The 40944-nt window shown below is 68.7% G+C and carries 45 protein-coding genes, 1 tRNA gene and 1 pseudogene; 27 read left to right on the plus strand and 20 right to left on the minus strand.

The window, feature by feature from the left end; genetic code table 11:
- Positions 1 to 566, plus strand: a 566-nt coding sequence (locus ABT186_RS37680; RefSeq protein WP_351928938.1) for an RDD family protein, incomplete at its 5' end; no start/stop codon positions are given.
- 145 nt (positions 567 to 711) lie between these two features.
- Here the strand turns inward: ABT186_RS37680 and ABT186_RS37685 are convergent.
- Positions 712 to 1002: a hypothetical protein gene (locus ABT186_RS37685; RefSeq protein WP_351233030.1), complete on the minus strand. Its 291-nt coding sequence runs from the start codon at positions 1000 to 1002 to the stop codon at positions 712 to 714.
- Between the two features lie 384 nt (positions 1003 to 1386).
- On the opposite strand from ABT186_RS37685, the pseudogene ABT186_RS37690 reads away from it, so the two are divergent.
- Together ABT186_RS37690 and ABT186_RS37695 are read left to right on the plus strand one after the other, a co-directional pair.
- Positions 1387 to 1593, plus strand: a pseudogene (locus tag ABT186_RS37690) (hypothetical protein); the annotation flags it as partial.
- 230 nt (positions 1594 to 1823) lie between these two features.
- On the plus strand, positions 1824 to 2156 hold the full coding sequence (locus tag ABT186_RS37695) for a hypothetical protein (protein ID WP_351233032.1): 333 nt from the start codon (positions 1824 to 1826) through the stop codon (positions 2154 to 2156).
- A 20-nt stretch (positions 2157 to 2176) separates the two neighbouring features.
- Here ABT186_RS37695 and ABT186_RS37700 read toward each other — a convergent pair whose 3' ends face one another.
- A complete protein-coding gene (locus ABT186_RS37700) occupies positions 2177 to 2764 on the minus strand; it encodes an isochorismatase family protein (protein ID WP_351233034.1) in 588 nt (195 codons plus the stop codon).
- Between the two features lie 242 nt (positions 2765 to 3006).
- Positions 3007 to 4386: a nicotinate phosphoribosyltransferase gene (locus tag ABT186_RS37705; protein WP_502973452.1), complete on the minus strand. Its 1380-nt coding sequence runs from the start codon at positions 4384 to 4386 to the stop codon at positions 3007 to 3009.
- A 175-nt stretch (positions 4387 to 4561) separates the two neighbouring features.
- On the opposite strand from ABT186_RS37705, the gene clpS reads away from it, so the two are divergent.
- The 9 genes from clpS (at position 4562) to ABT186_RS37750 (ending at position 12480) form a co-directional block, all read left to right on the plus strand.
- On the plus strand, positions 4562 to 4879 hold the full coding sequence (gene clpS, locus ABT186_RS37710; RefSeq protein ID WP_351233036.1) for an ATP-dependent Clp protease adapter ClpS: 318 nt from the start codon (positions 4562 to 4564) through the stop codon (positions 4877 to 4879).
- 11 nt (positions 4880 to 4890) lie between these two features.
- Positions 4891 to 5496, plus strand: coding sequence for a DUF2017 domain-containing protein (locus ABT186_RS37715; RefSeq protein ID WP_351233038.1), 606 nt, complete (start codon positions 4891 to 4893; stop codon positions 5494 to 5496).
- A 364-nt stretch (positions 5497 to 5860) separates the two neighbouring features.
- Complete coding sequence (locus ABT186_RS37720; RefSeq protein WP_351233040.1) at positions 5861 to 7321, plus strand: amino acid permease; 1461 nt, start codon at positions 5861 to 5863, stop codon at positions 7319 to 7321.
- A 77-nt stretch (positions 7322 to 7398) separates the two neighbouring features.
- Positions 7399 to 7821, plus strand: coding sequence for a M67 family metallopeptidase (locus tag ABT186_RS37725; RefSeq protein ID WP_351233042.1), 423 nt, complete (start codon positions 7399 to 7401; stop codon positions 7819 to 7821).
- Positions 7822 to 7900: 79 nt separating this feature from the next.
- On the plus strand, positions 7901 to 7996 hold the full coding sequence (locus ABT186_RS37730; RefSeq protein ID WP_351233044.1) for a putative leader peptide: 96 nt from the start codon (positions 7901 to 7903) through the stop codon (positions 7994 to 7996).
- A 113-nt stretch (positions 7997 to 8109) separates the two neighbouring features.
- Positions 8110 to 8388, plus strand: a complete 279-nt coding sequence (locus ABT186_RS37735) for a MoaD/ThiS family protein (RefSeq protein ID WP_351233046.1) — start codon at positions 8110 to 8112, stop codon at positions 8386 to 8388.
- A 5-nt stretch (positions 8389 to 8393) separates the two neighbouring features.
- A complete protein-coding gene (locus tag ABT186_RS37740) occupies positions 8394 to 9344 on the plus strand; it encodes a PLP-dependent cysteine synthase family protein (protein WP_351233048.1) in 951 nt (316 codons plus the stop codon).
- Between the two features lie 354 nt (positions 9345 to 9698).
- On the plus strand, positions 9699 to 11771 hold the full coding sequence (locus tag ABT186_RS37745; protein ID WP_351231019.1) for a putative Ig domain-containing protein: 2073 nt from the start codon (positions 9699 to 9701) through the stop codon (positions 11769 to 11771).
- Between the two features lie 157 nt (positions 11772 to 11928).
- Positions 11929 to 12480 (plus strand): hypothetical protein, encoded by a 552-nt coding sequence (locus ABT186_RS37750; RefSeq protein ID WP_351231017.1) that lies wholly within the window; start codon positions 11929 to 11931, stop codon positions 12478 to 12480.
- An 18-nt stretch (positions 12481 to 12498) separates the two neighbouring features.
- Here ABT186_RS37750 and ABT186_RS37755 read toward each other — a convergent pair whose 3' ends face one another.
- The gene (locus ABT186_RS37755) at positions 12499 to 12939 is read right to left on the minus strand and encodes a type II toxin-antitoxin system PemK/MazF family toxin (RefSeq protein WP_351928940.1); all 441 of its coding nucleotides are present in this window, start codon (positions 12937 to 12939) and stop codon (positions 12499 to 12501) included.
- Positions 12940 to 13186: 247 nt separating this feature from the next.
- Here ABT186_RS37755 and ABT186_RS37760 point away from each other — a divergent pair, with 247 nt between their 5' ends.
- Positions 13187 to 13939, plus strand: a complete 753-nt coding sequence (locus ABT186_RS37760; protein WP_351231013.1) for an MBL fold metallo-hydrolase — start codon at positions 13187 to 13189, stop codon at positions 13937 to 13939.
- 127 nt (positions 13940 to 14066) lie between these two features.
- On the opposite strand, the gene ABT186_RS37765 is transcribed toward ABT186_RS37760, so the two are convergent.
- Complete coding sequence (locus ABT186_RS37765) at positions 14067 to 15317, minus strand: PTS transporter subunit EIIC (RefSeq protein WP_351231011.1); 1251 nt, start codon at positions 15315 to 15317, stop codon at positions 14067 to 14069.
- 416 nt (positions 15318 to 15733) lie between these two features.
- Here ABT186_RS37765 and ABT186_RS37770 point away from each other — a divergent pair, with 416 nt between their 5' ends.
- The 4 genes from ABT186_RS37770 to rdgB all read left to right on the plus strand — a co-directional run bounded on the left by ABT186_RS37770 (position 15734) and on the right by rdgB (position 18066).
- Positions 15734 to 15967 (plus strand): PTS sugar transporter subunit IIB, encoded by a 234-nt coding sequence (locus tag ABT186_RS37770; RefSeq protein WP_351231009.1) that lies wholly within the window; start codon positions 15734 to 15736, stop codon positions 15965 to 15967.
- 88 nt (positions 15968 to 16055) lie between these two features.
- Positions 16056 to 16787: a ribonuclease PH gene (rph, locus tag ABT186_RS37775; protein ID WP_351231008.1), complete on the plus strand. Its 732-nt coding sequence runs from the start codon at positions 16056 to 16058 to the stop codon at positions 16785 to 16787.
- Positions 16788 to 16985: 198 nt separating this feature from the next.
- Positions 16986 to 17384: a hypothetical protein gene (locus ABT186_RS37780; RefSeq protein WP_351231006.1), complete on the plus strand. Its 399-nt coding sequence runs from the start codon at positions 16986 to 16988 to the stop codon at positions 17382 to 17384.
- Between the two features lie 79 nt (positions 17385 to 17463).
- Positions 17464 to 18066, plus strand: a complete 603-nt coding sequence (gene rdgB / locus ABT186_RS37785; RefSeq protein ID WP_351231005.1) for an RdgB/HAM1 family non-canonical purine NTP pyrophosphatase — start codon at positions 17464 to 17466, stop codon at positions 18064 to 18066.
- A gap of 52 nt (positions 18067 to 18118) precedes the next feature.
- On the opposite strand, the gene ABT186_RS37790 is transcribed toward rdgB, so the two are convergent.
- From ABT186_RS37790 to ABT186_RS37810, 5 genes are all read right to left on the minus strand, one after another.
- A tRNA-Leu gene (locus tag ABT186_RS37790) sits at positions 18119 to 18202 on the minus strand.
- A complete protein-coding gene (locus ABT186_RS37795) occupies positions 18202 to 18876 on the minus strand; it encodes an HNH endonuclease signature motif containing protein (protein ID WP_351231003.1) in 675 nt (224 codons plus the stop codon). The genes ABT186_RS37790 and ABT186_RS37795 overlap by 1 nt, the downstream gene beginning before the upstream one ends.
- On the minus strand, positions 18876 to 19406 hold the full coding sequence (locus ABT186_RS37800) for an HNH endonuclease signature motif containing protein (protein ID WP_502973453.1): 531 nt from the start codon (positions 19404 to 19406) through the stop codon (positions 18876 to 18878). Before ABT186_RS37800 ends, ABT186_RS37795 begins: the two co-directional genes overlap by 1 nt.
- Positions 19407 to 19673: 267 nt before the next feature.
- Positions 19674 to 20015 (minus strand): GroES family chaperonin, encoded by a 342-nt coding sequence (locus ABT186_RS37805; protein WP_351231001.1) that lies wholly within the window; start codon positions 20013 to 20015, stop codon positions 19674 to 19676.
- Between the two features lie 43 nt (positions 20016 to 20058).
- Positions 20059 to 20397: a DUF3618 domain-containing protein gene (locus tag ABT186_RS37810; protein WP_351230999.1), complete on the minus strand. Its 339-nt coding sequence runs from the start codon at positions 20395 to 20397 to the stop codon at positions 20059 to 20061.
- A gap of 165 nt (positions 20398 to 20562) precedes the next feature.
- Here ABT186_RS37810 and bcp point away from each other — a divergent pair, with 165 nt between their 5' ends.
- Positions 20563 to 21030: a thioredoxin-dependent thiol peroxidase gene (gene bcp / locus ABT186_RS37815; protein ID WP_351230997.1), complete on the plus strand. Its 468-nt coding sequence runs from the start codon at positions 20563 to 20565 to the stop codon at positions 21028 to 21030.
- Between the two features lie 74 nt (positions 21031 to 21104).
- Here the strand turns inward: bcp and ABT186_RS37820 are convergent, their stop codons facing one another.
- Complete coding sequence (locus ABT186_RS37820) at positions 21105 to 24059, minus strand: transglycosylase domain-containing protein (RefSeq protein ID WP_502973454.1); 2955 nt, start codon at positions 24057 to 24059, stop codon at positions 21105 to 21107.
- Positions 24060 to 24261: 202 nt separating this feature from the next.
- Here ABT186_RS37820 and ABT186_RS37825 point away from each other — a divergent pair, with 202 nt between their 5' ends.
- Genes ABT186_RS37825 through ABT186_RS37840 form a run of 4 tightly spaced genes read left to right on the plus strand, consistent with a single transcriptional unit; the run spans position 24262 to position 27888 of the window.
- On the plus strand, positions 24262 to 25062 hold the full coding sequence (locus ABT186_RS37825; protein ID WP_351928942.1) for an ABC transporter permease: 801 nt from the start codon (positions 24262 to 24264) through the stop codon (positions 25060 to 25062).
- Between the two features lie 40 nt (positions 25063 to 25102).
- A complete protein-coding gene (locus ABT186_RS37830) occupies positions 25103 to 25954 on the plus strand; it encodes an ABC transporter permease (protein ID WP_351231020.1) in 852 nt (283 codons plus the stop codon).
- Positions 25955 to 25959: 5 nt separating this feature from the next.
- Positions 25960 to 26964, plus strand: coding sequence for an ABC transporter ATP-binding protein (locus ABT186_RS37835; protein ID WP_351928944.1), 1005 nt, complete (start codon positions 25960 to 25962; stop codon positions 26962 to 26964).
- 33 nt (positions 26965 to 26997) lie between these two features.
- Complete coding sequence (locus ABT186_RS37840; protein WP_351928946.1) at positions 26998 to 27888, plus strand: DUF1707 SHOCT-like domain-containing protein; 891 nt, start codon at positions 26998 to 27000, stop codon at positions 27886 to 27888.
- Positions 27889 to 27982: 94 nt separating this feature from the next.
- On the opposite strand, the gene ABT186_RS37845 is transcribed toward ABT186_RS37840, so the two are convergent.
- Positions 27983 to 29314: an SGNH/GDSL hydrolase family protein gene (locus ABT186_RS37845; RefSeq protein ID WP_351230990.1), complete on the minus strand. Its 1332-nt coding sequence runs from the start codon at positions 29312 to 29314 to the stop codon at positions 27983 to 27985.
- 197 nt (positions 29315 to 29511) lie between these two features.
- On the opposite strand from ABT186_RS37845, the gene ABT186_RS37850 reads away from it, so the two are divergent.
- Entirely contained in the window at positions 29512 to 30876 is a 1365-nt protein-coding gene (locus tag ABT186_RS37850; protein WP_351230989.1) for a DUF445 domain-containing protein, read from the plus strand.
- 164 nt (positions 30877 to 31040) lie between these two features.
- Positions 31041 to 31496: a hypothetical protein gene (locus tag ABT186_RS37855; protein ID WP_351230987.1), complete on the plus strand. Its 456-nt coding sequence runs from the start codon at positions 31041 to 31043 to the stop codon at positions 31494 to 31496.
- Between the two features lie 381 nt (positions 31497 to 31877).
- On the opposite strand, the gene ABT186_RS37860 is transcribed toward ABT186_RS37855, so the two are convergent.
- Entirely contained in the window at positions 31878 to 32333 is a 456-nt protein-coding gene (locus ABT186_RS37860) for a hypothetical protein (protein ID WP_351230985.1), read from the minus strand.
- A 183-nt stretch (positions 32334 to 32516) separates the two neighbouring features.
- On the opposite strand from ABT186_RS37860, the gene ABT186_RS37865 reads away from it, so the two are divergent.
- Positions 32517 to 33533 (plus strand): GlxA family transcriptional regulator, encoded by a 1017-nt coding sequence (locus ABT186_RS37865; RefSeq protein WP_351230983.1) that lies wholly within the window; start codon positions 32517 to 32519, stop codon positions 33531 to 33533.
- Here ABT186_RS37865 and ABT186_RS37870 read toward each other — a convergent pair.
- On the minus strand, positions 33482 to 33742 hold the full coding sequence (locus tag ABT186_RS37870; RefSeq protein ID WP_351230981.1) for a hypothetical protein: 261 nt from the start codon (positions 33740 to 33742) through the stop codon (positions 33482 to 33484). The two genes, ABT186_RS37865 and ABT186_RS37870, sit on opposite strands and share 52 nt — an antisense overlap.
- A 206-nt stretch (positions 33743 to 33948) precedes the next feature.
- On the opposite strand from ABT186_RS37870, the gene ABT186_RS37875 reads away from it, so the two are divergent.
- Positions 33949 to 34296: a helix-turn-helix domain-containing protein gene (locus ABT186_RS37875; RefSeq protein WP_351230979.1), complete on the plus strand. Its 348-nt coding sequence runs from the start codon at positions 33949 to 33951 to the stop codon at positions 34294 to 34296.
- A gap of 50 nt (positions 34297 to 34346) precedes the next feature.
- Here ABT186_RS37875 and ABT186_RS37880 read toward each other — a convergent pair whose 3' ends face one another.
- The 6 genes from ABT186_RS37880 to ABT186_RS37905 form a co-directional block, all read right to left on the minus strand.
- The gene (locus ABT186_RS37880) at positions 34347 to 34583 is read right to left on the minus strand and encodes a hypothetical protein (RefSeq protein WP_351230977.1); all 237 of its coding nucleotides are present in this window, start codon (positions 34581 to 34583) and stop codon (positions 34347 to 34349) included.
- 87 nt (positions 34584 to 34670) lie between these two features.
- Positions 34671 to 35402, minus strand: coding sequence for an IS3 family transposase (locus ABT186_RS37885; RefSeq protein WP_351928948.1), 732 nt, complete (start codon positions 35400 to 35402; stop codon positions 34671 to 34673).
- Between the two features lie 8 nt (positions 35403 to 35410).
- Complete coding sequence (locus ABT186_RS37890) at positions 35411 to 35668, minus strand: transposase (RefSeq protein ID WP_351928950.1); 258 nt, start codon at positions 35666 to 35668, stop codon at positions 35411 to 35413.
- 133 nt (positions 35669 to 35801) lie between these two features.
- Positions 35802 to 36491 (minus strand): hypothetical protein, encoded by a 690-nt coding sequence (locus ABT186_RS37895; RefSeq protein ID WP_351230971.1) that lies wholly within the window; start codon positions 36489 to 36491, stop codon positions 35802 to 35804.
- 28 nt (positions 36492 to 36519) lie between these two features.
- Positions 36520 to 38454 (minus strand): zinc metalloprotease, encoded by a 1935-nt coding sequence (locus ABT186_RS37900; RefSeq protein ID WP_351928952.1) that lies wholly within the window; start codon positions 38452 to 38454, stop codon positions 36520 to 36522.
- A gap of 146 nt (positions 38455 to 38600) precedes the next feature.
- Entirely contained in the window at positions 38601 to 38813 is a 213-nt protein-coding gene (locus tag ABT186_RS37905; RefSeq protein ID WP_351230967.1) for a hypothetical protein, read from the minus strand.
- A 1894-nt stretch (positions 38814 to 40707) separates the two neighbouring features.
- Here ABT186_RS37905 and ABT186_RS37910 point away from each other — a divergent pair.
- Complete coding sequence (locus tag ABT186_RS37910; protein WP_351230965.1) at positions 40708 to 40893, plus strand: hypothetical protein; 186 nt, start codon at positions 40708 to 40710, stop codon at positions 40891 to 40893.
- Positions 40894 to 40944: the final 51 nt, after the last annotated feature.

The raw sequence follows: 40944 nt of genomic DNA on the forward strand, positions 1-40944 counted from the left end.
GTGAGCCCCCGCCCGGCGCCCCGCCACCCGGCGGCGGGGGCCCTTACGGCCCGCCCCCGCCCTACGGCGGCGGAGGCCCGTACGGCCCGTACGGCGGCACGGACCCCCTTGCCGGAATGCCCCCGCTCGCCGACAGCGGCAAGCGTGTGCTCGCGCGCATCATCGACATGATCGTCGTCGGGGTGGTCGTCTGGCTGCTGTCCTTGGCGTTCCACGTCAACGAGTACAACGTCGACGCCAACAACATCGACTACAGCAGGTCCGTCGGCCAGTCCGTCATCGCCGCCGTGCTCTACACGGCCTACGACACCATCATGATCAGCAGATCGGGGCAGACGTTCGGCAAGAAGCTCCTGAACATGCGGGTGGCCAACCTGGAGGACGGCTCCACCCCCTCCGTGCAGACCTCACTGATCCGCGCGCTGGTGCTGTGGCTCCCGTTCGCGTTCTGCTGCGCCTGCATCTGGACCGCGATCTGCGGCGGCTGGAGCTTCTTCGACAAGCCCTACAAGCAGGGCCTGCACGACAAGGCGGCCAAGACGGTGGAGGTCAGCACCACGACGTGAGGGAGCCGGCCCAGGGCGATGGACGAAAGGCGGCGGCGTACGTATGAACGGGCGGGCCCCTGCATCAGGGGCCCGCCCGTTCATACGTACGCGTTGTGAGGTTGTGCGTGTGGCGCCTGTGAAGTGCTGTGCGTGCACGCCCGGTTCAGGGGTTCGCCGGTTCGTGTACGGACTCGGCGGGCACGGCGGATCCGACGGACGCCGTCGGGCGCCCGGCCGGAGCATGCTGCCGGTCGGCGGGCCGCGCGGCAGCGGCCGACGCGGACTTCGGCAAGGGGACCGTCACGGCGACGAGCAGTCCGAGTGCGAGCGCCGCAAGGGCGATCACGGCGATCCCCAGGCCCGAACTCGTCTGTGACAGCAGCAGCATGGCGAGGGTGGAGAAGATCACGGTGCAGGAACCGTAGGCGAGCTGTGCGGCAGTCGGACGAGGCATGGCTATTCCCTCGGGGTGGGGGTCTCCCCCCGGTGCCTCTCGCGATGGGGGAGGATGCGGACAACTGTGGACGATTGTGGGGCACTTGGGGTGTAACTAAGAATCGCGGGGTGACAACGGTGTCGACAGGGCAATCCGTCGTCATTCCGGCGCTTCGCCTATCGACTCTATTCGCCTGCATGCCCGAGCGGAACGGCTGGTAAGCGTGACCTAACCCACGGTGCTGATGCATAGGGGGCGCACGGAGTCATACAGTCCACCAACTGGACGGTCGTGCGCGCCGGTTGACGGGCGACTATGCCGTTCGTATAGCGAAGCTCCAGTTCTATTAATGCACTTGGCCTACTCAAGTCAAGATCCGTCTTTTCGCTCAAACCTCCGGTCACATGCCGTCACCCGGGTGAGGGTCTGATCCTGCCGGTCGACGCGAACGCCACGCCGCTGAAGTGGGCGGACGGGACGTACACGCGCAACCGCATCCAGGCCTTCGGCTCCACGTTCTCCCTGGAGCCGACGGACGCGATCACGCTGCACAACAACGGCGTGGCCGCGAAGATCAAGAGCCGGCCGGGCGTCCGGGTCTTCGACGAGCTCCTGTGGCAGTAGCCGGGCGGCAGCGTACTGACGGTGGCGGTGCTGCCGTCGAAGCAGTAGCCCCCGGGGTGATCATGCCCGTAGTGGCACTGCTCACAAACTGAACACTGTTTTCGCAGGTCAGAGCATGATCGGCCGCAACCCTCTGGCGGGTCGCGGCCGATCGTGTTTAGGTGCGTCCTGTGGCTCTCTTATTGACACCAGGTCTCACGGGGGGGATGACGCGCATGGCCGCAGGAGGTTTCTGCAAGCTGCCGAACGGCAGTGTGGTGGTGGCACTGAACCTGCCGAGTCCGGGTTCGGGCAGCGGGTTCGTCCGGGTGCTCGTCCTGGCCCAGAACCGCGCCCGGGCGCTGACGCGGCTGCGGAACCTGGGCCTGCGGGCGGTGTACCTGCGCGGCAACGCGGCCCCGCCCACCCCCGACGAGATCACGGCGGTCCTCCACCACCCCGACGGCCTGATATGGCGCACGGCCCCCGACAGCGCGAACCAGGAGCTCTCCCAGGAGCTGTGGCACCCGATCAGGGCCCTGCTGAGGAGGCCGACGGCGCAGGCATAGCGGGCGCGGTCGGGGACCGGCTACGACACCACCGGCTTTCCGGACAGCTCCACCCCGGCCTCCCGCAGCTCCTCCAGCGCCCGCTCGGTGGTCTCCGCGGTCACGCCGGCGGTCAGGTCGAGCAGAACCTGGGTCCGGAAGCCCTGTCGCGCGGCGTCCAGCGCGGTGGCACGCACGCAGTGGTCCGTCGCTATCCCCACCACGTCCACCTCGTCGATCCCCCGGGCACGCAGCCAGTCGCCCAGAGACACCCCGTTTTCGTCGACCCCCTCGAAGCCGCTGTACGCCGCCGCGTACGCACCCTTGTCGAACACGGCGTCGATCGCACCGGAGGTGACCGCCGGAGCGAAGTTCGGGTGGAAGCCCACCCCCTCCGTGCCCGCCACACAGTGCGCGGGCCACGAGTGGACGTAGTCGGGGTTGTCGGCGAAGTGTCCACCGGGCGCGACATGGTGGTCGCGGGTGGCGACGACATGGCGGTACCCGGCGGGGGCCTGTCCGATCAGCTCGGTGATGGCGGCGGCCACATCGGCACCTCCGGCCACCGCGAGGCTGCCACCTTCACAGAAGTCGTTCTGTACGTCTACGACGATCAAGGCGCGGCGCATGGTCGGTGTCCTTCGGCTTGGCAGCGGTTCGGTGTGGAGGGTGCGGGCCCGGCCGTCCGTATGAACTACATGAACTACCGAGCCTAGAGACTTCTCAGGTCGGGCGGGAGAGGGCATGGGGAGGTCGGTCGGGTGCGCGGGTGCGCTGCCGTTGCATTCCCGCCGACCGACCGTTCATGCGCGCACGGATGAGCGGGGCCGAAGCCACACCACGCCCTTACTCCCATGGTCGTACAGAGGTGCTACACGTACTCGGTCGCAAGTACCGGTTCCCCGCGGGAGAGCTGTGTCGCCGACAGCGGCAGATTCGCGCGGGCGGCCGCGTGCCGGTCGCGTACGACATCCAGCGGCTCTCGGGCCATGACCTGGCCGCCCTTGATGAGCTGGACCAGCAGCTGTCGGTCCGCCAGCTCGTCCGGCACCGGTCCGGTGCCGATCACCTCGGCCTCCGCCACCCCGTGCTCGTCGACCCGCCGCGCCGCCCACTTGCGCCCGCCGACGGACGTCTTGCCGCCGGTCGACTTCTTCGCCACGGGTACCAGCGGAGCCTTGGGGTCCGCCGACTCGGCGCGGGCGACCAGCTTGTAGACCATCGAGCAGGTCGGATGGCCGGAACCCGTCACCAGCTGGGTGCCGACGCCGTACGCGTCCACGGGCGCCGCCCGCAGCGAGGCGATGGCGTACTCGTCCAGGTCCGAGGTCACGATGATCTTCGTCCTGGTCGCGCCCAGCTCGTCGAGCTGCTGCCGCACCCGGTGCGCGACCAGCAGCAGGTCGCCGGAGTCGATGCGTACGGCGCCCAGCTCGGGTCCGGTGACCTCGACGGCCAGCCGGACGGCCTCGGTGACGTCATAGGTGTCCACGAGCAGCGTGGTGCCCCGGCCCAGCGAGTCGACCTGGGCCCGGAAGGCGTCCTGTTCGCTGTCGTGCAGCAGGGTGAAGGCGTGGGCGGACGTCCCGACCGTCGGGATGCCGTACCGGAAGCCGGCGGCCAGGTCGGAGGTGGTCGCGAAGCCGCCGACGTACGCGGCGCGCGAGGCGGCCACGGCGGCCAGCTCGTGGGTGCGCCGGGCGCCCATCTCGATCAGCGGCCTCTCCCCGGCGGCGGACGCCATCCGGGAGGCGGCGGCCGCGACGGCGGAGTCGTGGTTGAGGATGGACAGGATCACGGTCTCCAGGAGCACGCACTCCGCGAAGGAGCCCTCGACCCGCATGATCGGCGAGCCCGGGAAGTACACCTCCCCCTCCGGATAGCCCCAGACGTCGCCGCCGAAGCGGTACGCGGCGAGCCACTCCAGGGTTTCCTGGTTGACGATCCCGCGCTCCCGCAGGAAGCCGAGGACATCCGAGTCGAAGCGGAAGTTCTCGACCGCGTCCAGGACACGCCCGGTGCCGGCCACGACTCCATAACGGCGGCCGTCAGGCAGCCGTCGGGTGAAGACCTCGAAGACGGAGTGCCGCTCGGCGGTGCCCGCCTTGAGGGCGGCCTGCAGCATCGTCAGCTCGTAGTGGTCGGTGAAGAGCGCCGTCGAGGGAACGCCCACCCGTCTCCCACCACCGCCCTTCTGCGGAAGCGCTTCGCGCCCTTCGATTTCCGGCAGCCCAAGGTCCGCTACGCCCACCAAAGCTCTCCTTGCACGTGACTGTCTCGGTACCCCTGGTGTCTGCCGGGGGTTCGGGGGTTGTCCCCCGAGGTATGCAGCATGGCGAACGATGGTACTCCCATCTCGTCAGTCTGACGATTTATGGGTGTCGCGGTGGTGTCCGTTTGTGCGAGCCCCCCGTTGTGATGGCAGCATGGGCCGTGTGACGGCTCCCGCACCCCTAGAGATCGAAAAGACCGAGTCGGCGGAGGAACAGTTCGCCGTACCCGAACCCGATGTTCCGTGGGTGACGATCGTCCACAACGACCCGGTCAACCTCATGAGCTATGTGACGTACGTCTTCCAGACGTACTTCGGCTACACCAAGGACAAGGCCACCAAGCTCATGCTCGACGTCCACCACAAGGGCCGGGCCGTGGTCTCCAGCGGCAGTCGCGAGGAGATGGAACGCGACGTGCAGGCCATGCACGGCTACGGATTGTGGGCCACCCTCCAGCAGGACCGGAAGTAACGATCTCCCTGATGCCAGGACACTTCGAACCGATCCCCGGCGGCGGCGCGGCCGTCGCACTCGACGACGTCGAGATCTCCATCATCCGGTCGCTGGCCGTCCAGCTACTGGAGCTCATCGGGCCGGGCCCGGCCGAGAACGCCCCCGAGGACCCGCTCGCCGAGCTGTTCGCAGAGGGCCCGAGCGAGCCGCCCGCCGATCCGGTGCTGCGCCGTCTGTTCCCGGACGCGTACGGCGGCCCCGGCGGTGAGCCCGTCTCGCCCCAGGAGGCCGAGGAGTGGCGCACGCACTCCGCCGAGTTCCGTCGCTTCACGGAGAACGATCTGCGCGCCGGCAAGCGTGAGAACGCCCTCAGGGTGATCCGCTCGCTGGACTCGCTGACCTCGGCGAGCGCGGAGGGCGGTGTCCTCAAGCTGTCGCAGGGCGAGGCCAAGCAGTGGCTCGGCGCCCTGAACGACCTGCGTCTGGCGATCGGTTCGCGCCTCGAGGTCGCCGACGAGGACGACACCGACCATCTCTACCAGCTGCCGGACGAGGACCCGCGCAAGCCGATGGTGATGGCGTACCTGTGGCTCGGCGGTCTCCAGGAGACACTCGTCACCACCCTTTTGCCCTGATATGCGGCAGTCGGGCGTTACTCGACCGTAACCAGGTGTTCGCTCAGAGGACGCTCAAATCCGGATAACGATCGCGTCACCGTCGTGGCCTCCTATGCCCGTTCGGGTGGCTCTTTGTCCGGTTCTTCCAGTGTCGTGCGTCACATGGCGTGCGGCCGATCCATGTTGCGGCCGTGATAAATCTTCACGACCGCCCGACGGGACACCACCCATGTCCGGTCGGGTGCGCCACCGAGCCGGCAACCGCCGGCCAGGCACGGGCAGGCCCGCGAAGCCGGCCCAGCTCCACCTATCCGGGGGGATCGGAAACCGATCCGAAGCCATGGGACTGGCTCGGATCGGCATGGAGAAAGGCGCACCACACATGACCTCATCGCAGGTCGGCAAGCAGTACGACGAGCACGACCGCAGTGGAGTCGTGAGCGGCGACGCCCCCGAGGAGGGGTACGAGCGCGGGCTCGGCAGCCGCCAGGTACAGATGATCGCGATCGGCGGCGCCATCGGCGTCGGCCTTTTCCTGGGTGCCGGGGCGAACATCGCCAAGGCCGGGCCCAGCCTGATCCTGATGTACGCCCTCGCGGGCGCGATCGTCTTCTTCATCATGCGGGCGCTCGGCGAGCTGCTCCTGTACCGCCCGGTCTCGGGCTCCTTCGCGGAGTACTCCCGCGAGTTCCTCGGCCCGTTCTTCGGCTACTTCACCGGCTGGACGTACTGGCTGATGTGGGTGGTGACCGGCATGGCCGAGCTGACGGCCGCCGCGATCTACGTCCACTACTGGTTCCCGTCCGTCCCGCAGTGGGTGACGGCGCTGGTCTTCCTGGTGGTCCTCTTCGTGGCCAACCTGATCTCGGTGAAGCTGTTCGGCGAGATCGAGTTCTGGTTCTCGATGGTCAAGGTCACCGCGCTCATCGGCATGATCGTGATCGGTCTCGGCGTGCTCACCTTCGGCTTCAGCTCCGCCGGTGACACCGCCTCGGTCTCCAACCTCTGGCAGTTCGACGGCTTCTTCCCCAAGGGCATCGGCTCCTCGCTGATGACCCTGCAGGGCGTCATGTTCGCCTACCTCGCGGTCGAGCTGGTCGGTGTGACGGCCGGTGAGTCGGAGAACCCCGAGAAGACCCTCCCCAAGGCGATCAACACCCTGCCCTGGCGCATCGCGCTCTTCTACGTCGGCGCCCTCACCGTCATCCTCTGCGTGGTGAAGTGGACCGCGTTCGCGGCCGGCGTGAGCCCGTTCGTCAAGGCGTTCGCGGTGATCGGCATCCCGGCCGGCGCCGGCATCGTCAACTTCGTGGTGCTGACCGCGGCCCTGTCCTCCTGCAACTCGGGGATGTACTCCACCGGCCGTATGCTGCGCACCCTCGCGGACAACGGCGAGGCCCCGAAGGCGTTCGGCAGGCTGTCCGCGTCGAAGACCCCGGCCCTCGGCATCACCGTCTCGGTCGCCTTCATGGGCATCGGCGTGGTCCTGAACTACATCGTCCCGGAGAAGGCCTTCGGCTACGTCACCTCGGTGGCCACCGCGGCCGGCATCTGGACCTGGCTGATGATCCTGGTCAGCCATGTCCTCTACCGTCGTGCCGTCGACGCGGGCCGTCTGCCCGCCTCCTCCTTCCCGGCGCCGGGCGGCGCGGTGTGCAGCTGGATCGCCATCGTGTTCCTGCTCTTCGTCACCGGTCTGATCGCGTACGACGCCGACTCCCGCGTCTGCCTGTACGTGATGGCCGGGTGGGCCGCGGCGCTCGGCATCGGCTGGGCGGTCATCAAGGCCCGCAACCCGCAGGCCGCCGAGCGGCGCGAGCCGGAGTTCGAGAAGGTCGGCTGAGCCCTCACAGCTCACCATGTGGGCCGTCCCGTACCACCCCTCGGTACGGGACGGCCCTTCTGCTTATCCTGACCGTCATGCTGACCATCACCCAGGCCCTCGTCGACCAGATCGTCGCGCACGCGCGCCAGGACCACCCCGACGAGGCGTGCGGCGTGGTCGCGGGCCCGGCCGGTTCGGACCGTCCCGAGCGCTTCATCCCGATGCTGAACGCCGCCCGCTCGCCCACGTTCTACGAGTTCGACTCCGGCGACCTGCTCAAGCTCTACCGCGAGCTGGACGACCGCGACGAGGACCCAGTGGTGATCTACCACTCCCACACCGCGACCGAGGCGTACCCCTCCCGCACGGACATCTCGTACGCCAACGAGCCGGGCGCCCACTACGTCCTGGTCTCGACCGCCGACACCGACGACGCGGGCCCGTTCCAGTTCCGCTCGTTCCGGATCGTGGAGGGCGAGGTGACGGAGGAGGAGGTCAAGGTGGTGGAGAGCTACTGATACCGCAGTTCGGACAGAATTCATCCACCATGCGAGATCACACTCCGGGCACCGAGGGGGGAATCGATACGATGACCCCATGGTTTTCGACGACGTGAGCAAGAAGACGCCGGGCGCACTGCTCGTGGCGCGGCTGCACGTCGACCTGTGCAGGCTGAACAGCGCCATCTGTTGACGCTGCCCTGCCGCCGTACGGCCGTGAGCCGCGGCTTCGCACCCGGCGTACTCACTGTTTCCCGCGCTGCCGCGCGCCACCGACCTGACTTCTCCCGACAGGAGCCCAAAGCCATGGCCATCGAGGTCCGCATCCCCACCATCCTCCGCCAGTACACCGATGGTCAGAAGGCCGTCGAGGGCAGTGGGGAGACCCTCGCCGAGCTGTTCGCCGACCTCGAGACCCGCCACGCGGGCATCCAGGCCCGCATCGTGGACGGCGGCGAACTGCGCCGCTTCGTGAACGTCTACCTGAACGACGAGGACGTCCGCTTCCTCGACGGCATCAGCACCAAGGTCGCCGACGGCGACAACGTGACGATCCTGCCGGCCGTGGCCGGCGGCATGGCCTGATCCCTATGCGGTACGACTCCCCGCTGGCCGCGGTCGGTAACACCCCCCTGGTGCGCCTGCCGCGGCTCTCGCCGTCGCCCGAGGTCCGTATCTGGGCCAAGCTGGAGGACCGCAACCCGACCGGCTCGGTCAAGGACCGCCCCGCGCTGCACATGATCGAGCAGGCGGAGAAGGACGGCCGGCTCACCCCCGGCTGCACGATCCTGGAGCCCACGTCCGGCAACACGGGCATCTCCCTGGCCATGGCGGCGAAGCTCAAGGGCTACCGCATGGTGTGCGTGATGCCGGAGAACACCTCGCAGGAGCGCCGGGACCTGCTGGGCATGTGGGGCGCCGAGATCATCGCCAGCCCGGCCGCGGGCGGTTCCAACACCGCCGTACGCATGGCCAAGGAACTGGCGGCCGAACATCCGGACTGGGTGATGCTCTACCAGTACGGCAACCCGGACAACGCGGGCGCGCACTACGCGACGACCGGGCCCGAGATCCTCGCCGACCTCCCGTCCATCACACACTTCGTGGCCGGACTGGGCACCACCGGCACGCTGATGGGCGTGGGCCGCTATCTGCGCGAGAACAAGCCGGACGTGAGGATCGTGGCGGCGGAACCGCGCTACGACGACCTGGTGTACGGCCTCAGGAACCTCGACGAGGGCTTCGTACCGGAGCTGTACGACGCCTCGGTCCTCACCACCCGCTTCTCGGTCGGGTCCGCGGACGCGGTGGCCCGTACCCGCGAACTCCTCCAACAGGAGGGCATCTTCGCCGGTATCTCCACGGGCGCGGCCCTGCACGCCGCGATCGGCGTCGGCAAGAAGGCCGTCAAGGCGGGCGAGAGCGCCGACATCGTCTTCATCGTGGCCGACGGCGGCTGGAAGTACCTGTCGACGGGCGTCTACACGGCGGCCACCACGGAAGCGGCGATCGAGACGCTGCAGGGGCAGCTCTGGGCGTAGGGGAGTGACACAGCGGGGCCCAGGGGCGCTGCCCCTGGGCCCCGCCTCTCATCAACACGCCAATCGCCGGCTATGGGTGTGCTAAGTGCCGCTTATGGAGCGGCAAAGATCTCCTTCTGAGTGAACCGTTCGCCTCCGAACCCGGTTACGTTCTGCCCGTCCTGTCATGTCACCTTCATTGGCATCTCAGGGTGCTCGAAGTGTCATGCTCATGTCTGCGCGCTCCACCGCCGCTACGCGCGTCACAGGCCTGCCACTCAGCTTCAGGAATCCCCAGTTCCCGGCAGTGGCGCCGTGCACGGCCCTACCCGGGCTGCGCGACGCCGGCCTCAAACCGATGGAGGCAGCACCCCCATGCGTGAGTCACGCCCGAGCAGGCGGCACAGAAGCGTGCGAAGACTTCTGACCGCCGCGTTCCCCGCTCTCGCCCTCACCGTCGCCGGTCTCATGGCGGCCCCGGCCGCCGGTGCCCAGCCCGCCACGGCTCAGTCCTCGCAGCCCACGCGCGTCACCCAGAACGCCAGGGCCCTGGCGAACCCCGCGGCACAGACCGTCCACGCGACGGGCAAGGCGGGCCAGAAGGTGCCGACCCAGCACCTGTGCGGCGCCCCCACCCCCGGCCACGCGTCCTGCTTCGCCCAGCGGCGCACCGACATCAAGCAGCGGCTCGCCTCCGCGATGGCGGCCGCCGCGCCCTCCGGCCTCAGCCCGGCCAACCTGCACAGCGCCTACAACCTGCCCTCGACCGGCGGGTCCGGCCTCACGGTCGCCATCGTCGACGCCTACAACGACCCCAACGCCGAGTCGGACCTGGCCACCTACCGCTCGACGTACGGCCTGTCGTCGTGCACCAAGGCCAACGGCTGCTTCAAGCAGGTCAGCCAGACCGGTTCCACCACCTCGCTGCCCACGAACGACAGCGGCTGGGCCGGTGAAGAGGCGCTCGACGTCGACATGGTCAGCGCCGTCTGCCCCAACTGCAACATCATCCTCGTCGAGGCCAACTCCGCCACCGACTCCGACCTCGGCACGGCCGAGAACGAAGCGGTCGCGCTGGGCGCCAAGTTCGTCTCCAACAGCTGGGGCGGCTCCGAGTCCTCCTCCCAGACCAGCGAGGACACCTCGTACTTCAAGCACCCGGGCGTGGCCATCACCGTCTCCGCGGGTGACTCCGCCTACGGCGCCGAGTACCCGGCCACGTCCCAGTACGTGACCGCCGTCGGCGGCACCGCGCTCTCGACGTCCTCCAACTCCCGCGGCTGGACCGAGTCCGTGTGGAAGACCAGCAGCACCGAGGGCACCGGCTCCGGCTGCTCCGCCTACGACCCCAAGCCCAGCTGGCAGACCGACACGGGCTGCTCCAAGCGCATGGAGGCCGACGTCTCCGCGGTCGCCGACCCCGCCACGGGCGTCGCGGTATACGACACCTACGGCGGCTCCGGCTGGGGGGTCGTCGGCGGCACCAGCGCCTCCGCCCCGATCATCGCCGGCGTCTACGCCCTCGCGGGCACCCCGGGCTCCAGCGACTACCCGGCGAAGTACCCGTACTCCCACACCTCGAACCTGTACGACGTCACCAGCGGCAACAACGGCAGCTGCTCCCCGTCGTACTTCTGCACCGCCACCACCGGCTACGACGGCCCGACCGGCTGGGGCACCCCCAACGGCACCACGGCCTTCGCCTCCGGCAGCAGCACCGGCAACACCGTGACCGTCACCAACCCGGGCAGCCAGTCCACCACCACCGGCAGCTCGGTCAGCCTGCAGATCTCGGCTTCCGACAGCGCGGGGGCGACCCTCACCTACAGCGCGTCCGGCCTGCCGACCGGCCTGTCGATCAACAGCTCGACCGGCCTGATCTCCGGCACCGCGTCCACCGCGGGCACCTACAGCACCACGGTCACCGCGAAGGACAGCACGGGCGCCTCCGGCTCGGCCTCCTTCACCTGGACGGTCAGCTCCTCCGGCGGCGGCACCTGCTCCTCGGCGCAGCTGCTGGGCAACCCGGGCTTCGAGTCGGGCAACACCACCTGGAGCGCCTCCAGCGGTGTCATCACCAACGACAGCGGTGAGTCGGCGCACGGCGGTTCCTACTACGCCTGGCTCGACGGCTACGGCTCCTCGCACACCGACACGCTGTCCCAGTCGGTGACGATCCCGTCCGGCTGCAAGGCCACCTTCACCTTCTACCTGCACATCGACACGGCGGAGACCGGCAGCACCGCGTACGACAAGCTCACGGTGACCGCCGGTTCGACGACCCTGGCGACGTACTCGAACGTCAACGCCGCCTCCGGCTACGTGCAGAAGTCCTTCGACCTGTCCTCGTTCGCGGGGTCCACGGTCACCCTGAAGTTCAGCGGCGTGGAGGACTCCTCGCTGCAGACCAGCTTCGTCATCGACGACACGGCCGTGACGACCAGCTGACGCACCCATGCGGAAGGGGCCCCGGCCGGGTACTTCGGCCGGGGCCCCGTTGCGGTCCGGTAGGGATCCTGATGCGCTGGAGAAACGTCACATCCGCACCAGGGCGAAGGACCCGGGAACCAGGACTCGGAACAAGGCACAGAAAGGCGGCCGTCCCATGCGCCGTACGACGCTCCACCGGACCACCGTCGTCGCCGTCGCGGCAGCGGCGCTCCTCCTCGCGGGCTGTGGCACCCAGAGCGACGGAAAGTCGGCCGGCAGCAGCGCAGTGTCGCCGTCGGCGCCGCCGTCGCAGTCCGTCTCCCCGTCCGGGACGCCGTCCGCCCCGGCCTCGGCGTCACCGTCCGTGCCGCCGTCCGGAGCGCCGTCCGCCACGACGCCCGCCACGGGCTGCACGGCCGAGGCCCAGCTCACCGCGGCGGACACCGGTCGCACGGTCTGTCTGACCACGGGCGGGCAGATCCGCCTCACGCTGGACGGCACCAAGGACCGGCCCTGGACCACCGTGTCCGCCACGGGCAATGCGCTGAAGGCCACCAACGCCGGCATCGTCATCCAGCCGGGCGACGCCGTCGCCGCGTACGACGCGGTCGCGCCCGGAACGGCACGGCTCACCGCGACCCGCCCCCTGTGCGCCAAGCGGCCCGGCCAGAAGTCGTGCCTGGGTATCCAGCAGTGGACGGTCACAGTGACGGTGACGAAGCCATGACGCAGTTCACGTACATCATCATCCGGCCAGGTACCGCACCTGGTCCCACAACGCGGGGTCCACCACGCCCACCCGCCGCCGGAAGTCCCACAGCGGTACGTCCCGCAGTTCGTCGGTCTCCAGGAAGCTCGGCCGCCCATGGGCGTCGGCCACCGTGCCCGGCGGCAGCGGGATCACGCCCGCCCGCTCGTCGTGGTACCTGCTGGTGATCCTGGCGACGGTGGCGCTGTCCCCGCGCACCGTGAGCACCAGACACGGCCGCTCCTTGCCGCCCGGCCGGTCCTCGTGGGGCACGCTCGCCCACCAGATCTCGGCCGGCCGCGGATGCACCCGCGGACGCCCCGCGGGACGCGTGGCCGTACGGCGGCGGCGATGCCCGCGCCCCCAGCCGTCCACCAGCGTCGCGACCAGTGCGAGCAGCACCACGGCCGCCAGCGCCAGCCACCAGGACGTGTCCATATGGATGACGGTACCGGCGCGTTCGTCTCGCTGCCCGCCCTTCGTAACTCACGTGCGCCCTACCGTGCGCCGCACGCGCCCAGGTTCCAGCCGAACCGGTGACACCACAGGTGAGTTCGCCCACAACGGCCCCTGGCGGAGGAGCGACCCGCCCTTTTGCGCCTTACGCTCGACGGACCGCACGACCCCCGTCACCGCTCTCGTTCCTGCCTTCTGCACTTCACTGCCACGCGGAGGTTCCAGCTCTATGAAGCTCACCGTCGTCGGCTGCTCGGGGTCGTTCCCGTCCGCGGAATCGGCCTGCTCGAGCTACCTCGTCGAGGCCGACGGCTTCCGGCTGCTTCTCGACATGGGCAATGGCGCCCTGGGCGAGCTGCAGCGCCACTGCGGTCTCTACGACCTCGACGCGATCTTCCTCAGTCATCTGCACGCCGACCACTGCATCGACATGCTCGGGTACTTCGTCGCGCGCTACTACCGCCACGACGGCGGCCGCTGCGAACCGATCCCGGTCTACGGCCCCGAGGGCACCGAACAGCGCCTGACCACCGCCTACGCCGACACTCCTTCGGCCTCCTCGATGAGCGAGGTCTTCGACTTCCACACGGTGAAGCCGGGCACGTTCGAGATCGGCCCCTTCACCGTCCACACGGAACTCGTGCGCCACCCGGTGGAGGCGTACGCCATCCGCGTCGAGCACGGCGGCAGGTCGCTCACGTACTCGGGCGACACGGGCGTGAGTCAGGCCCTGGACGAACTGGCCCGCGACACGGATCTGTTCCTGTGCGAGGCCGCGTTCACCTACGGCAAGGAGAACATCCCGGATCTCCACCTCAACGGCCGTGAGGCCGGCGAGACGGCCACCCGCGCCGGAGCCCGCCGACTGGTCCTCACCCACATCCCCCCGTGGACGGACCCCCAGATCAACCTGGCGGACGCCCGTGCCGTGTACCAGGGACCGGTGGAACTGGCGGCGCCCCGGGCGTCGTACGAGATCTGACGCGGAGATCTGACACGGCGCGTACCCGTTACCCGTACGTGCGTGTCCATACGCGCGTGCCCATACGTACGCGAAGGCCCCGGAACCTGCTGAGGTTCCGGGGCCTTCGTGCCGTTCGGTGCGGATCTCACGCCTTGGTGAGGTCCTCGATCTCCTCCTCGGGCTCGCGGCCCGGGGTGGGGAGGTTGAACTTGATGATCGCGTAGCGGAAGACGAAGTAGTAGATCGCGCCGAACACCAGGCCGATCGGGATGATCAGCCATGGCTTGGTCGCGAGGTTCCAGTTGAGGAAGTAGTCGATCGCACCGGCCGAGAAGGTGAAGCCGGCGTGGACGCCGAGCGCCCAGGTGATCGCCATGGACAGGGCGGTGAGCACCGCGTGGATCGCGTAGAGCACCGGGGCGATGAACATGAACGAGAACTCGATCGGCTCGGTCACACCGGTGACGAAGGAGGTCAGCGCGACCGAGACCATCAGACCCGTGACGGCCTTGCGGCGCTCGGGGCGGGCGGTGTGCGCGATGGCGAGCGCGGCGGCCGGCAGACCGAACATCATGATCGGGAAGAAGCCCGACATGAACTGTCCGGCGGTCGGGTCACCGGCGAAGAAGCGGTTCAGGTCGCCGTGGACGATGGTGCCCGCGGAGTTCTTGTAGTCGCCGAGCTGGAACCAGGAGACGGCGTTGACGAACTGGTGCATACCGACCGGGATCAGCGCGCGGTTGACCAGACCGAACAGACCCGCACCGACGGCGCCGAGACCGGTGATCCACTTGCCGACGTCGGAGATGCCGTCACCGATGGGCTTCCAGACCAGACCGAAGAAGACACCCATGAGCGTGCCGACGAAGGCCATGATGATCGGGACGAGCCGGCGTCCGTTGAAGAAGCCGAGCCAGTCGACCAGCTTGGTGCGGTGGAACCGCTGCCACAGCACGGCGGCGAGCAGACCCATGATGATGCCGCCGAGGACACCGGGGTTGTTGTAGGTCGCGGCTATGTCCGGGCCGTTCTGGACCTTGGCCTCGGTGACCGGGAACGCCTTCAGCACGTTGCTGTAGACGAGGAAACCGACCAGGGCCGCGAGAGCGGTGGAGCCGTCCGACTTCTTCGCGAAACCGATCGCGACACCGACGCAGAACAGCAGCGGCAGGTTGTCGAACACGGCGCCGCCCGCGGTCGCGAAGACGGAGGCGACCTTGTGCCAGTGCAGTCCGTCGTCGCCGAAGACGTCGGGCTGGCCGAGCCGCAGCAGGATGCCCGCCGCCGGCAGCACCGCAATGGGGAGCTGAAGGCTGCGGCCGATCTTCTGCAGGCCCTGGAACAGACCGGATCCCCGCTTCTTTGCGGGGGCCGCCGTGGTGGTGGCGGTGCTCATACTTCCTCCATGTGCCGAGTGCTGCGGGGGACGGGAAGGGGGAAACAGGGGTGTACAGCACCCGCGTGGTCTACACCACTCACTGGTGTAGACCTGTTGTAGCACGGTGAAGGCGGGATAAGGAACCCATGAATTCCGAAGCCTCAAGCCGTACGCCGAGTAAATGCCGCACTCGTGGCGAAACCCCCGAAACTGTACTCCGAGGGTTCATATGTGACGAAGGGGCGCGGGCGTGATAAAGACAACGCCGTCCCGGCGCGGCGAGGGCCAAGCCCTGGCGGCATGAGCGGCCTCCGCACCTGTTCTGCCGAAGAGTTTGGCGACCGTTCCCCGGGTGGTGTAGACCAGTTTCGGACGGTCGTACCGGCCGGCCATGGGTCACTGCGACAAAGCGGTTCGGATCAGGGAGAAAGAACATGGCCAGCAAGGCTGAGAAGATCGTCGCCGGGCTCGGCGGCATCGACAACATCGACGAGATCGAGGGCTGCATCACCCGGCTGCGCACCGAGGTCCACGACGCCTCGCTGGTCGACGACGCCGCCCTGAAAGCCGCGGGCGCCCACGGCGTCGTCAAGATGGGCAACGCCATCCAGGTCGTCATCGGCACGGACGCCGACCCGATCGCGGCGGAGATCGAAGACATGATGTGAGCCCCGCGCCCACACCCACAGCAACCGAAGAGGGGCCCCTTCCGCCGCGGGAGGGGCCCCTCCCGCACGTACGGATAGGCTCGGGGCCATGTCTCGAATCGACGGCCGCACCCCCGACCAGCTCCGCCCCATCACCATCGAGCGCGGCTGGAGCAAGCACGCCGAGGGCTCCGTCCTCGTCTCCTTCGGCGACACGAAGGTCTTCTGCACCGCCTCCGTCACCGAAGGCGTACCGCGCTGGCGCAAGGGCAGCGGAGAGGGCTGGGTCACCGCCGAGTACGCCATGCTGCCCCGCTCCACCAACACCCGCGGCGACCGCGAGTCGGTCAAGGGCAAGATCGGCGGCCGTACGCACGAGATCAGCCGGCTCATCGGCCGCTCCCTGCGCGCCGTCGTCGACTACAAGGCGCTCGGCGAGAACACCATCGTCCTCGACTGCGACGTGCTCCAGGCCGACGGCGGCACCCGCACCGCCGCGATCACCGGCGCCTATGTGGCCCTCGCCGACGCCGTGGCCTGGGCCCAGCGCAAGAAGCTGGTGAAGGCGGGCCGGAAGCCGCTGACCGGCACCGTCGCGGCCGTATCCGTGGGCATCGTGGGCGGTGTACCGCTCCTGGACCTCTGCTACGAGGAGGACGTCAAGGCCGAGACCGACATGAACGTGGTCTGCACCGGCGACGGCCGCTTCGTGGAGGTACAGGGCACGGCCGAGGCGACGCCGTTCGACCGCAAGGAACTGACCGCCCTCCTCGACCTCGCGGTCGCGGGCTGCGACCAGTTGGCGGCGATCCAGCGCGCTGCACTGGAGGCAACCGCGTAGCCCCGGATCGGCGTTCTAAGGGGTAGTTCCGAGGAAGAGTCCAAGAAGGATTCCGAGAAGGATTCCAAGAAGGATTCCAAGGAACACCTGCACGGCTGCACAACTGCCCACCTGACGGAACGGGCGCGCGGCGAAAGCCCGCGCGCCCACCCGCAGCCCGGGAGAGAGCAGCACCATCAACGGGGAGGGAACCGTCCCATGGCCGCGCGCCACCGCCGACGCATCGCCACCGCCGCGCTAGCCGCCGTCGCCGTACTCACCGCCGTGGGCGCGAGCGCAGGCTGCGACGCCGTCAACAAGGCGATCGACTGCGTGCAGACCGCCGACGCGATCGCCGACAGCGTCACCAACCTCCAGCAGGCCGTCGAGAACGCGGCGAACGACCCGACGCAGACGGACGCATCCCTCGACTCCATCGAGAAGAACCTCGACAAGATCGGCGACAAGACGGACAACGTCGACGTCAACAAGGCGGTCGACGACCTCCGCAAGGCCGTCACCAGCGTCCGCGACGCCGTCAAGAACGGCGACAAGACCCCCGACGTCGGCCCGGTGACGGACGCGGCCGGGGAGCTGACGAAGGTGTGCACCTCCTAGGACGCGACCGGGAATGCCGGGGTACGGCAAAGCGGGCACCGTCGCCGTACGGATTCCGGCGGCACGGATACTGGTGGACATGACCCGCCTGATCCTCGCCACACGCAACGCCGGAAAGATCACCGAACTCAGGGCGATCCTCGCCGAAGCGGGCCTCCCGCACGACCTCGTCGGCGCGGACGCCCACCCCGACATCCCCGACGTCAAGGAAACGGGCGTCACGTTCGCCGAGAACGCCCTCCTGAAGGCCCACGCGCTCGCCCGCGCGACGGGTCTGCCCGCGGTGGCGGACGACTCGGGCCTGTGCGTGGACGTCCTGAACGGCGCCCCCGGCATCTTCTCGGCCCGCTGGGCGGGCCGCCACGGCGACGACAAGGCGAACCTGGACCTGCTCCTGGCCCAGCTCGCGGACATCGACGACGCCCACCGGGGCGCCCACTTCGCGTGCGCGGCGGCCCTGGCCCTGCCGGACGGCACGGAACGGGTGGTGGAGGGCCGCCTGAAGGGCACCCTCCGCCACGCCCCGTCCGGCACGAACGGCTTCGGCTACGACCCGATCCTCCAGCCGGAGGGCGAGACCCGCACCTGCGCGGAACTGACCCCCGAGGAGAAGAACGCGATCAGTCATCGGGGGAAGGCGTTTCGGGCGTTGGTGCCGGTGGTGCGGGAGTTGCTGGGCTGAGGCCCTAGAAAGAAATGGCCTGCGGATCGATTCGATTCGCAGGCCATTTGTGTGCGGCGGAAGGGATTCGAACCCTCAAGCCCGGTCAGGGGCCACAGATCCTAAGTCTGCTGCGTCGCCGTTGCGCCACCGCCGCTAGCCGCCTGCCATGGTACCGGGAGTCGACCAGTGCCTTCTGCCTCCCCTGCACCATGTGCTGGTGATCGCGTGGCAGTTGGGGCACAGCAGCCGCAGATTCTCACGCCGGTTGTCGCGCCAGTCCCCGTTGATGTGATCGACCTCCAGCGTCATGGGCTTTCCGAGCCACACAGGCCCGACCCCGCACCTGGCGCACTGCTCGGGCACGCCGACGTCGCAGAGCGCACGCCGTAAACGAGCGGTATTGGTCCGGTGCGCGCTGTTGCTCCGTACTAGAACTTCCTCAGGGCTTTTGGCGGTCGAGCTCCGCTTCCCCCGTTGGTGTGCCTGCCCCAGGAAGTGCGTCGTCGTGAGGTGATCCTCGGCGATCCACTTGCGCAGATTTGCGCGTTGGGCGCCGTTATCTGTGCGCCCGAGGCGGCGCAGTACCTCTGCAATCGAGAACGACTCCGCGACAGCCGCCCGCAATTCGTCGGGCCTGGGGCGAGCATGACTCCCGCAAGCACGGAAGTGGGAGATGTCGATGCCGAAGTCAGCGAATCGCTTTGTGAGGTACCGACGGAGGTTGGAGTACGGCGTGGCTCCGAAGTAGGTGATGACCTCGTCCAGATCGGAACACCGTCCGGCGGCTTCCTCCAGCCGCTCACGGGTGTACTGCACGCCACTGCTCATCAGGCACCGCTCTTGAAAGGTCGCTTGCCGCGCCCCCGGTAACTGTCCGTTGTGGAATGGCAGTTGGGGCAGATTAGGCGCAGGTTCCCGATACGGTTGTTGCACCAGTCGCCGTCGACATGGTCGACCTCAAGCCGCAGCGGTTCTCCCAGCCACACCGGCTCGATTCCGCACAAGGCGCAGCGCTCATCGATGCCGTGTTCAAGCATCGCTCGCTTGAGGCGGTCTGGCGGTGTGCGTCTGGGGTGCGGCGAGGTGTCTTCGGCGAGGATCTCTTCGGCGGTCTGGCGGCGCTGGTTGTACCTCATGCGCTCCGTTCGGACGGCTGGTGTGAAGTGCGAGGTGTCGATTCCGTACGCTTTGATTCGCCGGGCGATGTTGGTCTGGTGACCTCCTACGGAATCGAGCCCGAGTCGGCGTACGACTTCGTTCACGCTCGCGGAGAGGGCGACCACGGGCTCTAGGATCTCCTTGGTCCACTTCACCCCCTCGCGCTCGAAGTGTGAGACATCCACCCCCAGCTTCTTCATCCGCTCAAGCACATACCGCCGCCTGGAACTCCTCGGATCCACCCCCAGCCGCTCCAATGCCTCCGACAGCGTCCGTGACGCCCTGGCCGCTTCCTCCAGGCGCTCCTTGGTGTACGTGCTTGCCCCATCGATTCCCCTCCGTTCTCGGCCACGCGTTCGCGGCCTCGTACGGAGTAACGAACCGATCGTCGGACAGTCACGACAAGCGCAGCAAAAGGGGCCGGTGACGACGGTCACCAGCCCCTTTTCCGGATTGATCTGGTCGATCTACAAGTACAGCCCCGTGGAGTCCTCCGACCCCTCGAATCGGTCCGCCGCCACGGCGTGCAGATCGCGTTCGCGCATCAGGACGTACGGGATTCCGCGCACCTCGACCTCGGCCCGGTCCTCCGGGTCGTACAGGACCCGGTCGCCCGGCTCCACAGTCCGTACGTTCTGCCCGACCGCGACGACCTCGGCCCAGGCGAGGCGCCGGCCGACGGCCGCGGTCGCGGGGATCAGGATGCCGCCGCCGGACCTGCGCTCGCCCTCGGCGGCGTCCTGCCGCACCAGCACGCGGTCGTGCAGCATCCGGATCGGCAACTTGTCGTGCTGGGTCTTCTCGCTCACGCCCCGAACCTACCTGCCTTCGACGGCTTCGCGCGCGGCCGGGTCAGTTCTTGCGCCGCCGGGAGCCGAGCGCGAACAGCCCCACGACCCCGACCACGACCAGCGCCACGGGCACGATGCGCTCCAGCCGAGGCGCGCCGTCCTCCGTGACCAACTGTCCCTTCACCTCGCTGACGACCCGGTTGACGCCGACGTAAGCGCGCCCGAGCGTGTGGTCGATGTTGGAGACGACCTTGGCCTTGGCGTCCCCGACGATCGTCTTCGGGTGAACCCGGACGCCGATCTCGTCGAGCGTCTCGGCGAGCGTTTCGCGGCGGCGCTTGATGTCCGCCTCGATCTGCGCCGGAGTCCTTGTGTCCGGTGTGCTCGACGTGTCCGCCACCGCGCTTCCTCCGTGGTCGTTTGCGACGTGTTCCGCGCAATTCCTGCTCCTGTGGTCGACAGTCTGTCAGTTCCGCGCCGAACGCACTCCTCGGCCACCCCTATGGAGCTGCCGGAAGGAGATTAGGCTCGTCGGGTAACCCGCCCCTTGCCACGTGAGGTACCGATGAGCGAGCGACTCCAGCCCGGCGACACCGCCCCCGCCTTCACCCTGCCGGACGCCGACGGCAATGAGGTCTCCCTTGCGGACCACAAGGGCCGCAAGGTCATCGTGTATTTCTACCCGGCCGCGCTGACCCCGGGCTGCACCAAGCAGGCGTGCGACTTCACGGACAACCTGGAACTGCTGGCGGGCGCGGGCTACGACGTCATCGGCATCTCCCCCGACAAGCCGGAGAAGCTTGCGAAGTTCCGCGAGAAGGAGTCCCTGAAGGTCACGCTTCTTGCGGACCCCGACAAGACGGTGCTGGAGGCGTACGGCGCCTTCGGTGAGAAGAAGTTGTACGGCAAGACGGTCGTCGGCGTCATCCGCTCCACGGTGATCGTGGACGAGGAGGGCAAGGTCGAGCTGGCGCTGTACAACGTGAAGGCGACGGGGCATGTGGCGAAGATCATCAAGGATCTGGGGATCTGAACCTCCGCTTCCCGAAAGAACGGCCCGCACCGGCTTGATCCGTGCGGGCCGTCTCCAGCGTCGGGGCAGGGCGCTTACGACCGCCGCCCCTGAGAACTGAGCGTGCCCAACCCGCCCGTCCCGCCGGTCCCTGTGGTCCCGCCGCCGGTCGTGCCGCCGGTGCCGGTGGTGCCGCCGGTGCCCGTGGTGCCGCCGGTTCCGGTGGTGCCCCCGTCGCCGGTCGTGCCGCCGGTTCCGGTGGTGCCGCCCGTGGTCGTCGAGCCGCCCGTCCCGGTCGTGCCACCCGTGGTCGTCGAGCCGTTGGTGCCCGGGGTGCCTGTGGTGCCGCCCGTCGTGGGCGTTCCGCCGGTCGTCTGGCCCTGGTTCTGGCCCTGGTTCGTGCCCGGGGAGGGCAGGCCGCCCGTCGTGCCGCCGTTGTCCTGGGTTCCGGTGGTGCCCGGCTGCTGGTCCGTGGGGCCCGTGCTCGGTTCCACGGTCTGGTCGGCGCCGGCCTGGAGCGTGAGGTCGAAGTCCTTGACCGGCTCTCCCTGCAGGGCCGCCTTCGTGAACTGCGCCCAGATCTGCGCGGGCGCGCCACCGCCGTTGATACGGGCCAGCCCCATCGCGCCGTAGAGCGACTCGTGCTTGCCCGTGTCCGGGTCCTGGCCCATCACGGAGACCACGGTCGCCAGCTGCGGGGTGTAGCCGGCGAACCAGGCCGCCTGGTCCTCCTCGGCCGTACCCGTCTTGCCTGCGGCGGGCCGGCCGGCGTCCTGCGCGGCGGTCGCGGTGCCGTTGTCCACCACGCTCTGCAGTACCGCCGTGGTCGTGTCCGCCGCCTCCCGGGTCACCACCTGCTTCGTGGTCTGCTGCGGCAGCTGGACGTCCTCGGTGCCGTCCTTGGAGATCTTCTCGACGAGCGTGTACGTGGCGTGCTTGCCGTGGTTGGCGAGCGTCGCGTACGCCTCCGCCATGTCGAGGGTGCTCGCGGTGGCCGTGCCGAGCGCGATCGAGGGGTACGGGTTGAGGTCGGGCGTGTTCCCGGGCAGGCCGAGGTCGATCGCGGTCTGCTTGACCTTGGACGGGCCGACGTCCACCGCCATCTGCGCGTACACGGCGTTCACCGACTTGTCCGTGGCCTTGCGGACGGTGATCGGGCCGTAGGAGATGCTGTCCTCGTTCTCGGGCGCGTACGCCCCACCGGTCCAGCCCTGCACCGGCCGCTTGTTCGTGCCGTCGTAGACCGTGTTCGGGGTGATCGTGACGCCGTCCTGCGTCCGGGAGCCGTTCTGGACGGCCGAGGTGAACACGAACGGCTTGAACGTCGAGCCGACCTGGTAGTCGCGGCGGGTCGCGTTGTTGACGTACTGCTTGGTGTAGTCGATGCCGCCGTACATCGCGACGACCTTGCCGGTGGACGGGTCTATGGCGACACCGCCCGCGCGGACGTACCGGTCGGCCTTGCGGTCCTTCTTGTCGAGGTTGGACATCACCTGGTCGTTGACGGCCTTGACGAACGCGTTCTGCTTGGACTTCTGCAGGGTGGTGGTGATGCGGTAGCCGCCGCGGGCCAGGGTGTCCTCGTCGATGATCTTGTTTGTGACGAGGTAGTCCTTGATCGCCTGGACCAGGTAGCCGCGCTGGCCGGACAGTGCGGTCCCGGCCACCTGCTGCTTGGGCGTCGGGAACGTCACCTTCTGCCGGTCGGCCTCGGTCAGCCAGTTCTTCTTGACCATGCCGTCGAGGACGTAGTTCCAGCGGGCGACGGCCGCCGCCTTGTTCTCCGGGTGCGCGATCACGTCGTACTCGCTCGGGGCGTTGAGCAGCGCGGCGAGGTACGCGCCCTGGCCGACCGTGAGGCCCTTCGCGTCGACGCCGTAGTACGCGTGTGCGGCGGCCTGGATGCCGTAGGAGTTGCGCCCGAAGAAGCTGGTGTTGAGGTAGCCCTCGAGGATGGCGTCCTTGCTCTTCTCGCGGTCGAGCTTTATCGCGATGAAGAACTCCTTCACCTTCCGGGTGACGGTCTGCTCCTGGCCCAGGTAGTAGTTCTTCACGTACTGCTGGGTGATCGTCGAGCCGGACTGCTTGCCCTTGCCGGTGGCCGTGTTCCAGGCGGCGCGGATCATCGCCTTGGGGTCGACGGCGGTCTCGGTGTAGAAGTCGCGGTCCTCGGCGGCGAGCGCCGCGTGCTGGGCGTCCCTGGAGATCTGCGAGAGCTGCACGTTCTCGCGGTTGACCGGGCCGACGCGGGCCAGCTCGCTGCCGTCGGCGTACAGGTACACGTTGCTCTGCTGGGTCGCCGCGACGTTCCCCTCCGCGGGGATCCTGACCGTGTAGTAGCCGAGCGCGAAGAGGCCCATCAGGAGCAGGATCCCCATGACGAGGGTGCCGAGCACCATGCGCCAGGTCGGGATCAGCCGACGCCACCCCGTGCGCTGGGGCCGCTTCGGTTTCCCGCTGGCGGGTGCCGCGTTGGCCGGGGGCTGTGGCTCCTGGCTGGTGGCTGCCGCGTGTGCTGTGGGCTGTGGCCTTTGACCGATGACTGCTGCGCCGGCCGTGGGCTGTGGCTCCTGGCTGGTGGCTGCCGCGTGTGCTGTGGGCTGTGGCCTTTGGCCGGTGGCTGCTGCGTCGGCCGTGGATTGTGGCCTTTGGCCGGTGGCTGCTGCGTGTGCTGCGGGCTGTGGCCTCTGGCCGATGACTGCTGCGCCGGCCGTGGGCTGTGGCTTTTGGCTGACGGCTGCCGCGTGCGCCGTGGGCTGTGGCTTCTGACCAGGGATCGCCGCGTTGGCCGTGGGCTTCGGCTTCTCGCCGGGGTTCGTTCCCTCAGCCGTGGGCTTCGGTTCCTCGCCGGGGTCCACCTCGTCAGCCGTGGCCTTCGGCTTTTCGCCGTGGCCCGCCTCGTCGGCCACGGGCTTCGGCTTCTCGCCCGTGATCGCTCCGTCGGCCGCGGGCTTCGGCTTCTCGCCGGGGCCTGCCCCGTCGGCCGCGGGCTGCGGTTCTCTGGACGCCACGCCCTGGCTGCTCTGCTGCGGCTGCGGCTCGTCGCTCATCGTGGTGCCGGACTCCCGTTTCGCGTCGTACGTTCGCGTACGCCCTCATACGCCATCTGCGCCCCCTGATGAAGACTGTCGCACCCTTCCGTTCCGTTCCCGGCACAAGGGCCGTGTCGTGCGGAAAAAACGTGTGGTGCGCCACTTCGCCCGCGCGCTAGGCTCCTGCGCTTCGCCCGGCACGCTCGAAGGAGGGTTTTCCGTGGGGACAGGGCGGTTGTACGCCGCCGTCGCCGCCGGTGGGTTCCGGCGGTACGCGACCTACCGGACCGCGACCGCGGCGGGGGTGTTCACCAACACAGTCTTCGGGTTGATCTTGGCATACACCTACCTCGCCCTGTGGCAGGAGCGGCCACATCTGGGGGGATACGACCAGTCGCAGGCTCTTACCTTCGTTTGGGTGAGCCAGGGCCTGCTGATGACGACGGCCGTGTTCGGCGGTGGCTTCGAGGACGAGCTGATCGAACGCATCCGCACCGGCGACATCGCCATCGACCTGTACCGGCCCGCCGACCTCCAGCTGTGGTGGCTGGCCTCGGACATGGGGCGGGCCATGTTCCACCTGCTCGGCCGCGGGGTGGTTCCGCTGGTGTTCGGCGCGCTCGTGTTCCCGCTCGCGCTGCCCGCCGCCCCGCTGACCTGGCTCGCGTTCGTGATCGCGGTCGCGCTGGGCGTGGTGGTCAGCTTCGCGATCCGCTTCCTCGTCGCGTTGTGCGCGTTCTGGCTGCTGGACGGGGCGGGCGTCGCCAACCTCTCCTGGCTGACGGCGGTCTTCTGCTCGGGCATGCTGCTGCCGCTCAACGTCTTTCCCGGCACGCTCGGCGAGATCGTCCGGGTCCTGCCCTGGTCGTCGCTGCTCCAGGCCCCCGTGGACGTGCTGCTCGGCGAGGCGGACCCCCTGCGGACCTACGCCTTCCAGGGGGCGTGGGCGGTCGTCCTGCTGGCCCTCGGGCGGCTGGTGCAGTCTGCGGCGACCCGACGGGTGGTGGTCCAGGGTGGCTGACACGACGTACGGGAGCGAGGAGACGTACGGGAACGAGGAGATGAACGGGAGTGAGGAGACGTACGGGAGTGAGGAGACGTACGGCCGCGTGCGCGAAGGACTGCGCGCCTACTGTCTGATCACCGCCATGTGGATCCGTTCCACGATGGCCTACCGTGTCTCCTTCGCGATGACCACGTTCGGCAACTTCGCCGGCACCGCGCTCGACTTCGTCGCGATCATGCTGATGTTCTCGCGGATCGACACGCTCGGTGGCTACCGCCTGCCCGAGGTGGCGTTCCTCTACGGCCTCTCGGCCACCGCCTTCGGTTTCGCCGACCTCGCGCTCGGCTCGATGGACCGGCTGGGGCGACGGGTGCGCGACGGCACGCTCGACACACTGCTGGTGCGTCCGGCGCCCTTGCTCGCGCAGGTCGCGGCGGACCGCTTCGCGCTGCGCCGCCTCGGCCGGATCACCCAGGGCGCGCTGGTCCTCGGGTACGCGCTCGCCGTCCTGGACGTGGCCTGGTCCCCGCTCAAGGTGCTGATGATCCCGCTGACGCTGCTCAGCGGTGCCGCGATCTTCTGTGCCGTGTTCGTGGTGGGCGCGGCCTTCCAGTTCGTCGCGCGGGACGCCTCCGAGGTGCAGAACTCCTTCACGTACGGCGGTCAGACGCTGCTGCAGTACCCGCCGAGCGTGTTCGCGAAGGAGTTGGTGCGCGGGGTGACCTTCGTGCTGCCGCTCGCCTTCGTCAACTGGCTGCCCGCGCTGTATGTGCTGGGGCGGCCCTATCCGCTCGACCTGCCGCCATGGGCCGCGTTCGCCCCGCCACTGGTGGCGGCGGGCTGCTGTGCGCTGGCGGGGCTGGCCTGGCGTGCGGGACTGCGTTCGTACCGGAGCACGGGGAGTTAGCGCACATGGACAGTGATTTCATCGAACTCGACCGCGTCGAGAAGGTCTTCGACGTACGCAAGCGGACCGGGTTTCTGCGCAGTGAGCGGCGGCAGGTGCGGGCGGTCGACTCGATCTCCTTCATCGTGGCGCGCGGTGAGATGGTGGGCTACATCGGGCCGAATGGCGCGGGCAAGTCGACGACCATCAAGATGCTCACCGGGATCCTGACGCCGAGCGGTGGGCAGTTGCGGGTCGCGGGCATCGACCCGTCCCGCGAGCGGACGCGGCTCGCGCAGCGCATCGGGGTGGTGTTCGGGCAGCGCACGACCCTGTGGTGGGACCTGCCGCTGATCGACTCGTACCGGCTGATGCACCGTATGTACCGCATCCCCGACGTGCGTTACCGCGAGAATCTCGACCGCTGTGTCGAACTCCTCGAACTGGGCGGTCTGTTGGACGTGCCGGTACGTCAGCTGTCGCTGGGGCAGCGGATGCGGGGCGACATCGTGGCGGCGCTGCTGCACGACCCCGAGGTGCTGTACCTCGACGAACCGACGATCGGCCTCGACGTGATCTCCAAGGCGAAGGTCCGGGACTTCCTGCGGGACCTGAACGCCGAGCGCGGCACGACCGTGCTGCTGACCACGCACGATCTGCAGGACATCGAGCAGTTGTGCTCACGGGTGATGGTCATTGACCACGGGCGCCTGATGTACGACGGTCCGTTCGCCGGGCTGCACGAGGTGGGCGACAGCGAACGCACCCTCGTCGTCGACCTGGAGCGGGAACTGCCGCCGATCGAGGCGCCGCCCGCGCGTGTGGTGCGGGTCGAGGGGCCGCGGCAGTGGCTCGCCTTCCCGGCGTCGGAGTCGGCGGCTCCGCTGGTGGCGCGTATCGCGGCGGAGTATCCGCTGGTGGACCTGTCGGTGCGGGAGCCGGACATCGAGGCCGTGATCGCCCAGATGCTGGAACTATTCGGGGACACCCCCAAACCCCCGCCGGGCCGGACGGAGCGCGCGGTCTCGTAGCCCTGCGCCCGGCGAACTCGTAGGCTGGCGCCCATGACCGACGCTGTGTCTTCCGGGGGAAGCGACGATCAGGGGCTGACGCCGCGGGCCCCCCGTACCCCCGTCCCCGAGCTCCGCGCCTCCGACGCCGATCGTGAACGAGTCGCCGAGGTCCTGCGCGACGCACTCGCCGAGGGCCGTCTCGACATGGAGGAGTTCGAGGAGCGACTGGAGGCCACCTACAAGGCGCGGACCTACGGGGAACTGACGCCGATCACCCGGGACCTGCCGGCCGCGGGCGTCACGGCTCCGGCGGTGTCGCTGATCAAGGAGCCCGCGGTGAGCGGGAGCTGGGCGGGGCGGATCGGCGGCGGCGAGGGGTCGTCCTCGTGGGCCGTCGCCGTCATGTCAGGGTTCCAGCGCAAGGGCCGCTGGACGGTGCCGAAGCGGTTGAACTGCTTCGCCTTCTGGGGCGGCGGTGAGATCGACCTGCGGGAGGCGGACTTCGCGGACCGCGAGGTCGAGATCAACTGTGTCGCGATCATGGGCGGGATGAACGTCATCGTGCCGCCCGGCGTCGAGGTGATCGTGCGCGGCATGGGGATCATGGGCGGCTTCGACCACCGTGAGGAGGGCGTGCCGGGGGAGCCGGGCGCGCCGCGCGTGATCGTCACCGGGTTCGCGTTCTGGGGCGGGGTCGGCGTCGAGCGCAAGCTGACCAGGGCCGAACGGCAGCGGCTGAAGGAGGAGCGGCGCCAGGAGAAGCTGGACCGCAAGGCCGCGCGCAAGGAGCTGCACGCCTCCCATCGCGACAGCCTGGGGGATCTGCTGGATGCCCACCTGGACGCGCGGGAGGAGCACCGCGAACTGATGCGCGAACGCCGCGAGGAGCGCCGGGAGGCCCGCCGCGAGGAGCGCGACAGGCGCCGTCACGGGGACTACTGAGCAGTGTGGCGCCGTCACGGGGACTGCTGACCAGCGTGGCGCTTCACGGTGACTGCTGACCAGCGTGGCGCTTCACGGTGACTGCTGACCGGCGCTAGAGCTGGGCGGGCGCCGCTCCCTTCAGCGAGGTCAGGTCGAACACCTCCGCCATCCGGTGAAAGCCCTCGTCGTTGGGGTGGAGGTGGTCGCCCGAGTCGTAGTCGGAGCGCAGCCGGCGCGGGTCGTACGGGTCCCGTAGCGCCTTGTCGAAGTCGACGAACTCGTCGTAGACCGTGCCCGCACGGATCTGCGCGTTGACGGCCTGCCGCGCCTGTTCGCGGTCGGCCCGGTAGCCGCGGTGGCCCTTGAACGGCATCAGAGTGGCGCCGACGACCTTGAGGCCGCGCGCGTGCGCCTCGCGGACCAGGGTGCGCAGGCCCGCCGTGATCCGGTCGGGGTCGGCGTGGCCGGGGGTGCGCAGGATGTCGTTGACGCCGAGGTCGATGATGACGGCCTTGACGTTGGTACGGCCGAGGACGTCGCGGTCGAATCGGGTCAGGCCGCTCGGGTCGTCGGCGGGCCGGCCGAGGCCGCTGGTCAGGACGCGGTTGCCGCTGATGCCCTCGTTGACCACGCTGTAGCGGGGCACGTCACTTGATCCGGCCGCCGCGTGCAGCCGCTGCGCGAGGACGTCCGTCCAGCGGTGGTCGGCGCCCACGGTGGAGGTGATGCCGTCCGTGATCGAGTCGCCGAGCGCGACGACGGTCCCGACCGATTCGTTGCTCAGCACGTCCAGCGCGGTCAGACAGCGCCAGTACTCCGTCTGCTCGGTGTAGGAGCCGCCGTTCAGGTCCTCCGTGTGGTCGCCCTGGGCGGCGTAGGAGATCTGGCGTGCGTGCCGGTGGTAGGTGACCGGGCCGGACGGGGTGGGGGAGTAGGTGGTCACGAGTACGTCGGAGCCGTGCGGGACGGCTATGCGTACGGCGTCGCTGAGCACCTGCGCGCCGGGGGCTATGACGGCCGAGGTGCTGCGCCCGAAGGTGAGGCGGCGCATGGTGCCGGGGGCCGCTGTCGCGTCGCCCGGCGCGGCGGCGACCGCGATCGAGGCGTGCGTGATGCTCAGCGGCTGCTGACCGTAGAGATTGGAGAGCGTGATGCGGGCACTCGTACCGGCGACGTCCGCGTGCACGACGTTGCGCACGGACCGTCCGGCCATCCCGTCCGTCTCGGTACCGGGCTCGGCCCCGGAGGGCGAGGCCGACCAGGCGCCGACCCAGGTGCCGGTGGAGGCGGGGGCGGCGGAGCCCCTCGTGGTGGGGCGGCCGGTGGTGAGGGTGCTGCGGCTGCCGCCGTCATCGGCCGTGACGCCGATGTATATGCCGGCCGACACGGCCAGGATGAGCGTGCAGATGGCAGCCAGCAGGGCATAACCGCGTGGCCTGGTCATGCGGTGCGTGTCTCCTCGGGCGACGGGAGTCCGGGGCTCCGTGTTGATCATTTCCATGATGACAGGCGCCCCTGACAAGACCCTGATTTCCTTGACAGGAACCCTGACGAGACCCTGAAAAGCCCCCGATACTTCTCCGTCCGGACAGACGCCGGGAACTCCCGTTCCGTTCCAGGAGTCGGTCAGGAAGGGACAATGTGTACGGGGGACACGAACGGGTGGAGTGGATGGAACGCACGAAACCGGATGAAGCGGTGGCCGCAGGCCCGGCTGCCGACGTGGCCGCCGCCAGCCGCGCGATGACCTCCTTCAGCCCCGCCGACGAGGAGAAGCGCCGGGGTGTGCGCCGGATGAAGGGCACGGCGACCGGACTGCTGCTGTTGGTGGCGCTCGTGTACGTCCTCGCCAAATGGGCGCAGAACTCGGGCGCGGGCCTCTGGGCCGGCTATGTGGCAGCCGCTGCCGAGGCCGGCATGGTGGGCGCGCTCGCCGACTGGTTCGCGGTCACCGCGCTCTTCCGGCATCCGCTCGGTGTGCCCATCCCGCACACCGCGATCATCCCCAACAAGAAGGACCAGCTCGGCGTCTCTCTGGGTGAGTTCGTCGGCGAGAACTTCCTTTCCCAGGAGGTCGTACGCCAGCGGCTGCACGCGGTCGGCATCGCGAGCCGCCTGGGTGCCTGGCTGGCCGAGCCGGAGCACGCGGACCGGGTGACGGCGGAGCTGGCGACCGCCCTGAGAGGCGCCCTGACCGTGCTGCGGGATTCGGACGTCCAGGCGGTGGTGGGCGAGGCCATCACGCGCCGCGCCGACGCCCAGGAGATAGCGCCGGGCCTCGGCAAGATGCTGGAGAAGGTCGTCGCGGACGGCGGTCACAGACGGGTCGTGGACCTGATCTGCATCCGCGCCCATGACTGGCTCGTCCTGAACGATGAGCAGATCACGGCCGCCATACAGGGCGGCGCTCCCGGCTGGACGCCCCGTTTCGTCGACAGGAGGGTCGGCGAGCGGGTCTACAAGGAGTTGCTGCGCTTCGTCACCGAGATGCGCGACGCGCCCTCGCACCCGGCGCGCGGCGCCCTGGACCGGTTCCTGGGCGACTTCGCCGCCGACCTGCAGTCCGACACCGACACCCGGGCGCGCGTGGAGCGGCTCAAGGGCGAGGTGCTGGGCCGTGGCGAGGTCCAGGACCTGATCGCCTCCGCCTGGACGGCCGTACGATCCATGATCGTCTCGGCCGCCGAGGACGAGCGCAGTGAGCTGCGGCTGCGTGTGCGGGCGTCGCTGCTGTCGCTGGGCGCCCGTATGGCCACCGAGCCGAAGACCCAGGCCAAGGTGGACAGGTGGGTGGAGGGCGCGGCGGTGCACGTCGTGACGACGTACCGCAAGGAGATCACGTCCCTGATCACGGACACGGTCGCCGGCTGGGACCCCGTGCACACCACACGGAAGATCGAGGCGCACATCGGCCGCGACCTGCAGTTCATCCGGATCAACGGCACGGTGGTGGGCTCGCTGGCCGGGCTGCTGATCTACACGGTGTCGCGGGCGCTGGGGGCGTAGCGGGGACGGCTGCGCCGGGCGGGACTGGCCACGGCGCTGCTCGCGGTCCCCGCGGAACGCCGCTCGCTGGAAGCAGAAGTGCCCAAGTGCCCTGGGAGGGGCAGCACTCGAACTGAGTATCCGTACTCTGTTGACTCCGCCGTTCCGCGGCAACCCTCGTACGCATGACCGAGAAGCTGCTCCGCCCCATGCGAACGCGCCCCTTGCCCGAGCGCTGGCTGACCCGCCTGCTCGGCGCCGTCCTCGCGACCGCGGCGTACCTCCTGTGTGTGCCGTGGGACCTGCGCAACCGTCCCGAGACCCCGGGAGCCACCGAGGAGACGACCCCGGTGACCGTCCTCGGGGTCCTCCTCCTCGCGGTGGTCCTGCTGCTCTTGGCGGCCTACTTCGGCCACCGGGACTACCTCGGCTGGCCCCTGCTGCTCGTCGCGGTGCCCCCGGCCACGCTGATGTACGTCTCCTTCCGTGCCCACCCGGAACCGGACGCCTCGTTCTGGCCCCTGGCCTGGGGCTTCTGCACGCTGCTGATCGCGACCGGCGTGCTCGTGGCGGCCGCCGTGGCGCGGGCGTTCCGAGGGGAGTGGGCGAGGGAGGACCTGACGCTGACCAACCCGTTGTGAGTCGTACGCAGCGGGTTCGACGCTCCCGCCGACCAGGACGGGAAAGGCGGCGCCCCCCGTCTGCAGGCCCGCGGGCAGTCCGCGCCGCCGGGATCCTGAGCTCCGCCCCTCGACGGGCCGCTAGGCCCTGTCGTCAAACTCCCTCCCCCCCCAGCCTTCGGCCGGGAGGTGCCCCCAGCCCCGCGACGCCATGCACGCTCCCCCAAGCTCTTCGAGCAGGGGGGACCCCGACTCGCCGCACCGGGCACAGACCCAAGTACATCCAGTACGAGGGCCTGGCCCGGCACTCCCCCAGCCTCCGGCCGGGGGGACCCCCAGAGCACGCACCTGACGCCGCAGGGCCCGCCCTCCGGGCGGACGACGGGAGTTTGACGACAGGACCTAGGCCCCCGTGGTCGACCCGGGACGCACGATCATCAGCACGGTGACGGCTGCCCACAGCAGATTGAAGATGCCGGTCACCATGGCGAGCCGCACCGTGGCCCGCTCGCTCACCGTGCCCCCTTCGACGCCCTCCAGGATCGCTTCCTGCCGGGGCAGCACCAGCGCGGCGAGCACGGCCGCGGCGAGCGCGGTCAGCGTGATCGACACGATCAGCCAGGTGTCACCGAGCACGCCCATGTTCTTGGCGGTGGCGAACCCGAACACCGGAACGGCGACGCCGACGACGGCGTACATCCGGCAGATGCGGTGCAGGAGCGCGAGGTGGTGCCGGTTCTCTCCGGGCTCGGCGAGCGCCCTGCGCGCGGTGGACGGGAACATGCTCGCGGCGACGGTGACGGGCCCGATGGCGACGATCGCGACGAGGACGTGGACGGCGAGAAGGAACTTGGTCACGGGCCGACGCTAGGGCGCGGAGATCATTCACGGAAGTGGCGGAATTGCCAGCACTCAACGGATTCTCGCCATGTGCCCAGGGGGCCGCCGAGCTGGGGCTGTCTTACCCCGAGCTGCGACTGTCCGGTGCACCTGCTGCCAGGGAGGCTTGGCCGTACCCCGTCGTATGCCTACTCTCTCGCCATGCACACCGTCGCCGTCCTGGCGCTGGACCAGGTGATCCCCTTCGACCTCTCGGCCCCGATCGAGGTCTTCTCGCGCACCCGGCTGCCGGACGGGCGGCCCGCCTACCGGGTGCGGATCTGTGCTCCGGCGGAGGAGGTGGACGCGGGAACGTTCCGGATCCGGGCGCCGTACGGGCTCGACGCGCTGGCGGAGGCGGACACGATCATCCTGCCGGGCACGGCGGACCCGACGCTGCCGCTGCCGGAGGGCGTGGCGGAGGCACTGCGCGCCGCCGCGGCGCAGGGGACACGTATCGCGTCCGTGTGCGCGGGCGCGTTCGTGCTCGCGGCGACGGGACTGCTGGACGGACGGCGGGCGACGACGCACTGGGTGGCGGCTCCGCTGCTGGCGCAGCGCCACCCGGCGGTGACGGTCGACCCGGACGTGCTCTACGTCGACGAGGGCCAGTTCCTCACCTCGGCGGGCGCGGCGGCGGCGCTCGACCTGTGCCTGCACATGATCCGCAAGGACCACGGCTCGGCGGTCGCGGCGGACGCGGCCCGGCTGTCGGTGATGCCGCTCGAACGGGAGGGCGGCCAGGCCCAGTTCATCGTCCACGACCGGCCGCCGGCCCCCGCCGGGGCAACCCTGGAGCCGTTGCTGCACTGGCTGGAGGAGAATGCGGACCGGGACCTCACTTTGGACGACATCGCGGCCCGCGCGGGCATGAGCGCCCGCACCCTGAACCGCCGCTTCCGCGAACAGACCGGCACGACGCCGCTGCAGTGGCTGCACCGGGCGCGGATCCGGCGCGCCCAGTACCTGCTGGAGACGACGTCGTACCCCGTAGATCGCATCGCGATCCAGACGGGTTTCGGGTCCCCGACGGCGTTCCGGGACCGCTTCAAGCGGGTGGTGGGCACGAGCCCGTACGCGTACCGGCGCGCGTTTCAGGGGGTGCCGGGGCCAGGAGCACCGGGGCCCTACTCCGCGACGGCGGCGCTCTCGTCGTCTTCCGCGACGGCGGCCTCGTAGGCGCGCAACGTCTCGATGAACAGCCGCCGTTGAGCGGGCGTCAGCGGTTCGAGCGCGCGGCGCGAGGCGGTGGCTCCACGCGACAGCCACACGGAGATGGCCGCGCGCACGGTGTCGCACTCTTCGGCGTCCTGCGCCACCGCTGGGGCGTCGGCGGCGCCCCCGCCACAGCTGAGGGTGGAGCCCCAGGGCTTACGAATGCGCGCCACCGCGCGAGGCAGTCCTACCGCCGCTCCTCGGTGCCGTCCTGCGGGGGGCGGCACCGCAGCCCGTCGTGGGCGACGGCTTCTCGAGGTGGCGCAGGGCAGCGGCCACAAGAACGTGCAGAACGACCTGCAGGCGGCGCCGTTAGACTCATTGACAAGCGGCCGATCGACCACGGGAAGAACCAGCGGTGCCTAACACACTGCAGGAAATGATCAAGAATAAGTTGGATGAAAAGGGATGGTCCTACAGCGATGTAGCGCGCCGCGGCGGCATCTCTCGCTCGACCGTTCACCATCTGGCGACGTCGGCGCGACTGGCACAGATGCCTCAGCAGACCACACTGGAAGGTTTGGCCAGAGGTCTGGGTATACCGGTGGGGCCCGTGCAACGGGCTGCGGCTGAGGCTGCGGGGGTCAATCTCTATTTCGAAAACGCACCCGAGATTACGGATCCCGAGGTGGAGATCCTCATTGCCAGCGTGCACAAACTCAGCCCGACGGACCGCCGGCATGTGGCTGTGCTCGTCGAGTCGCTGCTGCGGGCCGGGGAATCCTAGGGCGGAGTGGGGTTCGGCACGTCGTGCAGGCCATGGAGGCGGACTCGGAATCAGAACCTCTCCGTTCCTGCCGATTTGATCCAGTCAATGACTGTCTCCACTGTCGCGTAGTCGAGTTCTGCCACCCTGCCGATCGCGTGTAAGTCATGGGGATGCATCGGCACGCACGCCGCGTCCAGGGCGCAATACAGCAGCACTTGATGCGCCTGTGTTGCCGAAAGAGGCCTCTCTGCGTGCATACCGGTTCTGAATTCTTCGGCGATAGGCAGGGGTGGTGTGATGTCCATGTCTCCTTCAGCGCTTCGGTCAAATGATCGGGTAACGGCAGGCCTTGAGGCTGCCGATCCGAGTGCGGGCGCCCTGGCCTTCTCGCTTCACTTTTGATGGGTGAAGCGCTCGAAAATCTCAAGGAGTTTTTCCTCGAGTCTTTTCGGGTCCTTGCCGTCGTTGCGGTCCGCGAGCGCGCGCCGCACATTTTCCCGGAATGCCTCGGCTACTGTGTGATCGTACCAATCGCCGATGGTCCCGGAAACGGGCGCGTCTCTGAGGGCGTGTGCACGCTCGGTAAAGGTGCATCCGGCAAGATTTCCTTTCGTGGTGCCCGGGACGGGCTCCGGGGTAGTCTCCTGGGTAATCGCTTTGTCGAGCGCGTGATCGATGAGGAGGGCGCTTGGCCTGGGGCCCGTGCTCCAGCTCGCCAGGTGACGCGATGTCGTGTCGAGCACGATGGCGGCGCACACCTTGTCATTCAACGTTCTGTAGGTGAATACGTCGATGACCCATCGCCGGCCGGGAACCCGGGCGATCGCCGGCTGCGCGTGACCAAGCAGCCTTCCGGATCTGCCGTGAATGCCGGCCTGGCCCATGAGATGTTCCACCGTTCCGTGACTGACATTGATGCCGTAGCGGCGGCCGAGCTCATGGCGGACGCGGCGGTATCCAAAGGTTGAGCCGGATGATCTGTAAATATCGAGAATGATCCGGGTCAACCAGGCGTGCCGCAGTGCCCGAGCCGATGGAGTGCGTTCACGCCACGCGTAGTAGCCGGACTCCGAGGCATCGAGAATCCCGGCGATGCGACGCACCGGGAAACCCTCTTCCGCCATCGCGGAAATCACCTCGTATCGCCTTTTGGGGGCATCACTTCTTTCATGAAGTCGATCACTCGCCGGCATGTCGCGATTTCGTTCTCCAGCTTTTCGATGCGTGCGTGCGCTTGCATCAGTTCGGACTGCGAGGCACCTGTGCGGCTCCAGCGGTACACGGTCTGCTGAGGGAGCCCGAGTCTCCTTGCAACGTCTCTGACGGAATGCCCCCCGGAAATAAGCTCCAATGCTTGACTGCGTAGCGCTGGGGGATGATGGCTGCCCACTGGACCTCACTTCCTGACTGAACTTCACGGTCCGCTCTCGGCGGCGGCCCGTATTCTGCTTCACCGGAATGTTCTGCCGGGATACTCAGGGCTGCGGCCGGGGTTCCGCAGCCCTGAGCGTTTTCAGCGGGATTTACCGGACATGGCGGTGCATCGTCACGATCGGCGCGAAGTCGGCCAAGGGGTCGCTGCCGTCACCGCGCGGTGCGCGTGCCACCTCACGGTCGAGAATCGCCTTCACTTCACGGGCGAGTTCGTCCGCCTGGCGCGTGATCTCAGGGATGGTCAGACCGGACGCCCTGAGCGCATCCACCTGGCGGCGGATGGCGTCGAGTTTGCTGCGCGAGTCGCCGCTCAGGCTGAATGCCCGCGGCGTGGCCACGACGAATTGATAGGCCGCGGAGAAGGTCTGGCATGCCGGACAGTGTTCGTTGACGGCCCTGCTCAGGTTGGAGGCGTTGATGAGACGCGCGTTCCGGCCGGCCGTGGTGACGATCTGGTAGGACAGGGCGATCGAACGGCAGGGGTCGTCGATCAAGCAGCCCACGGATTCCGCGGTGGCCCGGTTGTGTGCCGCCACCACGACGGACGGCCCATATTCGTGGATCCGGAAGGATTCGTCGAATTGGTTCACGCGGATCCTGTCGGCATGGCTGTGCGCCATGTCCACAGCAATGGCGGCGCTGTGGGAGAGGCCGGGACTGCTGGGGCTGGCACCTGCCGAGGTGGTGCCGACCGCCATGGACAGACCGACCGTGGCGGCCAGGCTGAGGCCGGCCGCGGTCTTGGTGACGGTGCCGGTGCGCGGCTTGCGGTGGTTCAAGGTTGTCTCCTTGGTGGCGTGTTGGGCGTCAGGAAGGGCTGGCGCTCGAGGGCGTCGGTGCAGAGGGCGAGGGGGAGGCGGTGACGGGCTGCGAGGACGAGGGGGATGCGGAGGGCGTCCGGCTCCCGGAAGAGCCGGGTGCCGGGCTGGTGGGAGTGCTGCCGGCGGGGGCTGTTGGGGTGGTCCTGCTCCCGGCGGTGGAGGCTGCCGATGTGCCGGCGGGCGGTGCCGGAGCCGCTGGTGAGGCGGCGGGCGGTGTCACCGCGGGGGTGTAGCGAGCGGTCCCGGGTGAGGGTGAAGGGGCGCTGTGACGTCGCGTGAGTCGTTTCTGCTCCGGCGGGGTGCCGGCAGGGCGGGTTGCCGGCACGTCCGTAGCGGTGGGGTGCGGGGCTCGCATGGTGGGGACGCCGGGTTGGAGGAGGGGGGTGACCGGGGCTGCTGCAGGAAGTGGTTTGGGCGTAAGTCCCTCCACCCACGCAGTTGTCAGGACGGCGCCGCCTGCGAGCACTGCGGCTGCCAGGGCAAGACGCATCGCCGGCTTTCCTGCTGTCGCTCGCACGGCGGCGCGGAACAGGCGGGTGGCCAGCCGGCCGGCAAGATGGGCGCCTCCTGCCATCGGGCACAGCAGCATGAGCGTGCCGATGATCCCGACCAGCCCGGCAGCCATATGCCCTTGCGTGAACGCCAGATACGTTCCGCAGCCTTGGTCCCCAAGGCTGCGCACCGCGGTGGTGAGCAGGCGGGGAAGGTTCCACAGGGCGTACGCTCCCTCTGCGAGCAGCAGGGGGATCATGGTCAGGACCCACACCGTCACGATGATCCGGGCGGAGCGCTTGAGACCGGCCACCTGCCTGGCGGCGGGCTTGTGCCCCGGCAGCATGCTCAACAGGATGGGCCTGACCTTGCCGTACAGGTCGGGAACACCCGCCAGGTCGCCCAGGATGTAGTAGCCGTCGAGCCGCACCACCGGCATCAGCTGCTCGAGGACCTCGAAGTGCGCGAGGTACACCGCGGCAAGGAAGAAGGACTGGTGAGTGAGCAGGTAGCCAGCGGTGAGGGCCAGCATGAAGATGACGTTGAAATAGACGCCTCCCAGCCCGGTACGCAGGCGGCCGGATCTCGTGAGCCGGTACACGTCGGTGACGTCCGTGTACATGGCCGGCCAGATCAGGAAGATGCCGCAGCCGATCTTTCCTGGTACGCCCCCGCTGTATCGGCAGGCCGACGCATGCCCGAATTCATGAAAGACGAGCGAGGCAACGGTCAGCGCGAAGAGGATGAGCATCCACAGCGGCTGTTCGAGCACTTGCAGCACGGGGGTCATGGCTCCATGGACACCGAAGAGCCAGATATCCATGACTGCGGCGCCGGCGAGTGTCAGCGTCACCACGAGTGGCCGGTGCAGCCAGGCGAGCGCGGCAGCGATGCGGGCCACCTGTGCCTCACCGAAGACCACATGGTGGCCCCGGAGAGAAAGGAGGAGGTCTGAGCGGGGGGCAGGGACCTCCTGCGGGTGATCCTCGAAGGGGAGCGTGATACCGAGGGGAGTAAGTTTGTGCTCCACCAGGTGGATGACGTTCTCCGTGGTGACATCGGCTCCGTAGCGCCCGCTCACCCGGTGGGAAATCGCTTCGGCGTCACGTGCACCGTCGACGGAACCCACGATGAGGTACAGCAAGCGGGATAGCTGGATCACCTGCCCGTCCCCCCGGCGGACAATGAACTTGCGCTCGGTGAAGCCGGACCCCCGGTACTCTCCGAGGGTCTGCAAACCCTGACTCAGCCGGGGAACGGGCGCAGCGCCGGGCGAGGTGAAGATGCCGGCCGTCATGGTGTGCACCGAGTGCGTGAAGGAGTCCGGTGTGCCGCCCGCGGCCGCTTCCCCGGTGGCGGACTCCTGCCGGGCCGTTGGAGCCTGAATCTTCAGCGTCTTGACGCTGCTGCTTTTTCCGGACGCCGTCATTCTTTTCTCCCAGGCGCGTTGGGCGTTTCGGCACAGGTGCGCGTTTGCGGGCGCACGCCGACGGAGGGTGTCGTACGATCCCGGCACCCCGGCGTGGAGCGGGAGCAGGGTCAGGCCCGTCGACCTGACCCTGCTGAACCCGTGTGCTACTGCTGAACGCTGATGGTCTGAGAGGCCTCGGACGCGGCGACAGCCCACGGCGAGCACTGATTGACCGCGGCCGACTCGTTGTGAGCGTCCACGTGCGCGATCTTCTTCGTGACGGTGGTCATCTTGGTGAGGTTGAACGAGAACCTCCCCAGGGCCTCCCGCCCGGGCAGCAGGTCAGCGGTCTCGGCCTCGAGCTGGTCCATGTTCATGAGGACACCTTTCATTTCTGTGAAGGGATGGGTGCGCAAAACGAGTGCCGGTCAGGTACGGCAAGAACGCGTCGTTCCAATGCCGTTCGGCCCCATTTCGCACCTGTCGGCGTGGCCGGCCGACGGTCAGCCAGTTGTCTGGCACGGCCACGCCGCAGGGGGCTGCGGACGGCGGGGGTCTGCCCTGCGCAGCCGGGCATGCGGAAAGCCCGGGCGCACAGTCCAGACAAGGCGGAGCACTACCAACCCCGCCGTCCAAAGTCTCCGAACGGTTTGTCCGGAGGCTCTGGACGGTAGCCCAAGGGGAAGGAGAAACGCAAACCTCCTATATCCGACATGCGTTCAGAAGCGCACTGCCGTTCACTTCTGCATCACCACGGGACCGGCTGTGCCTGCCGGCTGCTCCCATACGCGCGGTCGCACGGCCGGGTGCGCACCCGCCGGTGCGTACCCCGACGGATGCGCTGACCCTTCGTCACGATGCGCGCCGGTTCCCGCAGCCGCGCCGCGTAAGGCGCTTTGGCCTCCAGCGCCATGTCATGCGCCGCGTTCACATCGACATGGTCACGGTGGTTGCAGGCGGCGTTCACATGAACTCCCCTTGCTTTCAAGCGAGTTGGCATCCACGTATACGCCGCACCCCGCTGCACGTCTGCGAGGTGCGGACGGGATCGGCCTCACCACAGTTGTGCCCGTGTACCGGGCCGTGTCGATCAGGGCGCCTTCCCGGCGGTGTCATCCCTTGTCGAGGACGGCCCGGTTCAGTCCGGCCTGCTGCCGCGCGGTGCAGCCCGGCCCGGCGAGCGCGCCCGCCGGATGATGCGGTGGCAGGCGTGGGCGCACAAGCGCCGGTCGTCGACCCGGCTCGCGATCCGGTTCATGGCGCTGATCGTCGGGCGGCCTGACAACGTCTGCGAAGGCTTCACATCCCGCCGGCCCACGCCGTGTCCCGCAATCCCGTTGCCAGAAGCGGCAATTGCGTCAATGACTGCGCGGCCCTTGGGGCCGCTGGGACACGGACGCCCTTCACCTGGCCCCGACAGAGGAAGCACTGGGCACATCTTTGGCAGCGCTCGACGGCAGCGGGCCGATGAACGGCCGGTCGTGGACAGGCACAAGGCCGAGCTGGGCGGCGGCGACTGACAGCAGGACAAACACCTGCTTCGCATGCACCAGCTGAACGCATGTGACGAGCCGGCGACACGGCCGTCATCGCCACACCATCGCACGCACGGTCAAGGCCTGCGCGCAAAGTCCAGGAAGCTCTCCTTCAGCAACGTGCCCCCGGGGCGGGCCCGTGCACCCGACCCCATGGGCAAAGGACTCTGCAAAAGCCGGGGCAGATAAATGGTGGCTGTCACATCCTGTCGACAGCGAAGTAACAGGTCGCGGGATGCGTATCCGGTTTTTCAACTCCTTGAAATGCGGGTCGTTCAGGCGCGGTAATTCACCTGGGAGGGGCAATTATTTCAGCCCCGGGAACCGGCCGGACGGTCAATTGCGACACGACCGGGAATGCGCCTGGACGGGTGTTTCGGATAAGTGGGACGCAGCCGCTTTATGCATGCCCGACAAGGCCGCTGAGCTGCTGCTTCTGAATCTCGCCCACCTGCCCCTCGTGCCTGACCGTGCATCAGCTTCCCCGGAGGAGCCTCCAATTCGAGGTAACGTCGGATGCAGTGGCAGGGAAAGACCGAATTCCTGCTGTCTGAAAGGAGAGTAAGTGAAGAGCATTGCTAGGGCAGTGGCAGTCACACTGCTGACAGCCGGTGCTGTCGTGGTGCCCCTCTCGGCAGAGGCGACTGCCGCTCCGCTCCAAAGTGCGGTTTCCGCGACGCCGGCAGCCTCCTCGTTCGACCCAGACGATGAGCCCTTCGCGGGAGACTACAGCCCCTTGGCGTACCGTCACGGCGGTGACCTGTGGCGATACCGCGGCGACGACCTCGGCTACTGGCGTCACGACAGCTACCGGTTCCGCCACTGCGGCAACTACGACGGGTGGGACTGGGACCGCTACCGGCATCGGCACTGCAACTTTCACCCGTATCGATGGGACTGCTACCGCTACTGGCGCCGCTAGTCCTCCTCAGTAAAGGCCGCACCGCCCGCCGTCGTATTCTCAGACGGCGGG

Origin of the sequence: Streptomyces sp. NPDC001634 (assembly GCF_040298185.1) — a bacterium.
Classification (GTDB): Bacteria; Actinomycetota; Actinomycetes; order Streptomycetales; family Streptomycetaceae; genus Streptomyces.

Excerpts from the sequence above, each read along its gene's own strand:
- ABT186_RS37685 (WP_351233030.1), bottom strand. The coding sequence starts at position 1,002 with ATGCCTCGTCCGACTGCCGCACAGCTCGCCTACGGTTCCTGCACCGTG.
- ABT186_RS37695 (WP_351233032.1), top strand. The coding sequence starts at position 1,824 with ATGGCCGCAGGAGGTTTCTGCAAGCTGCCGAACGGCAGTGTGGTGGTG.
- ABT186_RS37700 (WP_351233034.1), bottom strand. The coding sequence starts at position 2,764 with ATGCGCCGCGCCTTGATCGTCGTAGACGTACAGAACGACTTCTGTGAA.
- clpS (WP_351233036.1), top strand. The coding sequence starts at position 4,562 with ATGGGCCGTGTGACGGCTCCCGCACCCCTAGAGATCGAAAAGACCGAG.
- ABT186_RS37715 (WP_351233038.1), top strand. The coding sequence starts at position 4,891 with ATGCCAGGACACTTCGAACCGATCCCCGGCGGCGGCGCGGCCGTCGCA.
- ABT186_RS37720 (WP_351233040.1), top strand. The coding sequence starts at position 5,861 with ATGACCTCATCGCAGGTCGGCAAGCAGTACGACGAGCACGACCGCAGT.
- ABT186_RS37725 (WP_351233042.1), top strand. The coding sequence starts at position 7,399 with ATGCTGACCATCACCCAGGCCCTCGTCGACCAGATCGTCGCGCACGCG.
- ABT186_RS37730 (WP_351233044.1), top strand. The coding sequence starts at position 7,901 with ATGGTTTTCGACGACGTGAGCAAGAAGACGCCGGGCGCACTGCTCGTG.
- ABT186_RS37735 (WP_351233046.1), top strand. The coding sequence starts at position 8,110 with ATGGCCATCGAGGTCCGCATCCCCACCATCCTCCGCCAGTACACCGAT.
- ABT186_RS37740 (WP_351233048.1), top strand. The coding sequence starts at position 8,394 with ATGCGGTACGACTCCCCGCTGGCCGCGGTCGGTAACACCCCCCTGGTG.
- ABT186_RS37745 (WP_351231019.1), top strand. The coding sequence starts at position 9,699 with ATGCGTGAGTCACGCCCGAGCAGGCGGCACAGAAGCGTGCGAAGACTT.
- ABT186_RS37750 (WP_351231017.1), top strand. The coding sequence starts at position 11,929 with ATGCGCCGTACGACGCTCCACCGGACCACCGTCGTCGCCGTCGCGGCA.
- ABT186_RS37755 (WP_351928940.1), bottom strand. The coding sequence starts at position 12,939 with ATGGACACGTCCTGGTGGCTGGCGCTGGCGGCCGTGGTGCTGCTCGCA.
- ABT186_RS37760 (WP_351231013.1), top strand. The coding sequence starts at position 13,187 with ATGAAGCTCACCGTCGTCGGCTGCTCGGGGTCGTTCCCGTCCGCGGAA.
- ABT186_RS37765 (WP_351231011.1), bottom strand. The coding sequence starts at position 15,317 with ATGAGCACCGCCACCACCACGGCGGCCCCCGCAAAGAAGCGGGGATCC.
- ABT186_RS37770 (WP_351231009.1), top strand. The coding sequence starts at position 15,734 with ATGGCCAGCAAGGCTGAGAAGATCGTCGCCGGGCTCGGCGGCATCGAC.
- rph (WP_351231008.1), top strand. The coding sequence starts at position 16,056 with ATGTCTCGAATCGACGGCCGCACCCCCGACCAGCTCCGCCCCATCACC.
- ABT186_RS37780 (WP_351231006.1), top strand. The coding sequence starts at position 16,986 with ATGGCCGCGCGCCACCGCCGACGCATCGCCACCGCCGCGCTAGCCGCC.
- rdgB (WP_351231005.1), top strand. The coding sequence starts at position 17,464 with ATGACCCGCCTGATCCTCGCCACACGCAACGCCGGAAAGATCACCGAA.
- ABT186_RS37795 (WP_351231003.1), bottom strand. The coding sequence starts at position 18,876 with ATGAGCAGTGGCGTGCAGTACACCCGTGAGCGGCTGGAGGAAGCCGCC.
- ABT186_RS37800 (WP_502973453.1), bottom strand. The coding sequence starts at position 19,406 with ATGAAGAAGCTGGGGGTGGATGTCTCACACTTCGAGCGCGAGGGGGTG.
- bcp (WP_351230997.1), top strand. The coding sequence starts at position 20,563 with ATGAGCGAGCGACTCCAGCCCGGCGACACCGCCCCCGCCTTCACCCTG.
- ABT186_RS37820 (WP_502973454.1), bottom strand. The coding sequence starts at position 24,059 with ATGAGCGACGAGCCGCAGCCGCAGCAGAGCAGCCAGGGCGTGGCGTCC.
- ABT186_RS37830 (WP_351231020.1), top strand. The coding sequence starts at position 25,103 with ATGAACGGGAGTGAGGAGACGTACGGGAGTGAGGAGACGTACGGCCGC.
- ABT186_RS37835 (WP_351928944.1), top strand. The coding sequence starts at position 25,960 with ATGGACAGTGATTTCATCGAACTCGACCGCGTCGAGAAGGTCTTCGAC.
- ABT186_RS37840 (WP_351928946.1), top strand. The coding sequence starts at position 26,998 with ATGACCGACGCTGTGTCTTCCGGGGGAAGCGACGATCAGGGGCTGACG.
- ABT186_RS37845 (WP_351230990.1), bottom strand. The coding sequence starts at position 29,314 with ATGACCAGGCCACGCGGTTATGCCCTGCTGGCTGCCATCTGCACGCTC.
- ABT186_RS37855 (WP_351230987.1), top strand. The coding sequence starts at position 31,041 with ATGACCGAGAAGCTGCTCCGCCCCATGCGAACGCGCCCCTTGCCCGAG.
- ABT186_RS37865 (WP_351230983.1), top strand. The coding sequence starts at position 32,517 with ATGCACACCGTCGCCGTCCTGGCGCTGGACCAGGTGATCCCCTTCGAC.
- ABT186_RS37875 (WP_351230979.1), top strand. The coding sequence starts at position 33,949 with ATGATCAAGAATAAGTTGGATGAAAAGGGATGGTCCTACAGCGATGTA.
- ABT186_RS37880 (WP_351230977.1), bottom strand. The coding sequence starts at position 34,583 with ATGGACATCACACCACCCCTGCCTATCGCCGAAGAATTCAGAACCGGT.
- ABT186_RS37885 (WP_351928948.1), bottom strand. The coding sequence starts at position 35,402 with ATGGCGGAAGAGGGTTTCCCGGTGCGTCGCATCGCCGGGATTCTCGAT.
- ABT186_RS37900 (WP_351928952.1), bottom strand. The coding sequence starts at position 38,454 with ATGACGGCGTCCGGAAAAAGCAGCAGCGTCAAGACGCTGAAGATTCAG.
- ABT186_RS37905 (WP_351230967.1), bottom strand. The coding sequence starts at position 38,813 with ATGAACATGGACCAGCTCGAGGCCGAGACCGCTGACCTGCTGCCCGGG.